Origin of the sequence: Mucilaginibacter sp. OAE612, assembly GCF_041806395.1 — a bacterium.
GTDB lineage: Bacteria > Bacteroidota > Bacteroidia > Sphingobacteriales > Sphingobacteriaceae > Mucilaginibacter > Mucilaginibacter rubeus.
This window is the reverse complement of record NZ_JBGMUW010000001.1, coordinates 1614623-1671892: the sequence shown is the minus strand read 5'-3', so window position 1 is coordinate 1671892 and position 57270 is coordinate 1614623. Positions and strand designations below refer to the sequence as shown.

The following is a 57270-nucleotide window of genomic DNA, read 5'->3' as shown; positions in this document are numbered from 1 at the left end:
ATTTTGCCGTAGGTTTTCTAAAATATCTCGATGCCAAAACTCCTCTCGACTCGTGAGCTCCGCCTAAAAAGCTAAATAAAATTTCCGATAGCTTATCAATTAACCACGATGACTCGTCAACATCTAAAACCGCAGGAATTTCATCAAAAGAGTCAACTATAAAGAATAAATGACCATTTTCATATAATCTCTTAAAATATTTATCGAGAAACTCGTCTGCAAAAATATCTTTTCCTTTAAGTGAGTTTAAACAAAATTTATAAAGATCATCTGGCGTTGGAGGGGTATGTTCGTCCCATTTAAACGTTGTGTACCATTCTTTTAAGTTTAGATAGATAGGAATCTTTCTTGTTGGCAATACTTCTTTTATTAAATCCCGGCACAACTTTCTAAGTGCAACACTTTTACCAGACCCTGGATCACCAAGGACTAAGAAAACTTTACTACTATAATTGTTTCTTATTGCTTTTAGCAAGTTCGTTACACGCCGCTTTTTCCCTTTAGATGTTAATGTTTCAACTTCTGCATCTAGAGATGTAAAATGTGCATCACTCCAATTTGCTTCATTATCAAATACGTCTATTCTATTTTCCAAGAAATTGCAAAAAGATTTTAAGCGTGCCGTAAATTCTCGTTCCGGGAAAGAATCATCAAAAGAATTATCGTGTTCTTTCATGACAGTCTTATCCTGCAAAATATAATTTGCAAACAACAGCACCAAGGCCATTACACTAATACAAATTATTACAACAAATTCCCATTCAGAAAACGAGGGTAAGTGATAACTAACTAAAATTTCATTGACATTAGCACGCCAACTTTTTGACATTGATTTAATTATCTTTTCCTGAGCTATAAGAAAGGTGAATGCTGAAATTATTATAAATACAGTATATCTTCTAAGTTTTACCTTACCAAATTCCTTTGGAATTAGAAGGAGATAAACTAACCAAAGGTTGGTTAACACTATAACAAACCAAACTATCGTAATTGGAAAAGAACTAAACATCCTAAAATAGTATAACATCGATACCATTAGCAGCAAGATGCCCAAAAGAGCTAATCTTAAAAATTTCGGAGTGTTTATTTTCGAAAACATGACAAAGTAGGTTTCCGCAAATATAATGAAGACAACTACATAATTTAAATCAAGCAACTACTATTTTAATTCTTACTTCACCACCAACTTCCCGTTCACAATCCTGTCTGCATAATCTTGTATCAGGGCTTTACAATCCTGCATGCCTTTTTGCATTTCAGCGTTGGGTTGCGCGGTCATCAGGTTTTTCTCCAATCCTTTATCGGCAACGGCAAAAACGCCTGTGAAGTTTTTGCCATCAAACAGGTAGGTATAATTACCCTGCATAAACTGGTAGATGTTACCTGTTGAGTTAATAACCCTTGGCTGCTCATCGGGCAGGTTGCTTACCAAACTCCTCCCCCATGACCTGAAGGGTTTGTTATAACCGACTAAATCGACCAATGTTGGATAAATATCCATTTGTGATGCCAGGTCGGTACGCACGCCTTTCAGATTATAAGCGCTGTTGGCACTGTAAAACAGGATAGGCACCGCGAAACGGTTAACCTGCTTACTATATTCGGGATAATAAGTTTGGCTGGTATGATCGGCTGTGATCACAAAAATGGTGTTGTTAAACCAGGGCTGTGTTTTAGCGTAATTGAAAAAGATACGCAGGGAGTTATCTGTATACTGAACACATTTATCAATAGCCAGCGGACCGCCCTTAAACCTTGCTTTATATTTTTCGGGCAGTTGATATGGATCATGCGATGACAGTGTGAACAGCGTAGCCATAAATGGCTGCTTCTGGTTGCTTAGCGTACGCCCCATGAATGGGAAAAAATGCTCGTCCCAAATGCCCCAGATGCCGTCGAAATCTTTGTCGTCGTTGTATTCTGTACGGCCATAATAATTTTTATATCCCAAAATACTGCCAAAACCCTGAAATCCCATCGACCCATTGGCTGCCCCATGGAAGAACGAGGTTTGATATCCCATACTGTCACAAACTGATACCACCGACTGGATATTCTGCTTAGCATAAGGCGATGATGTAAAAGCATTCTGAAAAGATGGGATCCCCGCTATTACCGATGATACAGCATGAATGGATTGCCGTCCTGTAGCGTAAGCATTGGTAAAAATAAGACTGCTGTTTGATAGTGAATCCAAAAACGGCGTATATGATTTAAAGCCTGGGATATTAACATCGCGATTCATGCTGCCCCAATACTCGCGGGCCATGCTCTCCAGTATAATGATAACTACGTTGGGTTTAGCAGCCGGTTTGGTGTTGTATTTTTTTACGGGTTTGATATTACTGCTGATGTATGCTTCGTCTACCCAGTGTTGAAGCTTGTAGTTATTGGTTCCCAGTGTGCGGAATACAGCAAAAGGGGTGTTCAGCACAATATCGCCCTGGTTGGGAACAGTGATGTGTTTATATGCATCAACCATGTTGATAGGCCGTGTGCTATGTGCAAAATCGCCCCTGATACCACCAATAACCAGGGTAAGGATCAACAGGAAGGAAACTATCGACGATAGAAAATACACTTTCTTATCCGTTACCGCAGCGGGCTTTAACTTCACCTGTTTGTACAGCCAAACCCAGCAAACGGAACATAATATAAATATGATGATCACATACCAGTAAGCTTCCGAAAAATGGGTAAATAACAGTTTCTTGTTATTTTCATCGGCCAATACGTCAAGTGTTGCCTTGGTTGAACGCACCTGGCTAAAGCGATAGTAAATGATATCAACAAAGTTGGTGGCGTAAGCAAGCAAATTGGTAACAAAGTACAGGATAGCCATACCTTTTTGAAAAGCCGGCCGGGTATTTACAGTTAAGGGCAAAACGCTGAGCAGGATAAACAGGCTGTTGATGTACAGTAAAGCCGTGGTATCAAAGGCCATACCGTAATAGCACAGTTTAAGCAGCGCCCAAAAGCTATCAACAGCGAACAGGTGCGTATTGAATGCAAAGAACAATACCCTGGCAATAAAATAAAACAAATACCCCAAAAACAGCCTGTATAAAAGTACTTTATATTCGGCCAACCTCAATTTACTTTCCATGAAAAACGCTTTGCTTTAGTTTCCCCAAAGGCTTGACCGGCAGGAGTTGATCAAACCTAATTTACCCCAGGGAGCTAATAAAAAGCGAAAGTAAAAAAAATAGAATAACAATTATTTAATACGAAATCAACGGTGATTTAATGACATTAGGTTGGCAAAACGGAATGTAAATATTTTCAAGAGAGGAAAAACGAACCCTGAGAAAGCTGAACCCCCTCTTTTATAAAAATATATCAAATAGCTTTCAATTGCCTGTACTGCCTTAAAGTAGCCTGGTTGTTTCTTTTGATCCGGTAAGGCAGCTTTTTCAATTTTTCCTGTAATTGCATATAGGCCTGAAAATCGGCATTACCCTGTAGTTTTTTTACCAGTTTATCCAACTGATCTTCAAACTTTACAATTTGCTTATAGGCCTCGTTGTTATCCCTTAAGTTGGGCAAAAATTCCCGGATGGTGCTATACACCCAAACTTCAAACTTAGGGTTAAGCCAGCCTGCAAATTTCAATGCTAAAATTTCGCACATCCATAGCCCATCCAGCTTATTCACAAATATCATGGCTTCCAGGTCAGCAGAATTCTTTGCGCTGTTCCCTTCAAAATTCGATTCATTAAACGGCAAGGGCATGCTTTTCAATTCGTCAATAAAATCTTTAGTTTGTTTCAACTTTAAAAACTCTGTTGGGTTTTTCCCAAAGATCTTGCCCATTTCTGTGGCATTGATCATTAAATCCTTATCGCTGATATCAAACTCAACAACCTGATTATTAAATTCAAATTCAAAAACTGCATTTACCATAAGCCTGCTCTAATAGTATATCTAACTAAAATACAAGTATACTAACAGCAATTTTAAAACTATAAAAATTAGCAAAAAAGTTTTAAACAATCAAAAAGCCATAAAAATTAGCAATCAATTAGTAACTGAATCTGATGTCAACTTTCCACCACTCTAAAATAAATCCCCTGCTTCCCATTGCAAACTTAAATCATTTTACTAACTTTGAAACACAAAGTACTTTTATAAAACAAAGTAAAAGCAACAAAAAACATATAACATGAACCTTTTTGTAGATGAACATTCGATAGTGCGCAGGATCTGGGGCAAGGCAGATACCATCCTGTTCATTTTCGCCGGGGCCGCAGCCGAGTTTGCTTTAAATAAGGCTGTCGACTGGCTTTATTTCACGGGCAAACTTCCTGCTGATCCTTTAGCACGCCTGTTTAGCACCGTAGCCTATTCGCGGCAAATCATTTTTTCGGAACGCGATGAAGCTTTAAAGGCTATTGATAAAATAAATGCCATTCATAAAGGTGTTGAAACCGCCCGTGGTTCCCAAATACCCGACTGGGCTTATCGTGATGTGCTGTTCCTGTTGATCGATCTGTCCATCCGTTCATATGAATTACTGGAAAAGCCTCTTAGCGCAGCCGAAAAAGCCGAAGTGTTTAACGTATTTAACCGGGTTGGCGAACGAATGCGGCTAACAGGGATACCATCAGATTATCAACACTATCTTCAAATGCGCAAAGAACACCTTGAACACAATTTAATTAACAGCGCCTTCACTGCCGATTTATATCATCAGTATAAAAAACATCTTGGTTTTGCCAGGTATCAGATTCTGAAGCAGGCACAGTTGCTAACCGTGCCCACACAGGTTAGCCAACAACTGCCGCTGGGTAAAATAGCCTGGCTTTGGCCTGTACTAAAGGTATATAAGGCAATAAAAAACCTTAAACCCGGAAAGTTTTTAAGGGATGCCCTCCTGCCGGTGCAATACAAAATTCAGATCCAGGGAATGGACCAGACATATGCTTTAAATTAATCCATGAAAACAGCTATTAAACATTTCGGGATCTTTGTGCAGCAGCAGGCGCTCTCCTGCCTGTTCCCGGTTTTGGTATTTGCCATGCTGGCACTTTCGCATTTGTTTACAGGCATTTTGCCCCGTTATGACTTTATGCTGATAGCCTGCCTGCTCATTCAGGCTGCTTTATATTACACCGGGATCGAAACTAAGGATGAAGTACTGGTAATTTGCATATTTCACCTGCTGGGCCTGGTAATGGAGCTCTTCAAAGTTCACTACGGCTCATGGGCCTATCCTGAATTTGCTTATCTGAAAATAGGCGGCGTTCCGTTATACAGCGGCTTTATGTATGCCAGTGTTGCCAGCTATATGTGCCAGGCCTGGCGAAGGCTTAACCTGCAAATACAAAACTGGCCTAATCGTTACATTACCCGCACTATAGGTATTTTGATATACTTTAATTTTTTTAGCAATCATTTTATGCCCGATATCCGCTATGGCATAGGCGTGCTGATCCTTTATTTTTTCAGGCGGTCGGTAGTAGTTTTTCATTTACAGGGAAAAGTCTTTCGCATGCCAACAATATTATCATTTATGCTGATAGGTTTTTTCATCTGGCTTGCCGAAAATATAGCTACCCGGCTTGGGGCCTGGCGCTATGCATACCAGCACCATGCCTGGACAGTAGTAAATTATCAGAAAATAAGCTCCTGGGCCTTCCTGGTAATTGTAAGCTTTATCATTGTTGCCGAACTGAAATTATTAAAAGACAGCACAAAGCCGTTACCGGTGTTATCAGCTTGAATACTTTCACAATGTCAAGCTCGGTAATTTCAAAGTAAAGGGGCTAAGCATAAAAGAAGTTTCTTCAGTTCCTTCACATATGTCTAAAATAGCTTGCTCCCAAAGTCCCCAAATCCGAAATCGAAATTCCGAAATCCGAAATTATAATGAAATCACAATTCCCTGATCACCCGGCATGGATTTCCTGCAGCAACTATATTTGCCGGAATACTTTTGGTCACCACACTTCCTGCACCTATTGTCGTATTATCACCTATGGTGACTCCGGGACAAACAATTACACCACCACCCAGCCACACGTTATTGCCAATAGTAATAGGTGCCGCATATTCGGGGCCTTTGATCCGTTCGGCAGCTATTACCGGGTGATAGGCTGTATAGAGCTGCACATTGGGCGCCAGGAACACGTTATCGCCAAAGGTAACACGGGCACAATCCAATATAATGCAGTTAAAATTCAGAAACAGATTATCCCCGGCTATTATATTAAAGCCATAGTCACAGTAAAAAGGCGATTGAATATCAATATTGCCTTTAAAGCTTCCCAGCAGTTGTTTTAACAGGGCGGTTTTGGTTTCTTTATCATCATAGCTTGCGGCATTGTATTGTGTAAACAATTGCCGGGCCTTTGAACGGGCGGCAACAAGTTCGGCATCCCCGGCATTATACAGTTCGCCGGATATCATTTTTTCAAGTTCAGTCATAGGGTAATGTTTGCATATGCAGGTTACAGGCAAATATAGGTGCTCATTATTTAAACCGGCCACTCATCAACAATGCAAACGCTGTTATAATTCGTTGCATTACCAGGGCATTTGCTTCAATAGGTGTGGTTAATGCACTGGACTTGGATTCATTTCAAATTTCAAAAACTATTCCTTCCTCGTTAAGTTATCTTAATAGTTAACTTTTCATAAATAAAAAGAAAAAAATATGAAAAATTTAAGAATAACAGCCGCAGCTATCGCCCTGTCATTAGCCGGCTCTTTGGCATTAGCTAACGGACACCAAGGTCAAAATACCGGTGTATCAGTAACAAAGTACACATTGACTACTGATACTGTGCCAGATAAAAATAAAAAGAAACCAAAAACTCCGGTGCCCACACCAAAACCAACAGATCCTGTGCCAAGTCCAACACCAACGCCGACACCAACGCCTACTGATCCAAATCGGGTACCAACTCCTGCGCCAACGCCAACACCAAACCCTTCACCAACACCTAATACCCCTAATCCGGCGCCGCAGCCAAACACCCCTAACCCAAGCCCTATACCAAATACGCCAAGCCCAACAACACCAAGCCCGACACCTAATCCGTCGAGCCCAACCAGGCCAGCAAGTCCTGGTCAATAATTATAGGTCGGTTTTATAACATGAACGCCCCGGGGGATATTGCAACCCGGGGCGTTCATGTTATATTTTCTAATTTATTTAATTACTGACCTGGGTAAAGGTATAAGGCAGATTAGTGAATGTACCACCTAATATCTGCGACGTTTCAATAGAGGCAATGGTACCATCATCATTATAGTTTACTTTTTTCGTGGTCATGCTATAGGTACCGGTTATCACATTTTTTGATGGATCTATAGAGGTAATTATGATAGAACCCGAACCTGGCTCAACCACCCCCACCTGATTATAGGATGTACCGCCTGTTGATGTGAAGTAAGCCATATTTACCCTGTTGGTAGCGTCAACCTTATAAGTAGCCACCGGAAAAGTATTGACATTGGTAGCATTAGCATCACTTAAAGTAATCGTCCATTTTACTCTTTTCAGGTCAGCAGTACCAACTACATTAAATGATTTTGTTTTAGCAGTAGCATCATAATTTATAGTAGCGGTAACATCATCCGGGATCCATGATGTACCATTTATAGTTGCGGCAAGTATTTGGTCGGAAGTAGTGGAAGCAGAAGTAACAACGTCCTTTTTACAGCCCTGGAATATTATAGCTGATAAAACGAACAGCATTAATAGTTGGATTTTCCTCATATATAAATTTTATGCAAATAACGATGTTTAAGAAGTAATAATCACAACCGAAATTACTTTTTTCACATATTTTAACATTCGCCGGCACGGCGGCTTTTAATAGTTAAGCCCCAATTATAATACAATTCATTTTATTTAACCATATTAGGCCGAAATTTTTAAACATGATCAACGTAAACGAATATTTTGAAGGTGCCGTAAAATCACTGGCATACACCACTCCGCAAGGGCGCTCAACCATCGGCGTTATTGAACCCGGCGAATATGAATTTGGCACATCAAGTCACGAAACCATGACCGTAATTGAAGGCAGCCTTGAAGCTTTATTACCAGGCCAAAGCCAATGGCAAACTTTTACCAACGGTCAAGTATTTGAGGTTGAAGCCAATACATCATTTAAAGTAAAAACAGAAATACAGAGTTCATATTTGTGTACTTACAGATAGTTTATAACTATGGTTCATGGATCATAGTTGATGGTTCATAGGACCGATCAATAATTTGAAGCGAATGGTGCATTAGGAATAATAGGAGCGGATACCGGCCCGTGGCTAATCCTGTGTAGTATAAGCGGATAGCCCGCCGCAGGCAACGCCCATTCAGTTGGCAGCTTAAAGTAGGCGGTTAGCCGTTTTTTTGTCTGAACCCGAATTAAACTATTCCTTCGTTTACCCTGCAAAGATATTATATGCCTCCGGTATCCGAAAGTCCTCCTATCTTCCTCAATTAATCCAACTTTCAACCATGATCTATGAACCATCAACTATGAACTAACTTCCCAAATCCTACTAATCACATAGAGAAACACCACAAAATTTAATTTGGTTATAGCTAAAAAGTCAGCTTTAATAAATGTATTGCACAAGTTTGGTATAACTTTATATTGATTCTAAATAATTTTTTTCGTACTTTCATTTTGTACATCATAATATTTGTCTCTTTTTGTTGAGATAATGTTAAATAATTATGATTTAAATAATTGATTTTTTAGAAATCTTTAAAAATTACCGTAAATTTTATAATTTATTTGAGTTTTGGTAACTTCGTGGTTACACCCCTTATAAAATTGTAAACGGTTTAATTTAAACAATGGATCAAACTGATAGCCACCAGGGTCTTTACAGACCGGAATTTGAACACGATTCGTGCGGAACGGGATTTATAACCAATATCAACGGTCATAAAACCAACCAAATTATTGATAACGCGTTAACCATGCTCGAAAACATGGAACATCGCGGTGCGTGCGGATGCGACCCCGAGAGCGGGGACGGTGCGGGAATTTTAATACAATTGCCCCATGAGTTTTTAATGGAAGAATGCTCAAACCTCGAGATCAGCCTGCCGGAACCCGGCGAGTATGGTGTAGGTATGATATTTTTACCTAAAGATTCGGCCCAGAAAAAGGCCTGCCGTACCATTATTAACAATGCTATTGAAAAATTAGGTTTACATAAGCTGGGCGAGCGTAAGCTTACCGTTGATTCATCAGTTATTGGTGAAACAGCCCGCCAGGCCGAGCCTGATATTGAGCAAATTTATATTGCAAGGCCGCATCACATTACCAACGCCGATGATTTTGAACGCAAATTATTCGTGCTCAGAAGGTATATCAACAAAACCATTACTGAAACAGTAGCCGGCGCTTCTGATAATTTTTATTTTACATCGTTAAGCTGTAAAACAATTATTTACAAAGGGCAGCTTACTACCTACCAACTGCGTAAATACTATACCGATCTTTCTGATCCGCGTATTGCATCGGGCTTTGCCATGATCCACTCGCGTTTTTCTACCAATACTTTCCCTTCATGGAAACTGGCCCAACCATTCCGCTTAATTGCGCATAACGGCGAGATCAATACCCTTACAGGTAACTTAAACTGGTTTTATGCCGGCCTGAAATCATACGCTTCGTCGTACTTTACTGCCGAAGAAATGGATATGTTGTTGCCGGTGATTGATAACAACCAGTCGGATTCTGCCTGTCTGGATAATATCATTGAAATATTGTTGCACTCCGGCCGTTCATTGCCACATGTGATGATGATGCTGGTGCCTGAAGCATGGGATGGCAACGAAGCCATGGATCCGCTTAAAAAAGCCTTCTATGAGTTCCACGCTACACTAATGGAGCCATGGGATGGACCTGCCGCAATTACCTTTACCGATGGTAAACTGGTAGGAGCCCTGCTTGACCGCAATGGTTTGCGCCCACTGCGCTTCGTGGTAACCAACGATGGTCGTGTAATAGCCGCTTCTGAAGCAGGTACTTTAGCTATCGACGAAAGCACTGTTTTACGCAAAGGCCGTTTACAGCCCGGTAAAATGTTATTGATCGACACTGAAAAAGGCCGTATCATTACAGATGAGGAGATCAAGAAACAAGTTGCTTCACAGCAGCCATATGGCCGCTGGTTAGAAAACTATAAAATTAACCTGAGCGAGCTTTCAGAACCGCGTTTGGCTTTCGCCAGCCTGTCTGAAGCTTCTGTTTACCGTTACCAGCAGGTATTTGGCTACAGCCGTGAGGATATTGACACCATCATTAAACCAATGGCATTAGATGGCAAAGAGCCGGTAGGCTCAATGGGTACCGATGTGCCTTTGGCTATCCTTTCGGACAAACCTCAGCACCTGTCAAGCTATTTCAAACAGTTCTTCGCGCAGGTAACCAATCCGCCAATCGACCCGATCCGTGAGCGTTTGGTGATGAGCCTTGCTACCTTTATCGGCAACAATGGCAACCTGCTTGATGAGGATAAAATGCATTGTCATTGCGTGGTATTGAAACACCCGATATTGAAAAACCATCAGTTAGAAAAACTGCGCAGTATCGATACCGGCCTGTTCCACGCTAAAACACTGCAAACATACTTTAAGGCTGATGGCCTGCCGGGTTCACTGGAAAAAGGCATTGCACGCCTTTGCCGCTACGCCGAGGATGCTGTTGATGACGGCTTTGAGGTATTGATCCTTTCGGATCGTGCGGTTGATTCTGAGCATGCCCCTATCCCTACCCTGCTGGCTGTATCAGCAGTACACCACCATTTGATCCGCAAAGGTCGCCGTGGCGCTGTTGGCCTGGTTGTTGAAACCGGCGATGCCTGGGAAGTACACCACTTTGCTTGCTTACTGGCCTTTGGTGCTACAGCTATCAACCCGTACCTGGCGCTTTCAACTATTGAAACCCTTAAAGATAATGGCAGCCTTGAAACCAGCTACGATATCAAAAAGCTGCGGAATAACTACGTTAAATCTATTAACGATGGCTTGTTGAAGATCTTCTCGAAAATGGGGATCTCAACCTTACAGTCATACCATGGCGCACAGGTATTCGAGATCCTTGGTTTAAACAAAACCGTTGTTGACAAATACTTCCACGGTGCAGTTACCCGCATAGGCGGTTTAGGCCTCGATGAAATTGCCCGTGAAGCACTTTGCAAACACAAAATGGGCTTTGAAGCTAAAGGAGCTGACAACCTGTTACCTGAAGGTGGTATCTACCAGTGGAAACGCCGAGGCGAAGCCCATTTGTTTAATCCTACTACCGTTCACCTGTTACAGCACGCCACACGTACTAATAGCTACGAGGTATATAAAAACTATGCTAAGGCAGTAAACGAGCAAACTGAAAAACACTTCACCATCCGTGGTTTACTTGATTTTGCCCACCACCGCGAATCGATCAGCATTGATGAGGTTGAACCTGCAGAAAGCATCATGAAGCGTTTTGCTACAGGCGCCATGTCATTCGGCTCTATCTCACACGAGGCGCACAGCACCATGGCTATTGCCATGAACCGTATTGGCGGTAAAAGTAATACTGGTGAAGGTGGCGAAGACGAGATGCGTTACGACAAATTGCCAAACGGCGATTCGTTACGTTCTGCCATTAAACAGGTAGCATCGGGCCGTTTTGGGGTAACTTCAAACTACCTTACCAACGCCGATGAGTTGCAGATTAAAATGGCACAGGGTGCAAAACCAGGTGAAGGCGGTCAGCTGCCGGGCCACAAGGTTGACGACTGGATCGCTAAAACCCGTCACTCTACTCCGGGTGTAGGTTTGATCTCTCCTCCGCCGCACCACGATATTTACTCTATCGAAGATTTGGCACAGCTTATCTTCGATCTTAAAAATGCAAACCGTGCAGCCCGTATCAACGTTAAATTGGTATCAAAAGCAGGTGTAGGTACTATTGCAGCCGGTGTTGCCAAAGCACACGCAGACGTAATCCTGATTGCAGGTTATGACGGTGGTACTGGTGCATCGCCAATAAGCTCTATCAAACATGCTGGCTTGCCATGGGAGCTTGGTTTAACCGAAGCTCACCAAACACTGGTACGTAATAAACTGCGCAGCCGTGTGGTGCTACAAACAGACGGTCAACTGAAAACTGGTCGCGATTTGGCAATCGCAGCCCTGATGGGCGCCGAAGAATGGGGTGTGGCTACTGCTGCCCTTGTTGCCGGCGGTTGTATCATGATGCGTAAATGCCATCTGAACACCTGCCCTGTAGGTGTGGCTACTCAAGATCCTGAATTACGTAAATTATTCTCGGGCAAACCTGAGCATATCGTTAACCTGTTCCGCTTTATGGCCGAAGAGTTGCGTGAGATCATGGCCGAGCTTGGTTTCCGTACTATTCATGAAATGGTTGGCCGCGTACAGTTCCTGAAAGTGAAAGATAACCTGCAAAGCTGGAAAGCCAAAAAGATTGACCTTAGCGGCATCCTGCACCCGGTTACCAACACCAAAGGTATGACCTTGTACAACAGTGAATCACAGGATCATGGCATGGCCAATATCCTTGACTGGAAACTATGGGAAGCTGCGAAACCCGCTATTGAAGATAAAACCCCGGTATTTGCTTCGTTTGATGTGATCAACGTTGACCGCACCATCGGCACCTTGTTATCTAACGAGATTTCTAAAGTTTATGGTTCGGCTGGTTTACCTGACAATACCGTTAACTTCAAATTCAAAGGTTCGGCTGGTCAAAGTTTTGCAGCATTCACCACTAAAGGTGTTTCTTTCGAGCTGGAAGGCGAAGCTAATGATTATGTAGGTAAAGGTCTTTCGGGCGCTCAGATAGCCGTTTATCCGGCAGCTAATGCAACATTTGTACCTGAAGATAACATCATCATCGGTAACGTGGCCCTTTACGGCGCTACATCTGGCGAGCTGTTTGTAGGCGGTATGGCCGGTGAACGTTTCGCGGTACGTAACTCAGGTGCCACCACGGTTGTTGAAGGTATTGGCGACCACGGTTGCGAGTACATGACCGGTGGCCGTGCATTGATTCTTGGTAAAACAGGCCGGAACTTTGCAGCCGGTATGAGCGGCGGTATAGCCTGGGTTTATAACCCTGAAGGTACTTTTGCAGAAAATTGCAATACCGAAATGGTTGACCTTGACCCGCTAAGCGTACAAGACGAAGAGCAGATCCTCACCCTGCTGCGTAAACACATCACCTTAACCGGCAGCAAGCTGGCGCAAAAGATACTAAACAACTGGAATGAAGCATCAACCCAGTTTGTGAAAGTATTCCCGAGAGAGTATAAAAAAGTATTAGAGAAATTACAATATCAAACCATAGGCTAAGAAATGGGAAAACCTACAGGATTTCAGGAGTTTAATCGCGAACTTCCATCAAAAGTTCCGGCTGCTGAACGCGTTAAGAACTATAACGAATTTGTGAATTTATATACTGAAGAGAAGCTTAACCAGCAATCGGCCAGGTGTATGAATTGCGGTATCCCTTTCTGCCATTCGGGATGCCCCCTTGGTAATATCATTCCTGAGTTTAACGATGCCGTGTATCGTAAAAACTGGGAAGAAGCTTACCATATATTATCATCAACTAATAACTTCCCTGAGTTTACAGGCCGTATCTGCCCTGCCCCATGCGAATCTGCATGCGTGTTAGGCATCAACAAACCGCCTGTTGCTATTGAGGAAATTGAGCGCCATATCATCGAGATCGCTTATGAGAAAAACCTTGTAAAACCAACTGCACCGCTTGTTAAAACGGGCAAAAAGGTAGCCGTTGTAGGTTCGGGCCCTGCGGGTCTTGCCGCAGCAGCCCAACTGGTAAAAGTTGGCCACACCGTTACCGTTTACGAACGTGATGACCGTGCAGGTGGTTTATTACGCTATGGCATCCCCGATTTTAAACTGGAAAAATGGGTTGTTGAGCGCCGCGTTGAAGTAATGGAAAAAGATGGCGTTATATTTAAATACAACAGCGAGGTTGGTGTAAACGTAGCTGCTGATGAACTGGTACGTAACAACGATGCCGTGATTTTAGCAGGAGGTTCAACAATCCCGCGTAACCTTAACATTCCGGGCCGTGAGTTAAAAGGCATCCATTTTGCAATGGATTTCCTGAAACAACAAAACAAACGTGTTAGCAATATTGAAGTTACTGCCGAAGATATTATAGCTACAGGTAAAGACGTAGTGGTAATTGGCGGTGGTGACACCGGATCAGACTGTGTGGGTACTTCAAACCGCCAGGGTGCTGCATCAATCAAGCAATTTGAGGTGATGTTCCAGCCGCCGGCTCAGCGTACACAGCATATGCCATGGCCTACTTACCCAATGGTACTGAAAACTACCAGCTCACACGAGGAAGGTGCCGACCGTTTCTGGGGTGTTAATACTTTAGAATTTTTAGGCGATGAAGAAGGTAACCTGCGTGCCCTGAGAGTAGTTGATGTTGAATGGGAACAGGATTTTATGGGTCGCCCTGTAAAATTCCATGTAGTTGAAGGTTCGGAGCGTGAAATCCCTTGTCAGCGTGTATTCCTGGCTATGGGTTTCTTACATCCACAGCATGATACTTTCATCAGCCAGCTTGGCGTTGAAATTGACGACCGTAAAAACGTTAAAGCCAAAGAAGGTGTTTACCGTACCAACGTAAGCAAAGTGTTTACAGCAGGCGATATGCGCCGCGGACAATCATTGGTGGTTTGGGCTATATCTGAAGGCCGCGAAGCTGCCCGCAAGGTTGACGAGTTTTTAATGGGCCACTCTCTGCTGGAAAGCAAAGATGCTGTTAACCAGTTTGACCAGGTGTTTTAGTGGTAGAGATTGGAGGTTTGAGATCAGAGGTTAGTTACTTTTCTCCTTTTTCATAAAAACAACAAAGCCGGGCGTTTGCCCGGCTTTGTTGTTTTTACGTTATTTGTTTACTTTTCAAGGTATTCTTTAAGCGAAATACCCGTAATATGTGTCCAACCGGCAACAAAATTTTCTTTTTTGAAGGAATCCAACGGCGGGAAAGTTTCCAGACCGCTATGGGTGAGGATTAATCTGGTACCATTCCCTTCAGGAAAAAGTTCCCACGTAACTTCCGAGTCGCCTTCGTAGCCATCATATCGCCAGGTATAAGCAATGATTTTACCCTCAACAACTTTAGTTACCCGGCACAGGTGACGGTATTGAAAATTATCCTTATCTCCCGCCGTAAATTCAAATTCAAATCCTACCTCGGGTTTAAATTCGGCAAGGTCAAAATACCATTCTTTCATTTTTTCTTTAACGGTAATGGCTTCCCATACCTTTTGAATGGGCGCCGAATAAACACGTTCAATTACAAATGGTTGTGTGCTCATAGTTTGCTGTTTTTATGGTTATCTGTATTTTGTTCGTTGGTTAAAAAAGCGTCGAGGGCATCCAGTTTCTGCGTCCAAAACCGGCGGTATTGCTCTGCCCAGTCTGTAACTTGCTTTAACTGTTTCAAATCGGCATGGCAATAGCGTTCCCTCCCCTGTTGCTTAATAATGAGCAAACCGCATTCGGTTAATATTTTTATGTGTTTGGATACGGCCGGCCTGCTGATATCAAAATTATCGGCCACGGCATTAAGGTTCATTTGCCGGCTGGCCAGCAGGTTAATGATCTCACGACGGGTTGGGTCGGCAATGGCCTGGAAAACATCTCTTCGCATAGTAACAGAACGGAAACATGAAACCGTTCGGTTACAAATATAAATGAAACCATTTGGTTACGCAATATCTATTTTAATTTTCTTAAAAAGACGCAACACGCACCTACAGGGTGCTACTTTACTTTCAACATACTTATTTACAAGCATATGCAATACACCCCTATCCTCAAATCATTTCATTATTCGCCAAATAAGCGATATGGTCAGCAAGCAGCAGCGCCTATACCATAGGTAATTTTACGTAGTGAAAATTGGGTGATTATACCTATTTCGGGGTATTGCTTTTTACCATATTTTTATCCCACCTGAATGTTTAATGCAATTTAATACAATGGCAGTACGTATAGTATCTATAAAAACCGACAGCGCACCGCACGATAACCCGTATGTGGCCATCGACTCACTTGAATGGATCAACGAGCGGATCAATGTAAAAGGCCTCACCGAAAGGTCGAAACTTTATGACTGGATAAAACATGAGGATGGTGAGGCTTACATTATTGACGACAAAGGCAATAAAACCAGCTTGATCCCTGCTGTTTGTCCCAAGGGCAACAAGTATGTTAAGACTGTTTACGACGAATCGAAACCCGACTATCTGCTCGGCTTACCGGAATGTGCCTGAAAAGTTGTTACCAGTTTTTAAAAGGATGAACGCTTAACCTGGCATTGTAATACCGATCATCGCCGGTTACCTCAGCTGTTACCCATGGCGGCAGCTCAAATTCTTCATCCTCGCTGCCAAGCTCAATTTCGGCCATCAACAAACCCTGGTTATCGCCTAAAAACTCGTCAACTTCCCAAAGTTTACCGGCGTGGTGGATGTCATAGCGGTATTTTTCCAACTCGGAGGCGGCAAAATTATCAAGCAACTGAACGCCATCGGCTGCGGGAATAGTATATTCAAACTCGCTTCGGCTAAAACCTGCTGTACTTCCTTTTATAGTGATATATGCTTCGGTATCAGTAACCCGTACCCTTATTGTTTTCTTTTCATCACTAAAAATATACCCCTGCCTGAAATGCATTGCCTCAGGCTTTGTTACCAGCTGCCATTTTTCCCGATCTACCAAAAATTTACGTTCTATTTCAATTGCCATCAGTTTATATCAGATTTACTTACAATCTGCAATTTTAGCATTATTTAACATTTGGGCATTGGTAAATATCATATATTTATAATATATCGAACCTATATGCTAATTGCTAAACCTTTTACAAATTTAACCTGCATTGTATTGACTTTGTTTTGCCTTGGCTGTAAACACCGCAACATTGTTAAACATGACGGCGAAAAAGATCTGATCTCATTTAAACCTGTCTTTGGCATCAGCTATACCGAAATTGCGCGGCGCTCACAAAACGGGCTATCATTTAACCATTTTGGTTACCAGTTAGAACCGGAATGGAAAATGCGATTTGTTTCAAATGATTCTACCAGTATCTATAGCCCAACAAAAAAACAGTTCATCAATTTTCCCCTTACCCGTGGTTATGACTCTATTTTTAATACGGCCCGCACCTGGCTCAAAGTTAAAACCATGACAAAAGACAGCATGATCATTGAATTGCTCAAGGCCTATGCAGATTCGGTTGACACTCGCGGCGCTAAAGTTTACATGGTTTTTTATGCGGATAAGTATATAAACAATGTACTTCATGGCGATTTAAGCAAATGCAAAAGTCCCAGCCGAAGGGATACTGTATATATACAATCATTAACCAATGCAGCCAATAAAGATTTTACCAAAGCATTTGCCGCAAGACAACCTGTTGAACTCGAAAGCAAAAGCCCGCATGTTACTTTTAGTAAACGCCATACAGAGCCCACCATGCTCAACAACTTCGATACTTCCTATGATTATATGAACCCCGAGTTTGATATTACCATCGATAAAGCATACAGCAATTTTTACTATTCATTCTCCATGTTTATTGATCCGGCCGGGCAAATACATTATGGAAAACCCCTTACGGTATTTACAGAAAAAAGCTACGAGGAAAATTATATTCACCTCTCTACAGCGGTAATGAACAGTTACCTTAAATACTACCTGAACTTTATTCCCGGTAAAACACTTGGTATAGTGCATACCAGTGAGATAGCCGTTCATGTTACGGGAAACCGGGGCGTATAGATTCAAGTCACGAGGTTATGTAACCTCCTCGTTTTAGCGTTCATAATAAGTCATATATTTAACAAATACCTATATGATAACTAACAAATCTATAGCAAAATTAACCTGCATTGTTTTGGCTTTGCTTTGCATGGGCTGCAAACAACGTAACATTGTTAAACACAATGGCGAAAAAGACCTGATTTCGTTTAAACCTGTATTGGGTATCAGCTATACAGAAATAGCGCGCAGATCAGATAACGGGCTGTCATTTAATAACTCCGGTTATCAATTAGAGCCGCAATGGAAAATACAATTCGTTTCCGATGACTCAGTCAGCATTTACAGCCCGACAAAAAAACAATTTATCAATTTTCCGCTTACCCGCGGATACGATTCCGTTTTTAATACCGCCCGCAGCTGGTTAAAAATTAAGACCATGACTAAGGATAGCATGATCATCGAAATGCTTAAAGCTCGCGGCGATTCAGTTGATACCCGTGGCGCAAAGGTTTATATGGTTTTTTATGCCGATAATTATATTAAAAACACACTTCACGGTGATTTGAGCAAATGTAAAAGCCCTAACCGCAAAGACTCGATATATATAAAGCAGTTAGCCGAAGCTGCCAATAAAAACATTAAAAAAGCTTTTGCAGCCCGCCAACCGGTTGAGCTTAGCAGCAGCAGTAACCGGATAAAAATAAAAAAACTCCATACCGAGCCAACCATGCTCAACAATTTTAACCCATCCGACTATATGCGCCCCGAGTTTGACATCACTATTGACAAAGCCTATGCAAACTTTTACTATTCGTTCTCAATTTTTGTTGACCCCGTGGGGCGGATGCATTATGGTAAACCCCTACGGGTATTTTTCGAAGAAACTCAAAGGGTAAGCAATACCCATCTTTCAAAAGCCGTAATGGAAACTTACCTCAAGTTTTATCTTGATGTGAAGCCAGGCAGTACACTTGGCATTGTGCATACCAGCGAGATTGCAGTAAACGTTACCGGCAAAAGTGGCTTATAATGATATCGGTCCATTTTTTAGCCATTTATCAAATTATCTATATCTTTAGCAGCAATGCTACTTATCAATCTTAAAAAGTTAAAACCGGCAGCATTTGGGCTGCTCATCATTATATCTGCCTTTATTTCAGGTTGCGGCAGCGGCTCTTCAGGTAACAAGAAAAGAGAGTTGATCTCCTTTAAACCTTACAATGGCATCAACTACTCTGAAGTATCCAGACGTCAAAAAAATGGCCTCTCGTTTAACGAATACGGTTATCAACTGGAGCCGCAGTGGAAGCTAAAATTTGTTTCAGACGATTCGATAAGCATTTTCAGTCCAACAAAAAATGCATTTATTAATTTCCCGCTAACACGTGGCTATGATTCAATCTTCAACGCAGCGCGCTCATGGTTAAAGATAAGGCAAATCAATAAAGACAGTATCACCATGGAGATCCTGATCCAGAAAGGGGATTCACTTGATGTTAAAGGCACCAAGGTGTTCATGCGATTTTTTGCTGATAATTATGTAAAAAACGTTTTGCACACCGATACCGCTACATTAAGAAGGCCAAGCCGTGCCGATACAGTATTCATCCGTTCGCTTGCCGCTAAAGCAACTGCAGATTATACCAAGGCTTTTGCAGCCAGACAGCCGGCTACAATAACCAGCAATAGCCCGCTGGTAACCGTATCTCGCCGCACTACCAAACCGGACATACTTAATAATTTCGATAACTCTGATGACTACCTCGACCCTACTTACGACATTGTGATCAAAAATGCCTATAAGGATTTCTATTTTTCCTTCACCATGTATGTTGATGATAAAGGTAGTTTGTACTACGGTGCCCCGCTTGTCGGATTTAACGGCGACCAGGAAAGAGAAGCCGATTATATTCATACCTCAAAAGCCGTTGTGGACAGCTACTTTAAATTTTACCTTAATGTAAAGCCTGGTACTACCCTGGGCATCATCCACTCAAGCATGGTTTCGGTACATGTTGAGGGCAAGGCCAAAACTGCAGCCAAGTAACAATTGTGCTATTTTGTATAAGCGCATAGCTTTTAGCGTTTAACTTTCGCAAGCGGCTAAAAAAGCATTTGTAAAAAAGTGTTAAATAAACGGCCGCTAAAAATGCAATACGGCTAAATGTTTATATTAGCCCCTGTTACTTCTTTAACTTATATTGATGATCATACGTCGATTTTTACTCCTATTAAGCCTGTTAACCGCCTTTGGCGCATCTGTTTTTGCCCAGCAGGATAGCATCCCGCTAACAACCATAATTGAAAAAACAAGCAAGTTTAACAGCAGCTACCCTATCGAGAAAGTTTACCTGCATACAGATAAACCTTATTACGCTGTTGGCGATACCATTTGGTTTAAGGCCTATGTAACCATTGAAAAGCACCAGCCATCGGCATTGAGCCGCATTGTTTATGTCGACCTGATCAACAACCGCGATTCTGTAGTTGAGAGTCAGCGCATTGCAGTTACAAACGGTTTTGCAAGTGGTAACATTGTGCTTAACGGAGATACTTATAAACAAGGAGCTTACCGCCTGCGAAGCTACACCAACTGGATGCGTAATTTTGACCCGGATTATTTTTATGATCATACTTTTAATGTTGGCAATGCCATAGATAACCAGGTACGCACCAACATCACTTATAAAAGCTCAAGCAAAAGAACAGGCGTTAAAGTTGATGCTACCATCCTTTACAAAGGGCCGGATAACAGTCCGTATGCCAACAAAAAAGTAAACTGGCAGCTGATGAAAAATGGTGACCCTGTAAGCAAAGGCCACGGTATTACTGACGATAAAGGCATATTGCAGGTTGACCTGCCCGAAAGCCAGGCCGATGTAATTACTGGCGGTATCCTGGTTACTTCCATTGACGTTGGCGACCGTAAAACTATCAGCAGCAGCTTTTCTATGCGCACTGCGGTTAAAGGCTATGATGTGCAGTTTTTTCCGGAAGGAGGGCAGTTAACCAACGGGATCCGTACTAAAGTTGCGTTCAAAGCCATAGCTTCAAGCGGTTTGGGTGTAGACATTAAAGGAACGATAGTTGACGATAAAGGCGCCGAAATAGCCCAGATCAGCAGCGCGCATTTAGGCATGGGAATTTTCGCCATCACGCCGGATCTTGAAAGATCATACAAAGCGAACATTACTTTCCCGGATGGATCACAGGCTACCTATAATTTGCCTCGCGTACAATCAATGGGAATCAATATTGCCGTTTACAACAATGATCCAACCAATCTCACTGTAAAAATATCGGCTAACGATTTGTTTTTTCAGCGCAAGCAAAACAAAAGTTTTTACCTGGTAGCACAAAGCGGCGGCGTTATTTACTATGCGGCTCAAACAGTACTGCAAAGCACAGTTTATTCGGCCAATATCCCTAAAAGTAAGTTCCCTACGGGTATTGTGCAGGTAACGCTGTTTTCATCGGGCGGATATGCTCTGTGCGAACGGATTGTATTTATTCAACATAATGACCAGATGAACCTGGCCCTTAAAACGGATAAACCATCCTACAGTACAAGGGGGAGTGTTAAGATCACAGTATCGGCAAAAAATAATACAACCCCGGCCGAAGGCAGCTTTTCGGTAGCTGTTGTTGATGATGGCACGGTACCATCAAATGAAGATGCAGAATCAACCATATTAAGTAATATGTTGCTCACCTCCGATCTGAAAGGTTACATCGAAAAACCGAACTATTACTTTAATAAACCCGATGATGAAAAACTGGCCAACCTGGATATTTTGATGCTTACCCAGGGTTACCGTCGCTTTGATTATGAGGATATACTGGCCGACAAAAATCCGCCTATATACCTGATGCCGGAGCAAGGCATTGACGTAACAGGAACATTGAGGACCAATGCAGGTCTTCCGGTAGCCAAAGGCAGTTTAAGGTTGCTAATTCCTGATAAAAACTTTTCGGCAGAAACAATTACCGATATGTCGGGCAATTTTAAATTCTCAAACGTGAATGTGCCGGATACATCAAAAATTACCCTGAGCGCCCGCAACAACCCTAACGGACGCAACATGGTTATATCGGTTAATGGCGAAGCTTATCAAAAATTGAACAAAAACAACAACATCCCCGATGAGATCCTGAATATTGACAGCACTTTCCGCCCTTATTTACAAAACAGCTATAAGCAATATCAAAGTTCACGTACCATAAAGGAAGTTGTTGTAAAATCAACCAAGATCGTTAAAAAAGCCAGCCATGCCGATTATGGCACCTTCTCAGGTTTACCTATGCAGGCCGATCATGAAGTATCTGCACAGCAATTACAGGGCTGCCCTTTGTTGTTAAACTGTTTATCAACCATGGCAATGGGCCTTACCTATATTGACAACAATTTTTACGTTACCCGCGATTACAATGCCGGCGGCCGCACCCCGGTACAGGTGTATGTGGGCAGCCTGCCTGTTGATGCCAACTTTTTATCAAGCATACAATCGAGCGAGGTTGAATCTGTGGAGATCTTTTTAAATGATGGGGTAAGCGGCATCAACCGTAGTACCCAAACCAAGGGCGTACTGGTGATTAACAAAAAGGTTGTTAAAAAACAAAAGATAACACTTGCACAACTACAGGAACTTATTCCCAAGCAAAATGTGATCACTTTTGCAGTGCAGGGCTATACCAAGGCCAAGGAGTTTTACTCGCCTAAATATGACGTAACCAAAGCAGGCACGCTTGGGGGTGATTTACGTAATACGATTTATTGGAAACCTAACGTAATTACCGATAAAGCAACCGGTACGGCAACTATCAGCTTCTTTAACAGCGACCAACGCGGCTCATACCGTGCTATAATTGAGGGAATTGACGCCGAAGGTAATATAGGCCGAAGTGTGATCCACTACAACGTAAAATAAACCAGCACAAATTTTGCTGACAGAAAAAAAGCCCTGGTTGCTAAAAAGCAGCCAGGGCTTTTCATTTATCCCTATTTGTATCAATTTATTAGCTTTTGGCTTTGGGCATTGAGCTTTTAGCTATTAATAGTTATATTAGTACAACCAATTAATTTAAACATTATCATCATGAATTTTCAACTTATCAACTGGCTGGCCGTTGTGGTTGCAGCATTATCCGCGTTTTTAGTTGGCGGTATCTGGTACTCTCCTGCCCTGTTTGCCAATGCATGGATGGCAGATAATAAGCTTAGCAGTGCCGAGCTTCAGGCATCCAGCAAAGGGAGGGCCTTTGGCTTTACAGCCTTCTTTTCTATCATTATGGCTGTAAACCTCGCTATGTTTTTAGCCGTTCCAACTACGACTGCCGCTTTAGGGACACTATGGGGTTTCCTTGCCGGCATCTGGACGTTTTGCGCTATTGCCATTCACAGTTTGTTTGAGCTCAAAAGCTGGCGGCTGATCTTCATAAACGGCGGCTATAGCGTAGTGTCCCTAACCCTGATGGGCTTAATATTAGGTACCTGGAGATAAGATGATTATTCACTAATAGAAAACGAATTTATGCGAATTACACGAATAGCTATTGAGCCTTAATTCGTGTAATTCGTTTACACCATTAGTGCAATTAATGCAGGTTCAAAATGACATTGATGTTATATATTCCATGAACAATACTGATGCTTTTTAGTTGAACTTTACAGTAGTCAATCCAAAATACATTACCATGGCAAGCACAACAAGTTCATTTGAAAAAACATTCACCATTGGTGGCGACATTACCATTAATCGTTTAGGTTACGGCGCAATGCGTATCACAGGTCCCGGCATTTGGGGACCGCCGAAAGATAAAGACGAAAGCATCCGTGTGTTGAAGCGCGCTATTGAACTCGGTGTAAATTTTATTGACACAGCCGATAGCTACGGGCCAAATATATCGGAAGAATTAATTGCGAAAGCCCTGCATCCCTACCCTGCCGATCTGTTGATTGGAACCAAAGGCGGTTTGTTGCGTACCGGCCCTAACGAGTGGCCTGTAGATTCTTCGCCGGAGCATTTAAAGGAAGCTCTTGAAGGCAGTCTGAAACGTCTTCAGGTTGAACGTATCGACCTTTACCAATTGCACCGCATCGACCCTAAAGTGCCTGCTGAAAAATCATTTGAATTTTTACAAAAGGCACAGCAAGAGGGCAAGATAAGGCATATAGGTTTATCTGAAGTAAGTGTTGAAGATATTAAACTTGCACAGCAATATTTTGAGGTGGTATCAATACAAAACATGTACAGCGTTGACAACCGCAAATGGGAAGCGGAACTGGAATATACCCGCGACCATAATATCGCGTTTATCCCGTGGTTCCCGCTTGGCGGCGGTAATGTGCAGGGCGAGGAGATATTAAATCGCATTGCAGCCAAACATGGCGCTACACTTCACCAGGTGGCCTTAAGCTGGCTGCTTCACCATTCGCCAAACATTCTGCTTATCCCGGGTACATCAAGTGTAAAACACCTGGAAGAGAATATGAAAACCGCCGATATTCAGCTTTCAGACGATGATATAGATGTATTGAATAGCCTGTCTGAAGCATAAATAAAACTTTGAAGAGCTAAAATTAAAAGGATGTCATTAATTTGGCGTCCTTTTAATTTTGAATCAAATTGAAAGGATAAAAAACCGGCAGCTATTATGAAACATTAGTCCTGAATGAAAAGTAAAGAAGAAATACTAAACAGCTATAACACTACTGGCAAGGATGGCCTGCTGGAAATATCAGCCGAAGACCTGCTCAACGCTATGGAAGCCTACAAACAACAATGGGCCGAAGCGGCTTTTAACGCAGCAAGGAAACAAAGTAACGAAGCTTACGAGTTTGAAACTTTTAATGATTTTATGGCGAGTACCCAGGCTAAGGAACAGGTACAGGATGACTTCAGTGCTATGATAACCGCGGTAGCTGATAATGTAGTCGCCAATTTTTTGCCTGATGACAGTTCGGTAAATCAGTTTGATTTTAATTTTACGATGCAGGGCAAAGGTTATACTGCTTTTTATGCTAAAGATGCTCAGGGATACTGGCAAATGAGCAGATGGGCGGAGCAGTAGGCAGTGGGCAGTTTTGAGTTAGCAGTTTGCAGTGAAAATCTGTTTGACATTCTGTGATATTCGCTGTCCGAAGTCTCTGACTTCGAACAGCGGAGTTTTTTTGTAACTGCAAACAGCAGACTAATGACTGCAAACCGTGTTAAACGTCTGCCACTTTAAAGGGTTTTACATCAACACTTTCCCATACTTTTTGAGTAACATACGGATCATTTTGTTTCCAGGCTTCCATCTCTTCGTCGGTTTCAAACTGTACTATCATGGTTGAGCCAATCATCTTGCCTTCATCGTTTAGCATGGCTCCTCCTAACACAAAATTACCATTGGCTTTTAAAGCCCTGGCACCATCAAGATGATGAGGGCGGGCACCTAACCGACGTTCAAATGCTTCGGCATCGGTATAATCGTAGGCGGTAACGAGGTATTGTTTCATGGGTATCTATTTTAATTGGTATTTAAATAACATGCATGCAGTTTTTGCGCATGCATGCTTTTATCAGGTCCGAATATCTGCAAAACTATCCCATTAAAATAAATTAAAAATTAAATTAAATTTATAACTGTAAAGTTGACAATTTTTACAATATTTGTTTCCCGAAAAACCAACCTGAATAATGAAGAATAATTTGCACCAGGAATTTATTAAGATCTTTAACAAAGAAGCAGACAACGCGTACTTTTCGCCCGGTCGTGTAAACCTTATTGGCGAACATATTGATTATAACGGTGGTTTGGTTATGCCATGCGCCATTACTTTTGGTACTTATTTGCTAACCTCCCCTAATGAGGATGGCGTTTTCCGCTTCAGGAGTTTAAATTTTAGTGAGCAAAAAGATATCCCGTTGCAAATCAGTTATGAAAAAACCGGCGAAAACTGGTTTAACTTTCCTATCGGTGTTATTGACCGCTTTGTAAAGGATGGTCATCCGTTAAAAGGCCTGGATATGTTATTTTATGGCGATATCCCAATTGGTTCGGGTTTGTCATCATCAGCTTCTATCGAGGTGGTTACCTCCTATGCACTTAACGACCTGTTTAACAGCGGCTATAGCAAGCTCGACCTGGTTAAACTGTCAAAAGATGTAGAAAACAACTTTATAGGTGTTAACTGCGGTATCATGGACCAATTTGCAGTTGCCTTTGGCGAAAAGAACAAAGCCCTGATGCTTAACTGCGATACCCTGGATTACCAGGCGGTTGACAGCAATCTTGGCGATTATGTACTTGCCATTATCAACACTAATAAACCCCGCAAACTGGCCGAATCAAAATATAACGAACGCGTAGAGGAGTGCCAGGCAGCCCTAATGGCCTTGCAACAGCAACTGGACATTAAATATCTTTGCGAGATCAATAGCACTACTTTTGAACAATACAAACACCTGATAACCGATCCGATTGTGCTGAAACGCGCAAAACACGTAATTGAAGAAAATGACCGTGTAAAACTGGCCGCAACGGCCCTTGCAGATAACAACCTGACCGAGTTTGGCAGGCTGATGTACGCCTCACATGATTCCCTGCGCGATTTGTACGAAGTAAGCGGTGTTGAACTGGACGCTGTTGCCGAATACAGCAAAACCAACCCTGATGTTGCGGGTGCCCGTATGACGGGTGCAGGTTTTGGCGGTTGTGCCATTGCCCTGGTAAAAGGTGATGCGTACGATAATTTCAGCAAAGAAATAACCGAATATTACACGCAAAAAATAGGATATGCCCCATCTGTTTACAGCTCGCTTATCGGCGACGGTGTAGGTGTATTGGCTTCAGTGCTTAACTAACGGCTTTTTTGTATTTTTGCATTTGGTTCATAGTTGATAGTTCATGGTTCATAGCCTGTTATTAAACACATATTGGCTATGAACTACGGTCTATGAACCATGAACTAAAGAGTATGCGCAAATTAAAATTGGATGAGCTGAACCGGGCTACGGTTGATGAATTTAAAGCACAGGATAAATTGCCGGTAGCCGTGGTGCTGGATAACGTACGCAGTATGCACAATATTGGCTCCATTTTCCGCACCTCCGATGGTTTTGCGGTTGAACAGATTTGCCTTTGCGGTATTACCGCCCAACCACCTCACCGCGAAATTGAAAAAACAGCCCTTGGCGCAACCCAGTCTGTTAACTGGACTTATTACGAAACTCCTCTGCAGGCTGTTGAACAATTACGTAACGATGGCTACCAGATCATAGCCATTGAACAAGCCGAAAACAGCACCATGCTTCACGAGTTTAAACCCGCTGAAGATGGCAAATACGCCCTGATTTTTGGTAACGAAGTAAACGGTGTAAGTGATGAAGTAATGCAAGCGATTGACGCCTGTATTGAGATCCCCCAGTTTGGCACTAAGCATTCGTTTAACATAGTTGTATCAGCAGGAATCGTACTTTGGGACTTTTTTGCCAAGATGGCGATATAGAACCTCACCCAAACCCTCTCCAAAAGAGAGGGCTTAAAAATGCTTCTTAAAGTCTCCCCCCTCGGGGAGATTTAGAGGGGGTTACTTCCTCAGTACATAAAACGACATTTCCTTCCTCGTTACAAAACCGAGCTTTTCATACACTTTAATAGCCCTTTCATTTTCACTTTTCACATGCAGAAATGGAATTTCAGAAGCTGCTTTGATCCGCTTAGCCTGGTTTAACAATAATTTGCCTGCATAACCACGCCCCAGATAATCGGGGTGTGTACAAACTGCGCTGATCTCGGCATAGGGAGTAGGGTTTAAGCGCTGGCCGGCCATAGCAACCAACTTATCTCTATCAAATATGCCGTGATAATGTCCAAACTCAATAGTTCGCTCTATAAAGGGGCCAGGATTGGTTAGTTGAGTAAGTTCAATCATTTGGTGTACATGTTGCTCTGTAAGCGGCAACAGATCGTCATCAGCAAAACCAGCAGGCACCTTTCCCTCAAAAACCATCTGCAGACACTTCAGATAGTGTACTATGTTCCACTGCTCCGGGATTACAACATCATGTGGTGCAATAAATATAAAGTGGCTTTCAAAAGGAATGGTATCGTAAAGCAGGTTGAAATTTTCCGCAGATATTTCGGGAATAGCAACAAAAGGCGAAACCTCCTTCGGGAAATATTTAGCTATATCATTACCACTTGCAAGGGTTTTATTACCGGTGCTAAGCGCGTTCCAGGCCGGGTTGTCAAGTACATGTTCCATCAAGGCAAAGCTATTAAAAATACCATGCAGCAGGGTTTGGGCTTGTCATTCAATTTTAATTTATTGCTTACATTAGCTTTATCCATTATAAAACGTTTACAATGAATGCCCTTGCTAAAAAACTGCAGATCAAACCGAATTCACGCTGGTTGTTGCAAAATGCGCCCGCAGGTTACCAGGATAGCTTGTCTCCCCTGCCGGATAATGCCAGCCTTGTATTTAACACCGGAGGCGAATTTAACGGTATCCAGCTATTTGTAACCAACAGTACAGAACTGACATCCGAACTTAAGGTAATCACCCCCTTACTTAAAGACGATACTGTTTTCTGGATTATCTACCCTAAAAAAAGTTCAAGTATCCAAACAGATCTGGAAATGATAAGCAGTTGGGACGCCCCGGCTCTGTATGGCTTACGGCCTGTAGCATCAGCTGCTGTTAACGAAGTATGGACTGCATTGCGCTTTCGGCCGGTTGAAGCTGTAAAAGTTTCTGAAGGACGAAATGAGGCTGTACGAAATAATGAGTACGGCGATTATATTGACGTGGATAATAAAATAGTAACCCTCCCCGATTATATAAAGGAAACATTGGGGCAATATCCGGAAGCGCTTGATTACTTCCAGTCCCTGGCCTACAGCCATAAAAAGGAGTATGTACTTTGGATCCTCACAGCCAAACAGGAGAAAACCCGCCAGGACCGTTTAGTTAAGATGGTTGAGATGCTAAAAAATAAAAAGAAAAATCCTTCGGATAAGTAGAAAATTTCAAAATGCTTACTAAACAAAAGCGCCCTGCATTTTCAACAAATACAGGGCATTTTTATGTTTAGTTTTATTTACCAGCCAGAGCCTTTTTTAGCATTACCATTTTTGATATGCTCTTCGGCAGTTGCTTTGCCCATGATGGCAGCCATTTTGTTACCTTCACTGTCAGTTCCTGTTGCAATGTATCTGCCCGATTTTACGTCGATAACGGGATTGATCATCGGTACATTTTTAGTTTTTGTTTTCACTGAATAAGCGGTGATGCCACTTCCTTTTTCTGTTGCCATGATAAGTTTCTTTTGTTTTTTAATGTTAACCCCATTTAAACTGAATTGTTTTCAGCACAGGTATAATTGGTTTCTATGCGTAAACATGCATCATTTTTTTTTAATTAAAAATAGCTGGGATAAATAATTTGTTAACAGATTTAAGTTTGTGTTAATAACGAATAAACCATCGTATCCTCAAAACGACCTTTATACAAATGATCTTCCTTAAAATAAGCCTCCTGCACAAAATTGTTTTTGAGCAATAATTTAATTGAAGCGAAATTCCCCGGACTTACATAAGCTCCTATAGAATGCAGTTTCATCACATTAAAACCATAGTCAATAGCGGCTGTTATTGCCTCCTGCATGAGCCGCTGCCCCTGGTATGCGGGGTTTAAAAGATACCCGATCTCGGCACGGTGACTGTCTTTCTCTATCCGCCAAAAACCTATGCTCCCAATATATTTATTATTGTTTTTCAGGCAGATACACCAGGTAATGCCATCGTTTTTGCCAAGCAGGTCTTCTATCACGTCTATCAGTGCAATGGCGTCATCAATGGTTTTATTGATTGGCCGGTGAATGTACTGCATCACGGTTTCGTTCGATCTCATTTCAAACAAATCGGCAGCGTCATCACGGGTAAAGCGCCTTAATATAAGGCGCTCAGTTACCAAAACAGGAAACGGATTAAAGTTGGGGCTAAGCATAAATAAACAGTGTTGATAACCGGCTACAGTAACAGCATTTTAAATAAAACTGTCAGCCTCACGATATGCTTTAATTAATGCAAGCTCACCTTCTTTTCCTGTTCCGGCAGTACCATGCTCCATACCCATTACGCCTTTATAGCCTTTGTTATAAATATGTTTGAATATATTTTTATAATTAACCTCGCCGGTTCCGGGTTCTTTACGGCCGGGGTTATCCCCTATCTGGTAATAGCCTATCTCATCGTAAACCAAATCAAGTGTCGGGATAATATTACCCTGGTTACGCTGGACGTGATACATATCATACAGGATCTTACATGACGGACTTCCCACAGCCTTACAGATGGCATAGGCCTGGTCGGGTGTACGCAGGAACAGATCCGGATTATCGCTTAGCGGCTCCAAAACCATGATAATGCCGTGCGGCTCCAGTATAGCAGTTCCCTTTTTTATGGCTTCAATAACATTGCCTGTTTGCACACCGATAGGAAGTTTCCGCGCAAAATCGCCGGGGACCACGGTAACCAGTTTGCTGCCTATGCGTTTGGCTACCTCAACCGCCTGCTTGCAGGAGGCGATGAACTTTTCAACCTGGTCGGCATTGCCGGTTGCCAGCATGTTACTATCGTTGCCCAAGCCTGGCTGCACAAAAACGCCCATTGCCATGCCCAGCTTTGCTAATATCTCGCCAATCTTTTTTTGCTGCTCAACCGGCCGGCCGCTCATCCCGTTATCCTCAATAGCGCGGAAACCTTTATCGTATGCAAATTTTATCTGGTCGATAAAATCATCGCCTGCATGGCTTTTAAACATGCCGTCGTGAATGCCATAGTTAAGGTTAAAAGGTTTATCGCCGGCTACAGCAGCTACTTCTCCTGTAGGTTGAGCGCAACCGGTAAGCGCGGAGGCTTTTAAAACACCTGTGGTAAAAAGTGAAGCCCCGGCCAGTACCGAGCTTTGAACAAAGTTTCTGCGTTTCATGGGTTTTTTTGGGTTGGTTTACGGGCTAAATATAGTCATTGTGACAGTTAATTAAACAGCACAAGGCTTTTACTATCACAATTAATCGGATTATGCAACCCCTTAAACTTGCCGGCCCGTAATAGTATATAGTCGTTACATTGTAACTATTTCGTGGCGGTAGCCCGGAGTGATTGAACCTTTTAGTATTTTAATTGTCATAACAAAAAAATTAACCACAGTTATGAAATTTCAATTAGGCTTTGTTTCCCTTATCACAATAACGGTTGCCTCTTGCTCGGGCAATCATTCAACAAATGATGCCGACACGGCAATAAAAAAGGAAGACACTGCCATGGCTAATGCACCCGACGCGCCGGCTGTAAATATGGAGTATTGCTTTTATACTACTGAAGGTACCGCCAGCCAGGATACTACAAAAGTTAACCTGCATATTAACGGCAATAAAGTTACCGGCGATATGGACTGGCTGCCCAAAGAAAAAGATGCCCGCAAAGGCAGCCTGATGGGCAATTTAAACGGCAATGTTATTAAAGCCTTATGGACTTACGGGCAGGAAAGCCGCACGGATACGCTGAGCGTAGAGTTTCAGCTAAGGGGCAATCAGCTTGCCCAAAAGCCTTACAGGTACGATCCCAAAACCGGCAAGCAACAAACCAACAGCACAGCTGATTATACAGTAATTTACAGCATGAAAAATTGCCGTTAATTTAAACGCAATTTATAAATTAGCTAAAAAATAAAGGTCAAGAAAATGGAAAAGCGCGAAACCAGTATACTATATCTTGTTTTAGGATTATATAGTTTAATGATAAGCTGGTATTACAATCACAGTGTTATTTTACTTATTATCCATTACATATTTTGGCCTGTATACCTGATATATGAGCTGCTGATAGGCCACCTTGCCCACGGTATGTGGAAAACCATTCCACTTTCATACTTTAAATAAGGTAAAACTGTACGATATAAAAAAGGAAAAACCACCCCGGTATAATCTCAGGGTGGTTTTTCCTTTTTTATTAAACCTTTTCAACCACAACAGCGGTACCGTAAGCAAGCACTTCTGTAACGCCCTGCATTACTTCGTTGGCATCATAACGCATGTTAATAATGGCATTGGCACCAATAGCCTGCGCGTGTTGAATTAAAAGCTGGTAAGCCTCTTCGCGTGCGTTTTCGCACAGTTCAACATAAATTGAAAGCCTGCCGCCAAACAGCGATTGAAAACCGCCGGCAATATTGCCCAAGGCGCTGCGGCTGCGCACCGTAATGCCGCGTACAACGCCTAAATGCCTGGTAACCCTGTAGCCATCTAAGGCTGTACTGGTAGTAATAAGTGATGTATCCATTTTTAGTTTAAGTTTGTTAGCCAGCAATTTAACCGGCCTGATTTTTATTTAGATGTAGTATGGTTAACGATATTACGTAAATATCTGTTTTTATTTTTTGAGATCAATGGTTTGTGATCAGAGATTAGTGGCTGGAGGTTAGAGATTAGTTTCTTTGCATATACAATCGCTAATGATATCTGAATTAAGAGCAAATCCTAAAATCCGTTTAATCCAGGTCAGAAACATAGCCGGTATCCGCTATTAACCAACGCAAACTCCGTTTTCAATTTAAGTAATCGAAGCAAACTACCCATGCTCCTTAAACCACCAACCATGATCTATGAACTATAAGCCATGGTCTATAGACCATCGACTATGGACTAAAAAACGTACCTTCGCCAAAAAATTAAAATAGATGCCTGATAAAATTAAAGCTGTTTTTTTAGATCGTGATGGTGTGTTAAACCAGGAAATGGGTGATTACGTTCGCCGTTTTGAGGATTTCCATGTACTTGATAACTTTGATGCCCTTAAAACCCTGCAGGATCGCGGCTATATGCTGCTTGTTGCTACCAACCAGGGTGGTTTGGCCAAAGGCTGGTATACCGAAGAGGAACTGGCAAAAATGCACGCTCACCTGAAACAGGTTTATCATGAACACGGCGTTGAACTTACCGACTTTTTTTACTGCCCGCATCACCCCAACTTTACCGGCGACTGCGATTGCCGCAAACCAAAACCGGGGCTCCTGCTGCAAGGCATAGCTAAATATAACATTGATCCGTCAAAATCTTACTTTATAGGCGACCGTGAACGCGATGTTGAAGCGGGAACTGCTGCCGGGGTAAAAGGCATCCTGATTGACAGCGACCAGCCGATCAGTACGGTGCTGGATCTGATACTGTAAAAGCAAAAACATATGTCATTGCGAGCGTAGCGCGGCAATCTCGTAGCCAATGCATTTCCGATCTGCTTGGCTACGAGATTGCTTCGTCGTTCCTCCTCGCAATGACATAAAAATAAAGCCCTTTCCCTAAAACATTTTCTTCTCTCCTGCTTTTTACAAATATTTATATTATCCTATGCAAAAAAGCCGCTACTTAAAAAACCTTGATGCTGTAATAGCCGCCTTAATCGGCTGGTTTATATTAAGCTTGTTTTTCAGGTATAGCGGTGTAGGAGTTTCTCCGGATAGTATCATGTATACCAGCGCGGCCAGGAACTTTAAAGAGCACGGTACCCTGCTAACGTTTAACCATGTACCTATTGTTGACTTTCCGGTTTTCTATCCTATTTATCTTGGTATAATTTCAGTTATCACCCAGATAGATCCTGTTAAGTTTGGCGCAATGTTGAATGGCATCATGTTCGCCACACTCATTTTCACCAGCGGCTGGATCATGGAACACTTTGTACCTGCCTCAAGAATTTATAAATGGCTGATGCTGGCGGCAATTATCCTCAGTCCACCGTTGTTACAGGTATATTCATACTTATGGTCGGAGACCTTGTTCATTCTTGAGATCCTGTTTTTTTTGGTTGCTTTCCGCGAATACCTTTTAAAACACACGCTTAAAGCACTTATAGTGGCAGCCGTTATAGCAGCAATAAGTTGCATAACCAGGTACGCGGCTGTTACCATTGTAGGTACAGGCGGTTTACTTTTGCTATTGGACAGGGTATTGCCCCTTAAAAAGAAGATTACCCATATCATTGTTTACGGGCTAATTTGTATCTCGCTATTGGTAAGTAACCTCGTATTCAATGCTTTTGTGACAGGTACAACAACCGGTCCGCGGGAGCCATCTATCACTCCGTTTAGCAAAAACCTGTATTACTTCGGCACCGTAATGTGCGACTGGATGGGTCTCACTCCCAATCAATACTGGGCTGCTACACCTATAGCTATTATTATTTTCCTGGGCTTTATCGCTGCCCTGGCATTTAATTATTATCGCCGCAAGCTGGATAGCTTTGAAAATTTGGCCATTACTTTCGCATTGGTTTACGGGGCTTTTATTGTGCTCTCATCTACTTTCTCAAGGTATGAACGGATCAATCACCGCCTGTTATCGCCATTGTACATTTCGGCTTTATGGGGATATACCAGTTGGGCTTTGCTCCTGCTGAAAAAAATAAACGATACCACTACCCGGCGCATTATCGGTGCTGTAATGATTATGCTGATGCTGGGTTTTATCACCAGCGAATTTTTGATAGATAAAGCCCGGTACAACGACCAGGTAGCCGACGAATACGGTAACCCCGGCTATACCGACGAAAGCTGGATAGATTCGGAATTTGCAGCCTATTTAAGGGGTACAGACCACCGCCTGTTTAAACCCGGCGTCAAAATCTATACCGACGCGCATGAAGCCGTTTACTTTTTCTCGGGCATGTCATCCTACCTGGTGCCGCACCGTTTCTTCACAAAGGATATCGATAAGTTTTATAAGGTGAAACATTATTATCTTATTTGGTTTAATGTATTGGAGAACCCAGAGCTAATCAACCTGAAGGATATCCAAAAGGTTAAAAACCTCAAAAAGATCAAGGATTTTGGCGAAGAAGGGGCGATTTATGAATATGAGTCTGAACCATGATTTATGGAATTTCAGGATTACGACGAATTGAAGAAACGCGACTTCCCACCGTTGTTGGTATTGTCACCAACAACGGGCGGGCTTCATTTGTCAATGTTTATCTTTGTTTTATGGCAGGGCAAAAGCACCCCAAAGAAGCATCAAACATCTTTAACTCTATAATAAAAGCATCGGTGAATATTCCTTTGCCTAAAAAACCTTACCCCGACTGTTTAGAATGTGGTGAAGAAGCAAAAGAAATTGTATCGAATAAGCGAGATGGTAAACTGATAATCTATACATACAAATGCCCCAATGGGCATTTGTTTACTGAAGAATTAACGTTGAAGTAATTCTTTTCTCATCCACATGGTCTAACAGGTATATAGTTACCTGACAACACCAATAACGGGCGGGTGACAACAAGTTGGCCACAGGCGAAGTATTTTAATAATCTTTGGAGTAACCCTACCTTCAAATTAAATAACTGACAACCAATTACTTAGTTCAACATATTCAAATTTATGTTAACCCTGTTAACCCCCTCTCATTGCAATCAGCGATTGCTATTGTCACCAACAACGGCAAAGGTTAACAAAATTAAATTCTAAAAGCTTGTTCAATCGGACATAAAACTTCTTGAAAATTTCACGCACCCGTATACTTTTTCACATTAAATTTTGATTTAAAAAACATCTGTCTATATTTGCACCGCTAATCTATAGTTTTACTATATAAAAAATGAACGGTATCGCACTACATCATCTTCATCTGCATCACCACCATGTGGTGATCAGCTAATATGTATGTTTCTACGCGAAATAACAACCTCCGTTTATATTCTTTTTTATCATAGTCTCTTAAATTCAATCTTTTGAAAACACTTAAAATAGCTATCCAAAAATCGGGTAGGCTCAACGAAAAATCCGTTGAATTATTAAAAAATTGCGGCTTAAACTTTGAAAACTACAAAAGCTCGCTTATCTCTCCGGTATCCAATTTCCCTTTAGAAATCCTTTTCCTTCGCGATGATGATATCCCTGAATATGTGCAGGATGGCATTGCCGATTTAGGTATCGTAGGCGAAAATGTGATCCAGGAAACCGAAGTTGAAGTAAGCTATCTGCAGCGCCTTGGTTTTGGTAAATGCTCGCTCAAGATAGCAGTGCCCAACAACAGCGATATCAACTCACTGGCCGATTTACACGGCAAAGCAATTGCTACCACCTACCCTGCCATTTTAGGCAAGTTTTTAAAACAACAAAATATTACTTCAGATATCCGCACCATTTCCGGTTCGGTTGAAATATCACCTGGCTTAGGTCTTAGCGACGCCATTTGCGATTTGGTATCAACAGGCGGTACCCTTAAAAGCAACGGACTGAAACCTTTTGCCGATGTAATGTCATCTGAGGCGGTACTGATAGGCAGCAAGGCCATTGCCGAAAGCGACCTTGTGCAGGAACTGATCCAGCGTATTCAATCAGTTTTACGCGCTAAAGAAACTAAATACGTGGTACTTAACGTTGAGAAAAAAAACCTCGATGCCGTTATTGCTTTATTGCCGGGCGTAAAAAGCCCGTCGGTAGTACCATTGGCCGAAGATGGCTGGGTAGCAGTGCATACTGTGATCCCCGAACGTGATTTCTGGGACCGCATAAGCCAGCTTAAACAAGCCGGCGCACAAGGCATTGTGGTAATGCCTATTGAGAAGATCATTTTGTAAGCCCCCCGGCCCACTGAAGGGGGAGCGAGTGTGGTTATATAATAAATTGAATAGTTTACTTTAGGACATAACGCCCCTTTAGGGGGTTTGGGGGTATGAAGACATACAATTATTCAGAACTTACTGCATCCGATATCCAGAAGCTGGTTCAGCGTAATGTTGACCCGGCCAATGAGATCAGGACTATTGTTGAAGATGTGATTGCCAGCGTGCAGCAGCATGGTGACAAAGCCCTGCTTGATTATGCTTTAAAGTTTGACAAGGTAGAACTGAACAAACTTTATCTTGATAAAGCCGAACTGGAAGAAATTGCCAAAGCAATATCTGCCGATCAGAAAGCAGCGTTGGAAACAGCGTATAGCAACATTTACAAGTTTCACCAAACGCAGCTAAAAACCGAGGACAAAGTTGAAACCATGCCCGGCGTAACCTGCTGGCGCGAATTAAGGCCGATTGAAAAAGTAGGCTTGTATATCCCCGGTGGCTCTGCTGTATTGCCAAGTACGTTTTTGATGCTGGGAATCCCGGCATGTATTGCCGGTTGCCATGAAATAGTAGTTTGCTCACCCCCGCAAAAAAACGGTAGGGTAAATGCCTTTATAGCTTATGTAGCGCTGATGCTGGGGATCGATAAGATCTACCTGGCAGGTGGTTCGCAGGCTGTGGCGGCAATGGCTTACGGAACTGCAAGCATCCCTAAGGTAGATAAGATCTTCGGGCCCGGCAACCAGTTTGTAACCAAAGCTAAAACCATTATCCAGTCAACCACCACAACGGCAATTGATATGCCTGCGGGCCCGTCGGAAGTATTGGTTATTGCAGATGAAACGGCTATTCCGGCATACATTGCAGCCGATCTGCTGGCCCAGGCCGAGCATGGCATCGACAGCCAGGCTGTATTGGTTTGTACCTCCGTTGATGTTGCCGAAAAAGCCATTGCCGAAGTTGAAAAACAACTGCCTGTATTGCCCCGTGGGGAGATAGCCAAAATGGCCATCGATAATTCATATGTGGTGATCACTGATAACCTGAACGAAGCAATGAGTTTCAGCAATCAATATGCTCCTGAGCACCTGATCCTGGCAACCGACAGTTGGGAACAGATCACCGGAGACATCATCAATGCGGGTTCAGTATTTTTAGGAAACTTAACACCAGAAAGCGCAGGTGACTATGCATCAGGAACCAACCATACCCTGCCAACCAGCAGTTATGCAAGGGCTTATTCGGGTGTGTCAGTTGATTCGTTTGTGAAAAAGATCACGTTTCAGCATATCACTCGCGAAGGGATCCAAAACATCGGTCCAACAGTTGAAGTTTTGGCCGAATTGGAGGGTTTACATGCACACAGGAATGCTGTGAGTGTCAGAAACAATAGTTGATCATGAAAAAGCTTGCATACCTTTTGAGTTTGTTTGCACTCACTGCTTGTCACAACGGTAATCATAAACAATTAATATCTGATACAGTTAAACGAGATACCACTACCTCGTTTAAGCCTTATCAGCTTAATAAAGACTACATTGTAATTGACACAGGTATTTTTGATGCAACTGTTATGGGAGGCAGCTATGCCGTTGTAACAAGGAACGGAAAGCTTGCCGATACTATTGACAAATATTACGGAATTGAGAAAATTGGCAACGATAACTATTTGTATCTAACAATAACAGGTACAGGGCCGGGAGAAGATGATACTTCGAAAACACAGAAATCTCAAAAATCAATCAGTGGGTCTTTGGGCAGTTATATAATGGTCGTAAATGGTAAAAAACAAAATCTGTCAGCGTTTATAACTGACTTTAATGACTATTTTTCTTCACCATCTGTAATAAACGGCAACATTTATTTCTGGCAAATAAAAAAAATAGATACAACAGGTAATAACAGTATATCGGCTGCTAAATATGATCCGGTTACCAAGAAAACCACGAATTATTATTTGGTTGATGATTATATCGAAACAGATGATGCCAACTATTTTTCAGCGCCATATTTAAAAAATGACACCATCTATTTTGACGGAGAGAATAAAAAATTAAGAAAATTCACAAAGGATTTTAAGCCTTACAATTAAAATGTTCGACATAAATAATATACTCAGAGAAAATATAAAACGTCTTGTACCCTATTCATCGGCACGCGATGAATACCAGGGTGAAGCAAGCGTTTTCCTGGATGCCAACGAAAATGCTTTTGGCTCTCCTTTAGATCAGCAGTTTAACCGCTACCCTGATCCTTTACAGTACGATTTAAAAAAACGCATTACCGAAATTAAAGGCGTACCGCCGCGCAATATTTTTGTAGGCAACGGCAGTGATGAAGCTATCGATATCCTGTTCCGCAGCTTTTGTAACCCGGGTGTTGACAATGTGATATTGGTGCCGCCTACTTATGGCATGTACGAGGTATCGGCCAATATCAACGATATCCAGGCCCGCAAAGTAAACCTTACGGAAGATTATCAGCTAAATTTAGAGGGAATTGCCGAAGCTATTGACAAAAACACCAAGCTCATCTTTATCTGCTCGCCAAATAACCCTACCGGTAACTCCATCAACCGCGATGATATTCAAACCCTGCTGGCCAACTTCAGCGGAATTGTAGTGGTTGATGAGGCTTACATCAACTTCAGCCGTCAAAAGTCATTTATACAGGAATTGACCGAATGTGCCAACCTTGTGGTAATGCAAACCCTTTCCAAAGCCTGGGGCCTGGCCGGTTTACGTGTTGGTATGGCTTTCGCCAGCGAGGAAATCATTGAGGTGATGAACAAAGTAAAGCCGCCTTATAACGTTAACGAGTCCTCACAACAGCTGGCATTGGCTGCCCTGGCAAACGTTGGTCAGGTTAATGAATGGATTAAAGAAACCCTTACACAACGCGACAGGTTGGTTTTACAACTGAAAGATTTTGAGTTTGTGGTAGATATTTACCCTTCAGATGCCAACTTTATCCTTGTAAAAACCACCAATGCTAACGGTATTTACGACTACCTGGTAAAACAGGGCATTATAGTGCGCAACCGTTCAAAAGTTGAGCTTTGCGAGGGCTGTCTGCGCATCACTGTAGGCACACCAGATGAGAACACTATTTTACTCGAAGCGCTTCAAAACTTTAAATAAAAAAATCACTAACTCAATAATTCGCTAATTCACTAATTATAAAGAATGAGTTTACAGAAAATATTATTTGTCGACCGCGACGGCACCCTGATCAAAGAGCCTGCTGATGAGCAAATTGATTCATTTTCCAAGTTGGAGTTTTATCCGGGCGCGTTAACCTATCTGCCCAAAATAGCCAAAGAACTTGATTTTGAACTGGTAATGGTTACCAACCAGGACGGTTTAGGAACTTCTGTTTATCCTGAAGATACATTTTGGCCTGTCCACAATTTCATCCTGCAAACCTTTGAAGGTGAAGGCGTAAAATTTGCTAACCAGATCATTGACCGTACTTTTGCGCGTGATAATGCCCCCACCCGTAAGCCGGGCACTGCACTGTTAACGCAATACTTAGATGCGGATAAATACGACCTGAAAAATTCGTTTACCATCGGCGATCGTAAAAACGATGTGCTGCTGGCAAAAAACCTGGGTGCAAAAGCTATCTGGCTTAACAACAACAGCAACCTTGGCGGCAACGAGTTTAGCGAAGCAGATCATATTGATGACGTTATCGCCCTTGAAACTACCGACTGGCAAAAGATCTATGAGTTTCTGAAACTTGGTCAGCGGGTATTTGAACATCGCCGTGCCACTAAGGAAACCGATATCTATATCAAAATAAACCTTGATGGTAAGGGCGATGCCAAAATATCAACCGGTTTGCATTTTTTTGACCACATGCTGGATCAGATTGCCCGTCATGGTAGTATTGACCTGGAAATTACAGCCAAAGGAGATCTGCATATCGACGAGCATCATACCATTGAAGATACCGGCATTGCTTTAGGCGAAGTATTTGCCGCTGCTTTGGGCAACAAAATGGGAATTGAACGTTACGGTTTCTGTTTGCCAATGGACGATTGCCTTGCACAAGCTGCTATTGATTTCGGCGGCCGTAACTGGCTTGTTTGGGAAGCCGATTTTAAACGCGAAAAAGTAGGCGATGTGCCTACCGAAATGTTCTACCACTTCTTCAAATCATTCAGCGATGCCTCAAAAAGCAACCTGAATATAAAAGCAGAAGGACAAAACGAACATCACAAAATTGAAGCTATATTTAAAGCCTTTGCCAAGGCAATAAAAGTGGCTGTAAAACGTGATGTAGATAAGATGGTTTTACCAAGCACTAAAGGGCTTTTGTAACTCCCCAGCCTCCTAAAGGGGGAGTAACTAATCAAAATGGAAACACCAGATCAAAACAATACATCGGGAACCGATAAAAGCCTCGCAGAGGCACCCCCTTCAGGGGGCGGGGGGGGTATCGGCATCATCCTATACGGAGCCGGAAACATATTTTCCCTAACTGCCGCTTTAGAGCGCTTAGGTATCCCCTATGGCTTTATAAACAGCGAGGAGGATTTTGACAAGTACGACCGCTATATCATCCCCGGTGTCGGACATGCGGGCGCAGCCATGAATAAGCTTAAAGCTACCGGGCTTGTACCTTCCATCAAAGCGTTAAAAAAGCCCACCCTCGGTATTTGTGTAGGTATGCAATTGCTTACCTCTTACTCTGAAGAGGGCGACTCTAACCTGTTGGATATCATACCGGTTAAAACTTTAAGGTTTAAAGATAGCGCCGATCATAAAGTGCCGCACACGGGCTGGAACAGGGTTTACCCTGAAAAGGACAACCCGCTATTTGAAAATATACCGTCAGGTTCACATTTTTACTTTGTACATTCATACTTTATTGAGTATGATAAAGCATACACTTTATTAGCCTCCGATTACGGAAATCAATTTTCGGCATCAATTTGGCTTGATAATTTTTACGGCGTACAATTTCACCCCGAAAAGTCGGGCGTGTTTGGCGAAACATTGTTAACTAATTTCTCAAAAATATAAAGGATATGTACATTATTCCTGCCATTGACATTTTGAACAAGAAGGTTGTCCGTCTTCGTGAAGGCGACTACAAACAGGTAACCGAATACGATGTTACCCTTGAAGAAATGATTGAACGCTACCAGAGCAACGGCACCAACTTCATCCACATTATCGACCTTAACGGCGCAAAAAATGATTTCAGCAATCAGCAGTACCTGTTTGACGTGATCCGTAAAACTGATATGAAGGTACAGTATGGCGGTGGTATACGCAGCATCGAAAAAGTAAAAGAGCTGATAGATGCAGGCGTTCACCGCGTTATCGTTGGCACGCAGGCACTTACCAACCCTGATTTTTTACCAGATCTGAGCAAAGAGATCTGCGGCAAAGACAAATGCTCCGACCAGGTGGTAGTAGCCATCGACGTACTTGACGAGGTAATCAAATACTCAGGCTGGATGGAAAGCTCCCCCATCAAACTGATGGATTACGTTGATAAATGCCTGGCTTTAGGTTTCTTCCGTTTCCTTTGTACTGACATTAATAAGGACGGTAAATTGGGCGGTGCCGGCATTGAGCTATACGAAAAACTGCTTGACCATTCTCCATTCATTAAACTGATCGCCTCAGGCGGCGTTAGTTCTATGAGCGATATCGAAAAGCTTAACCGCTTAAAAGTTGAGTCGGTAGTAGTTGGCAAAGCCATATATGAGGGCCATATCACCATTGAAAACGTGAAACACTGGAATTTGGACGCGCTGATATCGATATAATCGCCCCCTAACCCCCTAAAGGGGGAACAATAGTTTTATAATGAAAAGAAAAATGTTTTTGGGAGCAGATCGATTAGTCTTTCAAAACGCAGAAGCACTTCGTTATAGAATGACAGTTGCCGAAGAGTTACTTTGGGAACAATTAAAGGGTAAACGGTTGGGTGTAAAATTTCGAAGGCAGCATCCTTTAGGAATTTACATCGCTGATTTCTATTGTCACCAACATAAATTAATCATTGAATTGGATGGAAGTATTCATAATCTTCCTGATGTAATTCAAAATGATATTGTTAGACAAAACAACTTGGTTTCCGATGGACTTAAAGTATTGCGCTTTACCAATGACCAGGTGCTTAATAATTTAGAAAAAGTATTGGAAAATATAAATACGCAAATCAAAAGCTCCCCCTTTAGGGGGCGGGGGGGGTTAGCCAAGCGAATCATCCCCTGTCTTGACGTTAAAGACGGTCGTACGGTAAAAGGTGTAAACTTTGTTGACTTGCGCGATGCCGGCGACCCGGTTGAGCTGGCCTGGAATTACTCGAACCAGGGAGCCGACGAGTTGGTGTTTCTGGATATTACAGCAACCGTTGAACGCCGTAAAACTATGGTTGAACTGGTGAAAGCAGTAGCCAGGCAGATCAATATCCCATTCACCATTGGCGGCGGCATTAATGAAATTGCTGATGCCGATGCACTGCTCAATGCCGGAGCCGATAAAATCTCCATCAATTCGGCCGCGGTGCGTAATCCGAAGCTGATAGATGAACTTGCTAATGCCTTCGGTGTTCAGTTTGTAGTAATAGCGGTTGATACCCGTAGCATTGGTGATAAAAATATAGTACACCTGAATGGCGGCAGGCTGCCAACCGAGCGCCAAACACTGGAGTGGATCCTGGAGGCTGAAAGCCGTGGCGCAGGCGAAATCCTGCTCACTTCTATGGATCATGACGGCACCAAAGGCGGCTTTGATAATGGTTTGCTGAAAACTGTTAATGATGCCGTGCATATCCCGGTGATAGCTTCGGGCGGTGCAGGCAAGGTTGAACACTTTGTTGATGTATTTGAGAAAACCAATGTGGATGCAGCACTGGCGGCTTCAGTGTTTCATTATGGTGAGATTTTGATACCGGATTTAAAGCGGATATTGCAAAGCAATAAAATAGAAGTTAGGATTTGAGATAACGCGGCGGCCTTGCGCGATTCCCTCCCTTGGGAGGGTGTAGGGAGGGGTTTCAGCAACAGATGTCCCCCCCTCCCTGCCATTGCACATTCCCAATACACCCCTCCCCAGGGAGGAAATTAAAAGAAAAGAATGAATATAGATTTTGAAAAAACCGGCGGACTTGTCCCCGTAATTATACAGGACGAGCAAACTTTAGAGGTACTGATGCTGGGTTACATGAACCAGGAAGCTTACGATAAAACCGTTCAGGAAAATATCGTTACTTTTTATTCCCGTACCAAAAACCGTTTATGGACTAAGGGGGAAACCAGCAGCAACTTCCTGCATGTAAAAAGCATCAGCATTGATTGCGATAATGATACGCTGCTGATCAAAGTGAAAGCCGACGGCCCAACCTGTCATACAGGCTCACGCAGCTGCTTCAATACCGAATTTAATCAAAATTTTATCCTGGAGCTGGAAAATATCATTGCCGACAGATATACTAACCCGGTTGAAGGATCATATGTAAATAAACTTCGCAACAAAGGCCTTAACAAAATAGCCCAGAAAGTTGGTGAAGAAGGAGTTGAAACTGTTATCGCCGCCCTTGCCGAAACAGAAACCGACCTGATCAATGAATCATCAGACCTGGTTTTCCATCTATTGGTTCTGCTTCGTGAAAAAGGTTTAACACTGGAAACTATCGCTAAAAATTTAGAATCAAGACATAAGTAAATAGTTGGCAGTTTTGAGTTTGCAGCAGGCAGTTGGAGAGTTTTAACTAATATTGCAAAATACAAAACTATAAACTACCAACCGGCAACTGCAAACTGAAATGATCACCATCCAAAAAACAGCCGAGCTCACAGGCCATGCCAACCCAATATTCACGCTTGAGTTATCGCAAAAGCCGGGCATATTGTTTACGGGCGGAAATGATAAAGGACTGGTTGAATGGGGCTTGAATGATTTCACTTTTATTAAAGTGATGTTCCCGGTCAATGCATCTATTTATGCTATTCATTGTCCGGAGGGATATCCGCTAATGTTTGCGGGTTTGCGCAGCGGCGAAGTTCTGGTGTTTGATTTTATTCAGCAAAAATTGCTCAAACCTTTAAGGCACCACCGCAAGGCTATCTTCGATATCAAATCATCAGTTAAAAAAGATGAGTTATTAATAGCATCGGAAGATGGCACCGTATCTGTATGGAACCTTAAAACGCTTGAAATGGTGCACAGCATAACAGTATCCAGGGACACCGTTCGTTGTATTGCCGTTTCGCCGGATCAAAAACAGGTGGCATTCGGTTGCCGGGATAATCACATCGCCATTTACGACCTGGAAGATTATACTATTATTAAAGCTCTTCACGGCCATACTATGGCTGTTTTTGCGCTTGTCTACAGTCCCGATGGGAGTTACATCGCTTCCGGCTCAAGAGATGCACAGGTAAAGATTTGGGATAGCAGCAGTTATCATGAAATAAAAAATGTTCCTGCCCATTTATTTGCGGTGAACCATATTGCATTCCATCCCACCCTACCCTATTTTGCTACCGCCAGCATGGATAAAAGTATCAAGATTTGGGGATCGGACGATTTTAAACTCTACAAAAATATCAGCAGGGAAAAAGGCTATCCAGGCCATGTGTTATCTGTCAATAAATTAGCATGGGGAACTCCCGACCAACTCCTTTCGGTAAGTGACGATAAAAAGATCATTTCATGGGAGATTAAATTTAGTTGACATCCTTCTTTTTTTCAGGAAACTTATCTTACCAAATTAAACTATCTTCCTTCCGTATGCCTTTACATTATTGGGGTAAATAAGGCATGGAGCTAATTAAAAAAACGCCTTATACCGCACAGGTTATGGGTATATTTTTTTTGCTCCCGTGAGTATATACCATCTTCGTTAATAGTATCAATTTTAACCTTGCCCGATGCATGAATGATGTGCTCATTATTAAGTATAATACCCACGTGAGTTACCCTGCCTTCGGAATTATCAAAAAAAGCCAGATCGCCTAACCGTGCTTCCTTTATCGAATCAACCTTGATACCTTCTTTCACCTGCATGCTTGCATCCCGCTTAATTCTGAGGCCTTTAAGTTTGTAAACCATTTGTGTAAAGCCCGAGCAATCAATACCAAAATGCGTTCGCCCGCCCCACAAGTAAGGAGAGTTCAGAAATGCTTTAGCGGTGGCAGCAATATCTTCAGGCTCACCAATTTTACCAATTATTTCAAAACGTTCATGACCAATGCGGCATGAGGTCCCTTCTAAAAAAGCAAGCGAGCTGCCCGCCGGCAAATAAACAACACTATTGTCGCTCATTTTCCATGCCTGCGTAACCGGCTGGTAAGTGAGCTTTGAGGGATGGTTCCTGATATTTTTATACGCTACATGACCAAGCATAGCAAATTGCAAGCGGCCTATCCACCCGATATACCCATCCGCCTCGGCAATGATCTTAACCCAGTTGTTTTGCCACTCAGTAATTTCAAACACTTCGCCAAATAGCAATTGCGATACCTGCTCACTCCGCTCACTGGGCTCGGCCCTTAGCGGGATTACAGCAAGATTACATATCCCGTACTCCATAGTTCTGTAATGTCAAATAAACAACAATCTGGCACGTATTTTTTAATCTATACGCGGTTAACATTTTAATATGATATTATTTAATAATTGGTATCAGTAACTTTTGGGGTAAAAGCTATACGATAATACAAAATATTTTTGAAATATTTAACCCAACAGAAATCTTCCGGCAATCCTTAATACTTAATTTATCACTCGCCGAATCATCGCTAACTAAAAAGGGACATGCATTGCATATCCCTTTTTATATCCCTAAAATAATGTCCTATTCGTTCATATGCAGCCACTCTTTTTTGGCAAGCAGCTCTTCTTCGCTTTCGCGGATATCTTCGTCATCAACACAACAATCTACAGGGCAAACCGCAGCACACTGGGGTTCATCATGGAAACCTACACATTCGGTACACTTATCGGGTACTATATAATAAATATCGTCAGATAATGCAGCTTGTGTTTCTTCGGCATTCAGGGTATTACCATCGCCAAAATCAATTATCCCTCTAAGGCCAGTCCCATCGCTGAAACGCCAGGCCGCTCCTGCATCATAAATAGCATTATTAGGGCATTCCGGTTCGCAGGCCCCGCAGTTTATGCATTCGTCGGTGATTTTAATCGCCATATTTCTAAATATCTAATAATCTCAATTAACTTTGCCTGCAAATTACAAGCGTACAAATATAACAAAAAAAGGCTTTAAGGGTTTAATCCCTTAACATATATATGTCAAAAATTAATCCAAAAAACTCAATAAATTCATTTTCGGAGTTAGGCAGGCAACTCCTGGCCCCCGATGCGGCATTAAGCGCACTCATTGAAAACGAACAATATCATAATGCCTGGTTTACGCCGGCAAGTGTTTCAGAAGCCGTTACAGCCATAGGCGCCATGCTTAACGTGGAAGATCTAACTACATGGCTTTCGAAATATGTGCTTGAAACAGGCAAACCTGCAAAAAACGTAGGGCTTATACTGGCAGGCAACATCCCGCTGGTAGGGTTTCATGACGTGCTTTGTGTTATTGCTTCCGGCAACAAGGCGCTTATCAAAGCCTCATCACAGGATGCACGACTCATCAAAGCTGTATTGGAAAAACTGGTAGCTATTTATCCTGCTTTTGCCGGCAGCTTTAACTTTGTTGACAGGCTGGAAGATTTTGACGCCATCATAGCCACAGGCAGCAACAACAGCTCACGTTATTTTGATTATTACTTTGGCAAAGTGCCTAACATCATTCGTAAAAACCGTAACAGTATTGCCGTTTTAAGCGGCAAGGAAAGCGCTGCAGACTTATTTAGCCTGGGACATGATATTTTAGATTATTATGGCCTTGGCTGTCGTAACGTATCCAAAATACTGGTACCGGAGGGGTATGACTTTACTTTCTTTTTCGAATCGATAGAAGATCATAAAGCCATCATTAATCATCATAAATACAACAATAATTACGATTATAACAAATCCATTTACCTGGTTAATGGTGATAAACATTTTGATAATGGTTTTTTGATGGTTAAAGAAGATGACAGGCTGACATCTCCGCTGTCAGTATTGTTTTTTAACTATTATCATGACATGGCAGAGGCCGAAAATATCGTTGATCAGAATGCCGAAAATATCCAGTGTATAGTGAGCAAACTACCGCTGCAGGTTACAAGCCAGGTGGTAGGTTTTGGACAAAGCCAGCAACCCAAACTATGGGATTATGCCGACGGCGTGGATACGATGGAATTTTTGTCAAGTCTTTAAATAAAATAAATACCTTTGGGAAGTAAGGTGAAAGGACCAAGGTAAAAGGCGAAAGGTTACTACCCTATTGTACTTGAACGACACCTTTTGCCTTTCAGCTTTAACCTTAAAAAAATGTATATTATAAAAAAAGTAAGGTAAAAGGCGAAAGGTTACTACCTTTTTCACCCCAAAAGGCACCTTTTGCCTTTTGCCTTTCAGCTTTAACCTTAAAAAAAATGTATATCATAAAAGTTAAAGGGGTTGCCAAAATACCCGATTATGTACAACTACGTGATGATAAGTTTACGCTGTTGGCTTATTTCAGGGTTGACAGACCGGATAAATCGCTTGATAAGGTTGGATTAGGCGACAAGGCCGACGAGATCATGAATATTATCAAAGACCTGCCGTTTGGACAGATCTTAAAATTAGAGTTATAAAACAATGATTGGAAATTCTATAATAAAACTAAACAACGTTGATATTTTTCAACAAGCTCACCTGGTACTTTCAAACGTGAATTTACATGTTGATAAAGGTGACTTTGTGTGGCTGATAGGTCAGACAGGATCAGGGAAAAGCAGCCTGCTGAAAGTAATTTATGGCGACTTGGGGATTAAAGCGGGTACCGGTCATGCCTGTGGCTATGAATTAAGCAAGCTGCCCAGCCGCGACATTCCCTACCTGCGCCGTAAACTGGGTATAGTTTTCCAGGATTTTCAGTTGCTTACCGATCGTACCATTGAGCAAAATCTCAACTTTGTAATGCGCGCCACCGGTTGGAACGATAAAAAACTGATTGCAGATAAAGCTCTTGATGTACTTGAAAAGGTTGGCCTGCGGTCAAAATTAAAGAAAATGCCTCACGAACTTTCAGGCGGCGAGCAGCAGCGTGTAGTTATAGCACGCGCCTTGCTTAATGACCCGGAAATAATCCTGGCCGATGAACCTACAGGCAACCTCGACCCTGAAACATCTGAAGAAATTGTACTCCTGCTCAAACAAATCAGTCAATCGGGCACTGCTGTACTGGTAGCCACGCACGATTATCACATTATCCGCGCTTTTCCATCGCGTATTATCAAATGCGAGAACGGTAAGGTTTTGGAAGATGTGGAAATATAAACTAAACCATGATTTTTAGGATTTAAGGATGTCCTGATGTATAAAACTCAAGGCATCCTTAAATCAGGCGAATCATGGTTCTGGTTTGCCCATTTGGCGCTTCCCCTGTCACCCTTTCTTAAAATTACTACATGCCACTGACAGCTTGACTGCTTTACAGTTGTGGCAAGATACTTGATTGGCACTACTCGCTATGAAATTTAACGATATGTTGAAGAAAAAGAAGAAAGAAAATACGGATAATACTGAAAATATAAACGAAGTGAACAACGAGCAATTACATGATGAAGGGCAGGAACAAGCCCCGGTAGCAGAAGCTACAGCCACGGAAACCCAACAGGGAACTGCCGCTGCCCCAACTGCCGAAGAAAAGTTGAAAGACGAGCTGGCACAGGCTAATGACAAGTACTTGCGTTTATATGCCGAATTTGATAACTTTAGAAGGCGTACCATTAAAGAACGCGAGGAAGCCCGCAAAACTGAAGGTAAAGATGTAATTGTGGCTTTACTACCTGTACTTGACGACTTTGAACGCGCGCAGCGTGCCATGGATAAGGCTACCGAAGTTGCCCCGGTTAAAGAGGGCGTTACTTTGATCCAACACAAGCTAAAAAATATACTTGGCCAAAAAGGCCTGAAAGAAATGACATCAATAGGCAATGCCTTTGATGCCGACCTGCATGAAGCTATTACCAATATTCCGGCACCTACTGATGACCTTAAAGGCAAGGTAATGGACGAAATGGAAAAAGGCTACACACTTAACGACAAAGTGATCCGCTTTGCTAAAGTGGTTGTAGGAGCATAAAAATTAATTATTGAATGATTGATTTAGTGAATTAGTGGTTTAATCACTTTTCGCTTAATCAATCATTCTGCATTACAAATAAAATCATGAGTTTGGATTATTGGTTGGGACGCCGCATATAATTCGCTAACTCACTAACTCATTAATTCGACATTAAATAACATGGCTAAAAGAGATTATTACGATGTGCTTGGGGTTGCGAAAGGCGCAAGTGCTGATGACATAAAAAAAGCATATCGTAAAATGGCTATTAAATATCACCCTGATAAAAATCAGGGCGATAAGGAAGCGGAAGAAAAGTTTAAGGAAGCTGCCGAAGCTTACGAAGTACTAAGCACTCCCGAAAAACGTCAGCGTTATGATCAGTTTGGTCACGCAGCCAACGCTTCATCGCCAAATGGTGGTGGTTATGGTGGTGGTGGTATGAATATGGACGACATATTTAGCCAGTTTGGCGATATTTTTGGTGGTGGTAGTCCGTTTGAAGGTTTCTTTGGCGGCGGCCGTCAAAGCGGTGGCGGCGGCAGGCGTGTAGCCCGCGGCAGCAACCTGCGTATCAAAGTACGCTTAACCCTCGAGGAAATTGCCAACGGCGCCGAAAAGAAGATCAAAGTAAATAAACAGATCATCTGTAAAACCTGCGATGGCAGCGGGGCTAAAGACAAATCATCGTTCCAAACCTGCAAAACCTGCGGTGGTTCAGGAGCGGTACGCAGAGTAACCAATACCATTTTGGGTCAGATGCAAACTACCAGCACCTGCCCTACCTGTAACGGCGAAGGATCAACCATACTGTCAAAATGTAACGTTTGTCATGGTGACGGCGTGGTTCGCGGTGAAGAATTGATCACCATCCAGGTGCCTGCAGGTGTTAGCGAAGGTATGCAGTTGAGCATGAGCGGTAAAGGTAATGCAGCCCCACGCGGCGGTGTTCCCGGCGACTTGATCATCCTGATTGAAGAGGTACCTCACGAAACATTAAAACGTGATGGCAACAACGTGATCTATGATCTGCATGTAAACTTTGTTGATGCAACTTTAGGTACATCTATTGAAGTACCAACCATTGACGGTAAGGCTAAAATAAAAATTGACCCCGGAACACAAGGGGGCAAAATACTACGCCTGAAAGGTAAGGGTTTACCGGAAGTGAACTCATATCATCGCGGCGATCAACTGGTGCATATCAACATTTGGACACCTAAAGCGTTAAGCCGCGAGGAGCGTGAGATCCTGGAAAAACTGCAGGGCTCTCCTAACTTTAAACCCAATCCGGGCAAAAACGAGAAAAGTTTCTTTGAACGGATGAAGGAATATTTTGAATAATTTTTCTTTAGGTGAAAGGATAAAGGCGAAAGCTGAAAGGTATATGCAAAGCCCGGAGTTATTATCACTTCGGGCTTTTTAGTTTTCTACGAGATGACATAAGCAAAGAATTTTCGAATTTGCAGAGGAAATATCTATATATCTAAATTCAATTCAATGAGTGACTTAATTAAATAAAATATATTTCTCGTTATATGGTTATAATCAGCAGCAGTAAGTTTTTGATTATATTTTTTTGAAACAAGAGTCTCTGTTAAATCTGAAACCGTGTACCCATTATCATCAAATACTACGGTTGTATCAAATGAGATATCAAAGGTAGCGTCTTCTTTTTTTAATTTATAAAAGTTTAAATGAAGAATTAGTTGAGTATAATCTTCGGTTGAATTATTAATTCCAATAATAATATCCTCTAAAAACTCTTGTGCAATCGACATTGTTTGCAGATTAGAAAAACTTTTGTCCACCTTGTAGCCCTCTTTTCTATCTGGCAAATTTTCCCAAGTCTTTAATGACATAACTCTTTTTTTATGATCTCTTATTAAGACTATGTTATCAGTATCAACAAAATACATATCCAAAACTTTTTCCGTTTTGGTGAAATATGGCACAAATTCATCTATAATGATCAATATTTTTTTAAATAAGGGGATAATGCTACTTATGATAATCTGTTTTACTCGATGAGAATTTCTCTTTTCATTTATCTTCGTAACTTCATCTAATTCGATCTTAAATAAAGCTATTTCCTTGAGCACATCCTCATCTTCATCAATATCTTCTCCTTTAGCACCTTTTAAGTATAGACTCAAAGACCACAATAAACGTTCAATAATATATTCGATAAATGGCCAGTTCTCTCCTACATCAGCCCTGCTTAACAACGAGTAGTAATTCCTTCTATCGTCCATTTTCACAACCACCGGCGGATATCCTTTTTTAAGCAATACCAGATTCATCAATATTCGGGAGAGTCTTCCATTACCATCGTCAAAAGGGTGTATTGCTACAAATTTGTGATGAAACAGTGCGGCAACAACAACAGGGTGTATTTCAGCGTTACTATCAGCTTCATAATACCACTCCATGAGCTCGCGCATTTTGGCTGGAGTTTCTTCAGGTGTAGCGTAGTAGTGTGTTTCGCCTGTTGCAGTTTGAACGTGGTTTGCAGTTGTTTTGTATACCCCTGGAACAATCCGCTTAGTTGTTGGCATTCCTTCGGCTGTTTGAGCCTTTACATCGTAAGGTTCAACTAAAATCATTTCGTGTAGTCCCCTGATGTCTGCCTCAGATAAAGGCCGGTCATCTTTAACCATATCAAGCAGGAAATTTATAGCCTCATTGTGCCCGCGGATATCTAAATGATCTTTTAATGGTTTTCCCTTAGCAGTAATACCTTCCATCAAAAAAGCTACGGTTTCGCCATAACTTAGCTTGTTACCTTCAATTGCATTCGAGTTATAGTTCCAATCGAGACGTAACTTCTGCATCACCCGCCCTTCAACATCTGGCGGCAGGGGGCGCATTTCATCTATTTGCTTTTTCAGGCTATCTATTTCCTGTAATACGGAGGCTTTACTAAATTCTATTTCGAGCTTCAGGTTCATCTTTTAAAGATACAAAATCCCCTTTTTATTAACTGCTATTTCAGTCACAAGCATAGACGCTTGAACTTGCTTTATATAACTCCTGCCTTTTCCAGCTCCACCTGCATCTGCTGTTGTAAACTTAGTGCTTCCGCACGGGCGGCATCGGCAAAATCTTCGCCATTGCTTGCATATAATATAGAACGCGACGAGTTTACGATAAGGCCGCAATCTTTAGTGATGCCGTATTTGCAAACTTCTTCAAGGCTTCCTCCCTGTGCTCCAACTCCGGGTACTAATAAAAAATTATCGGGCGCATATGCGCGGATGTTAGTAAACTCGGTGCTTTTGGTTGCGCCCACTACATACATGATCCTGTCGGCTCCGGCCCAGGTATTGGCCTTTTTTATCACATTTTCATATAAATAGCCGTCTCCGGTTTGCAGGTATTGAAAATCCTTACTGCCAACGGATGATGTCAGGGCTAAAATAATAACCCATTTACCTTCGTAAGCGAGATATGGCGTAACACTGTCATTACCCATATAGGGCGTAATGGTAATAGCATCAAAGCTCATCCCGCCCGATTGCTCATCAAAAAATGCTTTGGCATATTTATCGGATGTATTGCCGATATCGCCCCGTTTAGCGTCGATGATACTTAAACAATCTTTGGGCAGGTATTTATAGGTATCAATTAAGCTTTGTAATCCTTTTATACCATAGGCTTCGTAAAAAGCAGCATTAGGCTTATAAGCTATACAGATATCCTGCGTAGCATCAATGATGCGTTTGTTAAATTCAAGTATAGGATCGGGATATGATCTTAAAAACTCAGGGATCTTGTTGATATCGGGATCAAGCCCAACACATAAAAACGATTTCTTTTTTTTGATTTGTTCAATTAACTCCTGGCGGGACATCATCAGCGGCTGAATAATATTTTAATTGTCAAAAAAACTAAAAATTTGGCTTATGTGTTCTGATATAAGTGATATTTATTTAATTAATTTGAAATTAAAGAATAATTGTTTACACTTGCATCGTTTTCCATTGAATTTTTCTTGCACTAAAGAAACAATTTAAATCACCACGCTTTTTATTATCACTTTATATAATACTTGCATGGGTTTGGATGTTTACTAAAACAAGGTTTCAAGATCAATTTCTTTCAATTATAGCCTCATATGTTTTTACATGTGGTCAAGCTTTAACACTTGCATAGAAATTTTTGCCGTTTGAAAACAAATTACAATTAAAAAATCCCATTGAACTATAATTCATATCATGTCTGATAAAATTGAATTGAACGACAAACTCGTTTCTGAGTTGCGCGAAATTGCCAGAAATTTAGGTATTGCTGAGGCCGACGAACTACGTAAAGCTCAGCTTGTTGCCCGTATTATTGAACAACAACAGCTTATTGAAGCCGCCAGGGCTCAACAAAATCTGATTGAATCAAACTATACCCCTACACCCGCGCCAGGCGAAGCGCCTGCTGAAACAATTGAAAAGCCCCGAAAAAGGACCCGTGTTATAAAAACCAAAGATTCATCAAAACCACGTATAGAGGTTCCTTTAGATGATACCAATCTTTTTGATGCACAGGATGATGAGCCATCACAGGATGATCCGGAAACGGAAATTCCTGCTGTAACTGCAGAAACAGAAGCGCCGCAAGCCGGTGAAACAGTTGCCCGTACGGAAGAAGTTGTTCCGGAAGCCCGCCCGCAAAAGTTTGAGCGCAGGGTTAACAGCAACAACCAAAATCAGCAAAAAGCACAGGAACCGCCAATCAATCTCGACTTTGATAATGTAATTGTAAATGAAGGTGTTTTGGAAATTATGCCTGATGGTTATGGCTTCCTTCGTTCATCTGATTACAACTACCTTACTTCTCCCGATGATATTTACGTATCACAATCACAGATAAAACTATTCGGCCTTAAAACAGGTGACACGGTTAGGGGCAGCATCCGCCCGCCGAAAGAAGGTGAAAAATACTTCCCGCTGGTACGTGTTGAGGCCATCAACGGCCGCATCCCTGCCGAGGTACGTGACCGTGTTCCTTTTGATCACTTAACACCTTTGTTCCCTTCCGAAAAACTGAGCCTCTTCACCGATCCGAACAACTATTCAACCCGCATCATGGACCTGTTTTCGCCTATTGGTAAAGGTCAGCGTGGTTTAATCGTGGCACAGCCAAAAACAGGTAAAACCATGTTATTAAAGGATGTGGCCAATGCTATTGCGAAAAACCATCCCGAAGTATACCTTATTATATTGCTGATAGACGAACGTCCGGAAGAGGTTACCGACATGGCCCGCAGCGTACGCGCCGAAGTTGTTTCATCCACTTTTGATGAGCCTGCTGAGCGCCACGTAAAAATTGCTAACATTGTGCTTGAAAAATCAAAACGTATGGTAGAGTGTGGTCATGACGTAGTGATCCTTCTTGACTCTATCACCCGTTTGGCACGCGCTTATAATACTGTTGCCCCCGCATCAGGTAAGATATTATCAGGCGGTGTTGATGCTAACGCATTGCACAAACCTAAACGATTTTTTGGTGCCGCCCGCAACATTGAGGATGGCGGTTCATTAACTATCATTGCTACAGCACTTACCGAAACCGGCTCAAAAATGGACGAGGTTATTTTTGAAGAATTTAAAGGTACCGGTAACATGGAGTTACAACTGGATCGTAAATTATCGAATAAACGTATTTTCCCGGCTATCGATATTACTGCTTCAAGTACCCGCCGCGACGACTTACTGCTTGACCGTGACACGCTTCAGCGTATCTGGATTCTCCGCAACCACCTTGCTGATATGAATTCGCAGGAATCAATGGAGTTTTTACAAGCTCAAATTAGAGGCACAAAAACTAACGAAGAATTTCTGATTTCGATGAATTCGTAATATTTTAGCGATAATGAAGTTATAAGTAAGTAGAATATTATTTGTAACTTCATTATTACTTAATAAATTCCTGATAACTTCGATGGCGAAATGAAGAGACGCGTCAAAAAACACCTTCCAAATGCTATTACCTGCGCCAACCTTTTTAGCGGTTGTATAGGTATAGTTTTCGCTTTCCAGGGTAACCTCATAGTGGCTGCTTATGCCATTTTTCTTTCCTCAATATTTGATTTTTTTGATGGCCTTGCATCAAGGGTTTTAAACTCTTATTCATTTATAGGCAAAGACCTCGATTCGCTGGCCGATATGGTAAGCTTTGGCGTATTGCCGTCAGTGATCATGTACGAACTATTTTTACAGGCTCCGCAATTAAACGGCATAAGTCACCTGTTAAACTTCGTTGCATTCCTTTTACCGGTATTTTCGGCATTGAGGCTTGCAAAATTCAATAACGACACGCGGCAATCAGATAGCTTTATCGGGTTACCGACACCAGCAAACGCCATCCTTATAGCATCGCTGCCTTTAATAGTACAACAGTACGATGCTTTGGCGCATTACATTTTAAATCCTTACTTTCTAACAGTTCTGGTTTTAATAATGTGTACGCTACTCGTATCCGAAATACCGCTCATGTCGCTTAAATTCAAGAACCGCGACTTTAACAAAAACATTTTCCGTTATTTACTGCTCTTGTTTTCGGCAATACTCATACTATTTTTTAAATTTGTGGCCGTTCCGGTGGTTATATTTATTTATATCACCTTATCTCTAATTCAAACAAAACTCACAAATGACAAAGTTCCAGGCTGAAATCGACGTAATGCCCAAAAAAGAAATACTTGATCCACAAGGAAAAGCAGTAACCGGTAGCATGAAAAACCTTGGCTTAGCCGAAATTCATAACGTGCGCATTGGCAAACACATTACGCTTGAAATAGAAGCCGAAAATGCCGAAGCTGCCAGCGCCAAAGTTGACCAGGCCTGCAAAAACCTACTGGCCAACCTGATTATGGAAAGCTATACTTTTAAAGTATCAGAAGTTTAGGTTAAAGGCGAAAGGCTTTTTTAGGATAAAGGCGAAAGGTAAAAGGCCAAAGGTTTCTTATCTGCATAAACAACTAAAACTTTATAAAATACGAAAGGCAAAAGGGAAACCTCTTGCCTTTGCTTTTTATATCTAACCGGCGAAATTTTCACCTTTCACCTTTCACCTTTCACCTTTCACCTTTCACCTTTCACCTTTCACCTTTCACCTTAAAGACTTACAAATTAGCTTCCTTTTCGGCTTTAATTTCCTTTAAAGTGATGAGGTTTGCAGATACCATACTGTTTACCTGGTTAAATTTTTCAAATATTTCGGTTGGGTTTTGACCGCCGGCTTTACAGGCCAGCTCAACTTCCTGTATGGTAGCCTGGCTTATGGGCATACCAAAAAAACCAAGGTTAGGCTTTAATTTATGAGCTGCCTGGGCTGCTAAAGCCCAATCCTGGTTATTTAACGCGTTGCTGATCGTATTAAGTAGATCGGGCGATTGCTCAAGGAACATCCCAATCGAGTCAACAATAAAATCGTCGCTACCATCGGCAATCTCGTATAAAAAAGAAAGATCAAGGTCCTGTTCTGGTGAAATATCTGCCATTATAAAAGCTTTGTGTTTATTCAAAAATATGCTTTTTTACGATTAAGTTATCCTTTAGTTCATCCTTTAGCTGCAAAATATTTTTTTTGAACACAGGATGAACAAGGTTAGGTGCTATCTCGGCCAGGGGGATCAGCGTAAAACTGCGTTTATATAATTCGGGATG

The 57270-nt window shown here is 42.0% G+C and carries 60 protein-coding genes (2 of these 60 only partly in view); 40 read left to right on the top strand and 20 right to left on the bottom strand.

The features are described 5' to 3' along the window. The 3 genes from ABID99_RS07105 to ABID99_RS07095 all read right to left on the bottom strand — a co-directional run. Nucleotides 1-829, bottom strand: the start of a protein-coding gene (locus tag ABID99_RS07105; protein WP_373613288.1) for an NACHT domain-containing NTPase. The gene continues 1955 nt to the left of window position 1, outside the view; only the first 829 of its 2784 coding nucleotides appear in the window; the start codon lies at nt 827-829; its stop codon lies off the left edge, out of view. A gap of 342 nt (nt 830-1171) precedes the next feature. Further along, nucleotides 1172-3106, bottom strand: a complete 1935-nt coding sequence (locus ABID99_RS07100) for an LTA synthase family protein (protein ID WP_373613287.1) — start codon at nt 3104-3106, stop codon at nt 1172-1174. Nucleotides 3107-3339: 233 nt separating this feature from the next. Beyond that, nucleotides 3340-3903: a KilA-N domain-containing protein gene (locus ABID99_RS07095; protein WP_090526647.1), complete on the bottom strand. Its 564-nt coding sequence runs from the start codon at nt 3901-3903 to the stop codon at nt 3340-3342. Between the two features lie 259 nt (nt 3904-4162). Between ABID99_RS07095 and ABID99_RS07090 the strand changes: the two genes are divergently transcribed. Both ABID99_RS07090 and ABID99_RS07085 read left to right on the top strand, forming a co-directional pair. After that, nucleotides 4163-4933, top strand: coding sequence for an oxygenase MpaB family protein (locus ABID99_RS07090; RefSeq protein ID WP_373613286.1), 771 nt, complete (start codon nt 4163-4165; stop codon nt 4931-4933). A 3-nt stretch (nt 4934-4936) separates the two neighbouring features. Beyond that, nucleotides 4937-5722 (top strand): DUF817 domain-containing protein, encoded by a 786-nt coding sequence (locus tag ABID99_RS07085; RefSeq protein ID WP_373613285.1) that lies wholly within the window; start codon nt 4937-4939, stop codon nt 5720-5722. Nucleotides 5723-5874: 152 nt separating this feature from the next. Here the strand turns inward: ABID99_RS07085 and ABID99_RS07080 are convergent, their stop codons facing one another. Then, nucleotides 5875-6426 (bottom strand): sugar O-acetyltransferase, encoded by a 552-nt coding sequence (locus ABID99_RS07080; RefSeq protein WP_090526642.1) that lies wholly within the window; start codon nt 6424-6426, stop codon nt 5875-5877. A 229-nt stretch (nt 6427-6655) separates the two neighbouring features. Between ABID99_RS07080 and ABID99_RS07075 the strand changes: the two genes are divergently transcribed. Next, nucleotides 6656-7078 (top strand): hypothetical protein, encoded by a 423-nt coding sequence (locus ABID99_RS07075; protein WP_373613284.1) that lies wholly within the window; start codon nt 6656-6658, stop codon nt 7076-7078. 78 nt (nt 7079-7156) lie between these two features. On the opposite strand, the gene ABID99_RS07070 is transcribed toward ABID99_RS07075, so the two are convergent. Further along, nucleotides 7157-7723 (bottom strand): DUF6252 family protein, encoded by a 567-nt coding sequence (locus ABID99_RS07070; protein ID WP_139159961.1) that lies wholly within the window; start codon nt 7721-7723, stop codon nt 7157-7159. A 164-nt stretch (nt 7724-7887) separates the two neighbouring features. On the opposite strand from ABID99_RS07070, the gene ABID99_RS07065 reads away from it, so the two are divergent. The 3 genes from ABID99_RS07065 (at nt 7888) to ABID99_RS07055 (ending at nt 14812) form a co-directional block, all read left to right on the top strand. Further along, nucleotides 7888-8169 (top strand): pyrimidine/purine nucleoside phosphorylase, encoded by a 282-nt coding sequence (locus ABID99_RS07065; RefSeq protein WP_090526637.1) that lies wholly within the window; start codon nt 7888-7890, stop codon nt 8167-8169. Nucleotides 8170-8812: 643 nt separating this feature from the next. Further along, entirely contained in the window at nt 8813-13330 is a 4518-nt protein-coding gene (gene gltB / locus ABID99_RS07060; protein WP_188832706.1) for a glutamate synthase large subunit, read from the top strand. 3 nt (nt 13331-13333) lie between these two features. Further along, nucleotides 13334-14812: a glutamate synthase subunit beta gene (locus ABID99_RS07055; RefSeq protein ID WP_373613283.1), complete on the top strand. Its 1479-nt coding sequence runs from the start codon at nt 13334-13336 to the stop codon at nt 14810-14812. Nucleotides 14813-14919: 107 nt separating this feature from the next. Here the strand turns inward: ABID99_RS07055 and ABID99_RS07050 are convergent, their stop codons facing one another. Both ABID99_RS07050 and ABID99_RS07045 read right to left on the bottom strand, forming a co-directional pair. Further along, entirely contained in the window at nt 14920-15345 is a 426-nt protein-coding gene (locus tag ABID99_RS07050) for an SRPBCC domain-containing protein (RefSeq protein WP_373613282.1), read from the bottom strand. Then, nucleotides 15342-15680: a helix-turn-helix transcriptional regulator gene (locus ABID99_RS07045; RefSeq protein ID WP_188832709.1), complete on the bottom strand. Its 339-nt coding sequence runs from the start codon at nt 15678-15680 to the stop codon at nt 15342-15344. Before ABID99_RS07045 ends, ABID99_RS07050 begins: the two co-directional genes overlap by 4 nt. Nucleotides 15681-16011: 331 nt before the next feature. On the opposite strand from ABID99_RS07045, the gene ABID99_RS07040 reads away from it, so the two are divergent. Continuing rightward, the gene (locus ABID99_RS07040; RefSeq protein ID WP_139159960.1) at nt 16012-16305 is read left to right on the top strand and encodes a hypothetical protein; all 294 of its coding nucleotides are present in this window, start codon (nt 16012-16014) and stop codon (nt 16303-16305) included. A 7-nt stretch (nt 16306-16312) separates the two neighbouring features. Here ABID99_RS07040 and ABID99_RS07035 read toward each other — a convergent pair whose 3' ends face one another. Then, nucleotides 16313-16780 (bottom strand): CYTH domain-containing protein, encoded by a 468-nt coding sequence (locus tag ABID99_RS07035; protein WP_090526626.1) that lies wholly within the window; start codon nt 16778-16780, stop codon nt 16313-16315. A 96-nt stretch (nt 16781-16876) separates the two neighbouring features. On the opposite strand from ABID99_RS07035, the gene ABID99_RS07030 reads away from it, so the two are divergent. From ABID99_RS07030 to ABID99_RS07000, 7 genes are all read left to right on the top strand, one after another. After that, on the top strand, nt 16877-17818 hold the full coding sequence (locus ABID99_RS07030) for a hypothetical protein (RefSeq protein WP_090526624.1): 942 nt from the start codon (nt 16877-16879) through the stop codon (nt 17816-17818). 73 nt (nt 17819-17891) lie between these two features. Next, nucleotides 17892-18830 carry a hypothetical protein gene (locus ABID99_RS07025; RefSeq protein ID WP_090526622.1) on the top strand — a complete coding sequence of 313 codons (939 nt, stop codon included), beginning with the start codon at nt 17892-17894 and terminating at the stop codon, nt 18828-18830. Between the two features lie 54 nt (nt 18831-18884). After that, on the top strand, nt 18885-19847 hold the full coding sequence (locus ABID99_RS07020) for a hypothetical protein (RefSeq protein WP_090526620.1): 963 nt from the start codon (nt 18885-18887) through the stop codon (nt 19845-19847). A 157-nt stretch (nt 19848-20004) separates the two neighbouring features. Next, entirely contained in the window at nt 20005-22728 is a 2724-nt protein-coding gene (locus ABID99_RS07015; RefSeq protein ID WP_373613281.1) for a carboxypeptidase regulatory-like domain-containing protein, read from the top strand. Between the two features lie 168 nt (nt 22729-22896). Then, entirely contained in the window at nt 22897-23301 is a 405-nt protein-coding gene (locus ABID99_RS07010) for a DUF1761 domain-containing protein (RefSeq protein ID WP_354483999.1), read from the top strand. Between the two features lie 193 nt (nt 23302-23494). Further along, nucleotides 23495-24358, top strand: a complete 864-nt coding sequence (locus ABID99_RS07005; RefSeq protein WP_373613280.1) for an aldo/keto reductase — start codon at nt 23495-23497, stop codon at nt 24356-24358. Between the two features lie 114 nt (nt 24359-24472). Beyond that, nucleotides 24473-24871, top strand: a complete 399-nt coding sequence (locus ABID99_RS07000) for a hypothetical protein (RefSeq protein WP_373613279.1) — start codon at nt 24473-24475, stop codon at nt 24869-24871. A gap of 139 nt (nt 24872-25010) precedes the next feature. On the opposite strand, the gene ABID99_RS06995 is transcribed toward ABID99_RS07000, so the two are convergent. Further along, nucleotides 25011-25301, bottom strand: a complete 291-nt coding sequence (locus ABID99_RS06995; RefSeq protein ID WP_373613278.1) for a YciI family protein — start codon at nt 25299-25301, stop codon at nt 25011-25013. A 181-nt stretch (nt 25302-25482) separates the two neighbouring features. Between ABID99_RS06995 and ABID99_RS06990 the strand changes: the two genes are divergently transcribed. Further along, nucleotides 25483-26649, top strand: coding sequence for a galactokinase (locus tag ABID99_RS06990; protein WP_354484005.1), 1167 nt, complete (start codon nt 25483-25485; stop codon nt 26647-26649). Between the two features lie 113 nt (nt 26650-26762). Continuing rightward, on the top strand, nt 26763-27293 hold the full coding sequence (locus tag ABID99_RS06985; protein ID WP_091162906.1) for an RNA methyltransferase: 531 nt from the start codon (nt 26763-26765) through the stop codon (nt 27291-27293). 81 nt (nt 27294-27374) lie between these two features. Here the strand turns inward: ABID99_RS06985 and ABID99_RS06980 are convergent, their stop codons facing one another. Beyond that, nucleotides 27375-28052 carry a GNAT family N-acetyltransferase gene (locus tag ABID99_RS06980; RefSeq protein WP_373613277.1) on the bottom strand — a complete coding sequence of 226 codons (678 nt, stop codon included), beginning with the start codon at nt 28050-28052 and terminating at the stop codon, nt 27375-27377. 101 nt (nt 28053-28153) lie between these two features. Between ABID99_RS06980 and ABID99_RS06975 the strand changes: the two genes are divergently transcribed. Then, nucleotides 28154-28813, top strand: a complete 660-nt coding sequence (locus ABID99_RS06975) for a YdeI/OmpD-associated family protein (RefSeq protein WP_373613276.1) — start codon at nt 28154-28156, stop codon at nt 28811-28813. Nucleotides 28814-28890: 77 nt separating this feature from the next. Here ABID99_RS06975 and ABID99_RS06970 read toward each other — a convergent pair whose 3' ends face one another. From ABID99_RS06970 to ABID99_RS06960, 3 genes are all read right to left on the bottom strand, one after another. Then, on the bottom strand, nt 28891-29106 hold the full coding sequence (locus ABID99_RS06970) for a hypothetical protein (protein WP_090526601.1): 216 nt from the start codon (nt 29104-29106) through the stop codon (nt 28891-28893). Nucleotides 29107-29246: 140 nt separating this feature from the next. Continuing rightward, nucleotides 29247-29798 (bottom strand): GNAT family N-acetyltransferase, encoded by a 552-nt coding sequence (locus ABID99_RS06965; RefSeq protein WP_373613275.1) that lies wholly within the window; start codon nt 29796-29798, stop codon nt 29247-29249. A 39-nt stretch (nt 29799-29837) separates the two neighbouring features. Beyond that, nucleotides 29838-30782, bottom strand: coding sequence for a hydroxypyruvate isomerase family protein (locus ABID99_RS06960; protein ID WP_090527600.1), 945 nt, complete (start codon nt 30780-30782; stop codon nt 29838-29840). Nucleotides 30783-31005: 223 nt separating this feature from the next. Between ABID99_RS06960 and ABID99_RS06955 the strand changes: the two genes are divergently transcribed. Beyond that, entirely contained in the window at nt 31006-31491 is a 486-nt protein-coding gene (locus ABID99_RS06955; protein ID WP_373613274.1) for a hypothetical protein, read from the top strand. A gap of 45 nt (nt 31492-31536) precedes the next feature. Further along, nucleotides 31537-31734 carry a hypothetical protein gene (locus tag ABID99_RS06950; RefSeq protein WP_090526592.1) on the top strand — a complete coding sequence of 66 codons (198 nt, stop codon included), beginning with the start codon at nt 31537-31539 and terminating at the stop codon, nt 31732-31734. Nucleotides 31735-31804: 70 nt separating this feature from the next. On the opposite strand, the gene ABID99_RS06945 is transcribed toward ABID99_RS06950, so the two are convergent. Then, nucleotides 31805-32134, bottom strand: a complete 330-nt coding sequence (locus ABID99_RS06945) for a YbjQ family protein (protein WP_090526590.1) — start codon at nt 32132-32134, stop codon at nt 31805-31807. Between the two features lie 397 nt (nt 32135-32531). On the opposite strand from ABID99_RS06945, the gene ABID99_RS06940 reads away from it, so the two are divergent. The 13 genes from ABID99_RS06940 (at nt 32532) to ABID99_RS06880 (ending at nt 45109) form a co-directional block, all read left to right on the top strand. Next, nucleotides 32532-33023, top strand: coding sequence for an HAD-IIIA family hydrolase (locus ABID99_RS06940; protein WP_090526588.1), 492 nt, complete (start codon nt 32532-32534; stop codon nt 33021-33023). Nucleotides 33024-33198: 175 nt separating this feature from the next. After that, nucleotides 33199-34719, top strand: a complete 1521-nt coding sequence (locus ABID99_RS06935; RefSeq protein ID WP_373613273.1) for a hypothetical protein — start codon at nt 33199-33201, stop codon at nt 34717-34719. Further along, nucleotides 34716-35051: a hypothetical protein gene (locus ABID99_RS06930; protein WP_373613272.1), complete on the top strand. Its 336-nt coding sequence runs from the start codon at nt 34716-34718 to the stop codon at nt 35049-35051. The genes ABID99_RS06935 and ABID99_RS06930 overlap by 4 nt, the downstream gene beginning before the upstream one ends. A gap of 521 nt (nt 35052-35572) precedes the next feature. Beyond that, complete coding sequence (gene hisG, locus ABID99_RS06925; RefSeq protein WP_373613271.1) at nt 35573-36424, top strand: ATP phosphoribosyltransferase; 852 nt, start codon at nt 35573-35575, stop codon at nt 36422-36424. Between the two features lie 95 nt (nt 36425-36519). Then, complete coding sequence (hisD, locus tag ABID99_RS06920) at nt 36520-37806, top strand: histidinol dehydrogenase (RefSeq protein WP_373613270.1); 1287 nt, start codon at nt 36520-36522, stop codon at nt 37804-37806. A gap of 2 nt (nt 37807-37808) precedes the next feature. Then, complete coding sequence (locus tag ABID99_RS06915) at nt 37809-38501, top strand: hypothetical protein (protein WP_354484015.1); 693 nt, start codon at nt 37809-37811, stop codon at nt 38499-38501. A gap of 1 nt (nt 38502) precedes the next feature. Then, nucleotides 38503-39549: a histidinol-phosphate transaminase gene (hisC, locus tag ABID99_RS06910; protein WP_090526578.1), complete on the top strand. Its 1047-nt coding sequence runs from the start codon at nt 38503-38505 to the stop codon at nt 39547-39549. Nucleotides 39550-39594: 45 nt separating this feature from the next. Further along, a complete protein-coding gene (hisB, locus tag ABID99_RS06905; RefSeq protein WP_090526576.1) occupies nt 39595-40734 on the top strand; it encodes a bifunctional histidinol-phosphatase/imidazoleglycerol-phosphate dehydratase HisB in 1140 nt (379 codons plus the stop codon). A gap of 36 nt (nt 40735-40770) precedes the next feature. Continuing rightward, complete coding sequence (hisH, locus tag ABID99_RS06900; RefSeq protein ID WP_090526574.1) at nt 40771-41439, top strand: imidazole glycerol phosphate synthase subunit HisH; 669 nt, start codon at nt 40771-40773, stop codon at nt 41437-41439. 5 nt (nt 41440-41444) lie between these two features. Further along, a complete protein-coding gene (locus ABID99_RS06895) occupies nt 41445-42194 on the top strand; it encodes a HisA/HisF-related TIM barrel protein (RefSeq protein ID WP_090526572.1) in 750 nt (249 codons plus the stop codon). 40 nt (nt 42195-42234) lie between these two features. Next, nucleotides 42235-43374: an imidazole glycerol phosphate synthase subunit HisF gene (hisF, locus tag ABID99_RS06890; RefSeq protein ID WP_373613269.1), complete on the top strand. Its 1140-nt coding sequence runs from the start codon at nt 42235-42237 to the stop codon at nt 43372-43374. 135 nt (nt 43375-43509) lie between these two features. After that, a complete protein-coding gene (gene hisIE / locus ABID99_RS06885; RefSeq protein ID WP_091162321.1) occupies nt 43510-44097 on the top strand; it encodes a bifunctional phosphoribosyl-AMP cyclohydrolase/phosphoribosyl-ATP diphosphatase HisIE in 588 nt (195 codons plus the stop codon). Between the two features lie 100 nt (nt 44098-44197). Further along, nucleotides 44198-45109: a WD40 repeat domain-containing protein gene (locus tag ABID99_RS06880; protein WP_176627626.1), complete on the top strand. Its 912-nt coding sequence runs from the start codon at nt 44198-44200 to the stop codon at nt 45107-45109. A gap of 92 nt (nt 45110-45201) precedes the next feature. Here the strand turns inward: ABID99_RS06880 and ABID99_RS06875 are convergent, their stop codons facing one another. Together ABID99_RS06875 and ABID99_RS06870 are read right to left on the bottom strand one after the other, a co-directional pair. Then, complete coding sequence (locus ABID99_RS06875; RefSeq protein ID WP_188832721.1) at nt 45202-45966, bottom strand: C40 family peptidase; 765 nt, start codon at nt 45964-45966, stop codon at nt 45202-45204. A gap of 265 nt (nt 45967-46231) precedes the next feature. Next, complete coding sequence (locus ABID99_RS06870; protein ID WP_090526563.1) at nt 46232-46585, bottom strand: 4Fe-4S dicluster domain-containing protein; 354 nt, start codon at nt 46583-46585, stop codon at nt 46232-46234. A gap of 101 nt (nt 46586-46686) precedes the next feature. Between ABID99_RS06870 and ABID99_RS06865 the strand changes: the two genes are divergently transcribed. From ABID99_RS06865 to dnaJ, 5 genes are all read left to right on the top strand, one after another. Then, nucleotides 46687-47712 (top strand): acyl-CoA reductase, encoded by a 1026-nt coding sequence (locus ABID99_RS06865; protein WP_373613268.1) that lies wholly within the window; start codon nt 46687-46689, stop codon nt 47710-47712. Nucleotides 47713-47930: 218 nt separating this feature from the next. Further along, a complete protein-coding gene (locus tag ABID99_RS06860) occupies nt 47931-48134 on the top strand; it encodes a fructose-6-phosphate aldolase (protein WP_090526558.1) in 204 nt (67 codons plus the stop codon). Nucleotides 48135-48138: 4 nt separating this feature from the next. Further along, entirely contained in the window at nt 48139-48819 is a 681-nt protein-coding gene (locus ABID99_RS06855) for a cell division ATP-binding protein FtsE (protein WP_090526556.1), read from the top strand. 193 nt (nt 48820-49012) lie between these two features. Beyond that, complete coding sequence (locus ABID99_RS06850) at nt 49013-49627, top strand: nucleotide exchange factor GrpE (protein ID WP_255485376.1); 615 nt, start codon at nt 49013-49015, stop codon at nt 49625-49627. A gap of 162 nt (nt 49628-49789) precedes the next feature. After that, a complete protein-coding gene (gene dnaJ, locus ABID99_RS06845; RefSeq protein ID WP_090526554.1) occupies nt 49790-50953 on the top strand; it encodes a molecular chaperone DnaJ in 1164 nt (387 codons plus the stop codon). 134 nt (nt 50954-51087) lie between these two features. Here the strand turns inward: dnaJ and ABID99_RS06840 are convergent, their stop codons facing one another. Then, nucleotides 51088-52560 carry a Fic family protein gene (locus tag ABID99_RS06840; RefSeq protein ID WP_373613267.1) on the bottom strand — a complete coding sequence of 491 codons (1473 nt, stop codon included), beginning with the start codon at nt 52558-52560 and terminating at the stop codon, nt 51088-51090. Between the two features lie 71 nt (nt 52561-52631). Beyond that, nucleotides 52632-53462: an orotidine-5'-phosphate decarboxylase gene (gene pyrF / locus ABID99_RS06835; protein WP_373615898.1), complete on the bottom strand. Its 831-nt coding sequence runs from the start codon at nt 53460-53462 to the stop codon at nt 52632-52634. A gap of 364 nt (nt 53463-53826) precedes the next feature. Here pyrF and rho point away from each other — a divergent pair, with 364 nt between their 5' ends. The 3 genes from rho (at nt 53827) to purS (ending at nt 56509) form a co-directional block, all read left to right on the top strand. Continuing rightward, the gene (rho, locus tag ABID99_RS06830) at nt 53827-55461 is read left to right on the top strand and encodes a transcription termination factor Rho (RefSeq protein WP_176627629.1); all 1635 of its coding nucleotides are present in this window, start codon (nt 53827-53829) and stop codon (nt 55459-55461) included. A 90-nt stretch (nt 55462-55551) separates the two neighbouring features. Further along, nucleotides 55552-56274 carry a CDP-diacylglycerol--serine O-phosphatidyltransferase gene (gene pssA, locus ABID99_RS06825; protein ID WP_090526549.1) on the top strand — a complete coding sequence of 241 codons (723 nt, stop codon included), beginning with the start codon at nt 55552-55554 and terminating at the stop codon, nt 56272-56274. Continuing rightward, on the top strand, nt 56255-56509 hold the full coding sequence (gene purS / locus ABID99_RS06820; RefSeq protein WP_373613266.1) for a phosphoribosylformylglycinamidine synthase subunit PurS: 255 nt from the start codon (nt 56255-56257) through the stop codon (nt 56507-56509). Before pssA ends, purS begins: the two co-directional genes overlap by 20 nt. 217 nt (nt 56510-56726) lie before the next feature. Here purS and ABID99_RS06815 read toward each other — a convergent pair whose 3' ends face one another. Continuing rightward, entirely contained in the window at nt 56727-57104 is a 378-nt protein-coding gene (locus tag ABID99_RS06815; protein WP_112655708.1) for an Hpt domain-containing protein, read from the bottom strand. Between the two features lie 16 nt (nt 57105-57120). After that, nucleotides 57121-57270, bottom strand: the final stretch of a protein-coding gene (folK, locus tag ABID99_RS06810; RefSeq protein ID WP_373613265.1) for a 2-amino-4-hydroxy-6-hydroxymethyldihydropteridine diphosphokinase. The gene runs 339 nt beyond the window's last position; only the last 150 of its 489 coding nucleotides appear in the window; its start codon lies off the right edge, out of view — the gene reads right to left on this strand; the stop codon is at nt 57121-57123.

What these genes read in the sequence shown, in the direction of transcription:
- ABID99_RS06990 (WP_354484005.1), top strand. Translation starts at nt 25,483, where the DNA reads ATGAAGAATAATTTGCACCAGGAATTTATTAAGATCTTTAACAAAGAA.
- ABID99_RS07020 (WP_090526620.1), top strand. Translation starts at nt 18,885, where the DNA reads ATGCTACTTATCAATCTTAAAAAGTTAAAACCGGCAGCATTTGGGCTG.
- ABID99_RS07070 (WP_139159961.1), bottom strand. Translation starts at nt 7,723, where the DNA reads ATGAGGAAAATCCAACTATTAATGCTGTTCGTTTTATCAGCTATAATA.
- ABID99_RS07100 (WP_373613287.1), bottom strand. Translation starts at nt 3,106, where the DNA reads ATGGAAAGTAAATTGAGGTTGGCCGAATATAAAGTACTTTTATACAGG.
- ABID99_RS06955 (WP_373613274.1), top strand. Translation starts at nt 31,006, where the DNA reads ATGAAATTTCAATTAGGCTTTGTTTCCCTTATCACAATAACGGTTGCC.
- ABID99_RS06875 (WP_188832721.1), bottom strand. Translation starts at nt 45,966, where the DNA reads ATGGAGTACGGGATATGTAATCTTGCTGTAATCCCGCTAAGGGCCGAG.
- purS (WP_373613266.1), top strand. Translation starts at nt 56,255, where the DNA reads ATGACAAAGTTCCAGGCTGAAATCGACGTAATGCCCAAAAAAGAAATA.
- ABID99_RS07030 (WP_090526624.1), top strand. Translation starts at nt 16,877, where the DNA reads ATGCTAATTGCTAAACCTTTTACAAATTTAACCTGCATTGTATTGACT.
- ABID99_RS06970 (WP_090526601.1), bottom strand. Translation starts at nt 29,106, where the DNA reads ATGGCAACAGAAAAAGGAAGTGGCATCACCGCTTATTCAGTGAAAACA.
- ABID99_RS06980 (WP_373613277.1), bottom strand. Translation starts at nt 28,052, where the DNA reads ATGGAACATGTACTTGACAACCCGGCCTGGAACGCGCTTAGCACCGGT.
- hisC (WP_090526578.1), top strand. Translation starts at nt 38,503, where the DNA reads ATGTTCGACATAAATAATATACTCAGAGAAAATATAAAACGTCTTGTA.
- hisF (WP_373613269.1), top strand. Translation starts at nt 42,235, where the DNA reads ATGAAAAGAAAAATGTTTTTGGGAGCAGATCGATTAGTCTTTCAAAAC.
- ABID99_RS07000 (WP_373613279.1), top strand. Translation starts at nt 24,473, where the DNA reads ATGAAAAGTAAAGAAGAAATACTAAACAGCTATAACACTACTGGCAAG.
- ABID99_RS06880 (WP_176627626.1), top strand. Translation starts at nt 44,198, where the DNA reads ATGATCACCATCCAAAAAACAGCCGAGCTCACAGGCCATGCCAACCCA.
- ABID99_RS07010 (WP_354483999.1), top strand. Translation starts at nt 22,897, where the DNA reads ATGAATTTTCAACTTATCAACTGGCTGGCCGTTGTGGTTGCAGCATTA.
- ABID99_RS07025 (WP_090526622.1), top strand. Translation starts at nt 17,892, where the DNA reads ATGATAACTAACAAATCTATAGCAAAATTAACCTGCATTGTTTTGGCT.
- ABID99_RS07080 (WP_090526642.1), bottom strand. Translation starts at nt 6,426, where the DNA reads ATGACTGAACTTGAAAAAATGATATCCGGCGAACTGTATAATGCCGGG.
- ABID99_RS07085 (WP_373613285.1), top strand. Translation starts at nt 4,937, where the DNA reads ATGAAAACAGCTATTAAACATTTCGGGATCTTTGTGCAGCAGCAGGCG.
- ABID99_RS06860 (WP_090526558.1), top strand. Translation starts at nt 47,931, where the DNA reads ATGTATATCATAAAAGTTAAAGGGGTTGCCAAAATACCCGATTATGTA.
- ABID99_RS06965 (WP_373613275.1), bottom strand. Translation starts at nt 29,798, where the DNA reads ATGCTTAGCCCCAACTTTAATCCGTTTCCTGTTTTGGTAACTGAGCGC.
- ABID99_RS06960 (WP_090527600.1), bottom strand. Translation starts at nt 30,782, where the DNA reads ATGAAACGCAGAAACTTTGTTCAAAGCTCGGTACTGGCCGGGGCTTCA.
- ABID99_RS07005 (WP_373613280.1), top strand. Translation starts at nt 23,495, where the DNA reads ATGGCAAGCACAACAAGTTCATTTGAAAAAACATTCACCATTGGTGGC.
- ABID99_RS06865 (WP_373613268.1), top strand. Translation starts at nt 46,687, where the DNA reads ATGTCAAAAATTAATCCAAAAAACTCAATAAATTCATTTTCGGAGTTA.
- ABID99_RS06850 (WP_255485376.1), top strand. Translation starts at nt 49,013, where the DNA reads ATGAAATTTAACGATATGTTGAAGAAAAAGAAGAAAGAAAATACGGAT.
- ABID99_RS06840 (WP_373613267.1), bottom strand. Translation starts at nt 52,560, where the DNA reads ATGAACCTGAAGCTCGAAATAGAATTTAGTAAAGCCTCCGTATTACAG.
- ABID99_RS06870 (WP_090526563.1), bottom strand. Translation starts at nt 46,585, where the DNA reads ATGGCGATTAAAATCACCGACGAATGCATAAACTGCGGGGCCTGCGAA.
- ABID99_RS07050 (WP_373613282.1), bottom strand. Translation starts at nt 15,345, where the DNA reads ATGAGCACACAACCATTTGTAATTGAACGTGTTTATTCGGCGCCCATT.
- ABID99_RS06930 (WP_373613272.1), top strand. Translation starts at nt 34,716, where the DNA reads ATGATTTATGGAATTTCAGGATTACGACGAATTGAAGAAACGCGACTT.
- ABID99_RS06815 (WP_112655708.1), bottom strand. Translation starts at nt 57,104, where the DNA reads ATGGCAGATATTTCACCAGAACAGGACCTTGATCTTTCTTTTTTATAC.
- ABID99_RS07055 (WP_373613283.1), top strand. Translation starts at nt 13,334, where the DNA reads ATGGGAAAACCTACAGGATTTCAGGAGTTTAATCGCGAACTTCCATCA.
- ABID99_RS06950 (WP_090526592.1), top strand. Translation starts at nt 31,537, where the DNA reads ATGGAAAAGCGCGAAACCAGTATACTATATCTTGTTTTAGGATTATAT.
- gltB (WP_188832706.1), top strand. Translation starts at nt 8,813, where the DNA reads ATGGATCAAACTGATAGCCACCAGGGTCTTTACAGACCGGAATTTGAA.
- ABID99_RS07040 (WP_139159960.1), top strand. Translation starts at nt 16,012, where the DNA reads ATGGCAGTACGTATAGTATCTATAAAAACCGACAGCGCACCGCACGAT.
- ABID99_RS07015 (WP_373613281.1), top strand. Translation starts at nt 20,005, where the DNA reads ATGATCATACGTCGATTTTTACTCCTATTAAGCCTGTTAACCGCCTTT.
- ABID99_RS06895 (WP_090526572.1), top strand. Translation starts at nt 41,445, where the DNA reads ATGTACATTATTCCTGCCATTGACATTTTGAACAAGAAGGTTGTCCGT.
- ABID99_RS06945 (WP_090526590.1), bottom strand. Translation starts at nt 32,134, where the DNA reads ATGGATACATCACTTATTACTACCAGTACAGCCTTAGATGGCTACAGG.
- ABID99_RS06940 (WP_090526588.1), top strand. Translation starts at nt 32,532, where the DNA reads ATGCCTGATAAAATTAAAGCTGTTTTTTTAGATCGTGATGGTGTGTTA.
- hisIE (WP_091162321.1), top strand. Translation starts at nt 43,510, where the DNA reads ATGAATATAGATTTTGAAAAAACCGGCGGACTTGTCCCCGTAATTATA.
- ABID99_RS06855 (WP_090526556.1), top strand. Translation starts at nt 48,139, where the DNA reads ATGATTGGAAATTCTATAATAAAACTAAACAACGTTGATATTTTTCAA.
- ABID99_RS06935 (WP_373613273.1), top strand. Translation starts at nt 33,199, where the DNA reads ATGCAAAAAAGCCGCTACTTAAAAAACCTTGATGCTGTAATAGCCGCC.
- ABID99_RS06995 (WP_373613278.1), bottom strand. Translation starts at nt 25,301, where the DNA reads ATGAAACAATACCTCGTTACCGCCTACGATTATACCGATGCCGAAGCA.
- ABID99_RS07075 (WP_373613284.1), top strand. Translation starts at nt 6,656, where the DNA reads ATGAAAAATTTAAGAATAACAGCCGCAGCTATCGCCCTGTCATTAGCC.
- pssA (WP_090526549.1), top strand. Translation starts at nt 55,552, where the DNA reads ATGAAGAGACGCGTCAAAAAACACCTTCCAAATGCTATTACCTGCGCC.
- ABID99_RS07065 (WP_090526637.1), top strand. Translation starts at nt 7,888, where the DNA reads ATGATCAACGTAAACGAATATTTTGAAGGTGCCGTAAAATCACTGGCA.
- ABID99_RS07035 (WP_090526626.1), bottom strand. Translation starts at nt 16,780, where the DNA reads ATGGCAATTGAAATAGAACGTAAATTTTTGGTAGATCGGGAAAAATGG.
- ABID99_RS06975 (WP_373613276.1), top strand. Translation starts at nt 28,154, where the DNA reads ATGAATGCCCTTGCTAAAAAACTGCAGATCAAACCGAATTCACGCTGG.
- rho (WP_176627629.1), top strand. Translation starts at nt 53,827, where the DNA reads ATGTCTGATAAAATTGAATTGAACGACAAACTCGTTTCTGAGTTGCGC.
- hisD (WP_373613270.1), top strand. Translation starts at nt 36,520, where the DNA reads ATGAAGACATACAATTATTCAGAACTTACTGCATCCGATATCCAGAAG.
- hisB (WP_090526576.1), top strand. Translation starts at nt 39,595, where the DNA reads ATGAGTTTACAGAAAATATTATTTGTCGACCGCGACGGCACCCTGATC.
- dnaJ (WP_090526554.1), top strand. Translation starts at nt 49,790, where the DNA reads ATGGCTAAAAGAGATTATTACGATGTGCTTGGGGTTGCGAAAGGCGCA.
- hisH (WP_090526574.1), top strand. Translation starts at nt 40,771, where the DNA reads ATGGAAACACCAGATCAAAACAATACATCGGGAACCGATAAAAGCCTC.
- ABID99_RS07090 (WP_373613286.1), top strand. Translation starts at nt 4,163, where the DNA reads ATGAACCTTTTTGTAGATGAACATTCGATAGTGCGCAGGATCTGGGGC.
- pyrF (WP_373615898.1), bottom strand. Translation starts at nt 53,462, where the DNA reads ATGTCCCGCCAGGAGTTAATTGAACAAATCAAAAAAAAGAAATCGTTT.
- ABID99_RS07045 (WP_188832709.1), bottom strand. Translation starts at nt 15,680, where the DNA reads ATGCGAAGAGATGTTTTCCAGGCCATTGCCGACCCAACCCGTCGTGAG.
- ABID99_RS06985 (WP_091162906.1), top strand. Translation starts at nt 26,763, where the DNA reads ATGCGCAAATTAAAATTGGATGAGCTGAACCGGGCTACGGTTGATGAA.
- ABID99_RS07095 (WP_090526647.1), bottom strand. Translation starts at nt 3,903, where the DNA reads ATGGTAAATGCAGTTTTTGAATTTGAATTTAATAATCAGGTTGTTGAG.
- ABID99_RS06915 (WP_354484015.1), top strand. Translation starts at nt 37,809, where the DNA reads ATGAAAAAGCTTGCATACCTTTTGAGTTTGTTTGCACTCACTGCTTGT.